The organism is Rhizobium sp. Leaf341 (assembly GCF_001424325.1).
In the GTDB taxonomy this organism is placed as follows: Bacteria; Pseudomonadota; Alphaproteobacteria; order Rhizobiales; family Rhizobiaceae; genus Ferranicluibacter.
The window spans coordinates 113,719-157,957 of record NZ_LMPE01000010.1 but is presented as its reverse complement, the minus strand read 5'-3'; the positions used below and the strand labels follow the sequence as shown (position 1 = coordinate 157,957).

General features: G+C 65.6%; 38 protein-coding genes and 1 other annotated feature (1 of these 39 cut by a window edge). Of the genes, 20 read left to right on the top strand and 18 right to left on the bottom strand.

The genetic code is table 11. The features are described from left to right. Nucleotides 1-360: 360 nt before the first annotated feature. The 5 genes from hemB (at nt 361) to ASG03_RS10500 (ending at nt 3,720) form a co-directional block, all read left to right on the top strand. Complete coding sequence (gene hemB, locus ASG03_RS10520; protein WP_062693540.1) at nt 361-1,377, top strand: porphobilinogen synthase; 1,017 nt, start codon at nt 361-363, stop codon at nt 1,375-1,377. Between the two features lie 95 nt (nt 1,378-1,472). Beyond that, the gene (locus ASG03_RS10515) at nt 1,473-1,946 is read left to right on the top strand and encodes an RDD family protein (RefSeq protein ID WP_062468689.1); all 474 of its coding nucleotides are present in this window, start codon (nt 1,473-1,475) and stop codon (nt 1,944-1,946) included. Between the two features lie 290 nt (nt 1,947-2,236). Then, complete coding sequence (locus ASG03_RS10510; RefSeq protein ID WP_062471916.1) at nt 2,237-3,010, top strand: arginyltransferase; 774 nt, start codon at nt 2,237-2,239, stop codon at nt 3,008-3,010. 93 nt (nt 3,011-3,103) lie between these two features. After that, nucleotides 3,104-3,325, top strand: coding sequence for an AbrB/MazE/SpoVT family DNA-binding domain-containing protein (locus ASG03_RS10505; protein ID WP_062693539.1), 222 nt, complete (start codon nt 3,104-3,106; stop codon nt 3,323-3,325). Then, nucleotides 3,322-3,720 (top strand): type II toxin-antitoxin system death-on-curing family toxin, encoded by a 399-nt coding sequence (locus ASG03_RS10500; protein WP_062693538.1) that lies wholly within the window; start codon nt 3,322-3,324, stop codon nt 3,718-3,720. The genes ASG03_RS10505 and ASG03_RS10500 overlap by 4 nt, the downstream gene beginning before the upstream one ends. Before the next feature lie 85 nt (nt 3,721-3,805). On the opposite strand, the gene parC is transcribed toward ASG03_RS10500, so the two are convergent. Next, nucleotides 3,806-6,058 carry a DNA topoisomerase IV subunit A gene (gene parC / locus ASG03_RS10495; protein ID WP_062468692.1) on the bottom strand — a complete coding sequence of 751 codons (2,253 nt, stop codon included), beginning with the start codon at nt 6,056-6,058 and terminating at the stop codon, nt 3,806-3,808. 306 nt (nt 6,059-6,364) lie between these two features. Here parC and ASG03_RS10490 point away from each other — a divergent pair, with 306 nt between their 5' ends. Further along, nucleotides 6,365-7,558, top strand: a complete 1,194-nt coding sequence (locus ASG03_RS10490) for a hypothetical protein (RefSeq protein ID WP_062693537.1) — start codon at nt 6,365-6,367, stop codon at nt 7,556-7,558. Nucleotides 7,559-7,724: 166 nt separating this feature from the next. Here ASG03_RS10490 and ASG03_RS10485 read toward each other — a convergent pair whose 3' ends face one another. Both ASG03_RS10485 and aspS read right to left on the bottom strand, forming a co-directional pair. Beyond that, nucleotides 7,725-9,206 (bottom strand): SulP family inorganic anion transporter, encoded by a 1,482-nt coding sequence (locus ASG03_RS10485; RefSeq protein WP_062468696.1) that lies wholly within the window; start codon nt 9,204-9,206, stop codon nt 7,725-7,727. A 74-nt stretch (nt 9,207-9,280) separates the two neighbouring features. After that, nucleotides 9,281-9,338 (bottom strand) — a sequence feature (sul1 is cis-regulatory element that is thought to sense ions involved in sulfur or methionine metabolism; They are found in Alphaproteobacteria). 257 nt (nt 9,339-9,595) lie between these two features. After that, nucleotides 9,596-11,386 (bottom strand): aspartate--tRNA ligase, encoded by a 1,791-nt coding sequence (gene aspS, locus ASG03_RS10480; RefSeq protein WP_062693536.1) that lies wholly within the window; start codon nt 11,384-11,386, stop codon nt 9,596-9,598. Between the two features lie 276 nt (nt 11,387-11,662). On the opposite strand from aspS, the gene ASG03_RS10475 reads away from it, so the two are divergent. Then, nucleotides 11,663-13,060, top strand: coding sequence for a multicopper oxidase family protein (locus ASG03_RS10475; protein ID WP_062693622.1), 1,398 nt, complete (start codon nt 11,663-11,665; stop codon nt 13,058-13,060). A 114-nt stretch (nt 13,061-13,174) separates the two neighbouring features. Then, a complete protein-coding gene (gene rnd, locus ASG03_RS10470) occupies nt 13,175-14,320 on the top strand; it encodes a ribonuclease D (RefSeq protein ID WP_062471925.1) in 1,146 nt (381 codons plus the stop codon). Nucleotides 14,321-14,390: 70 nt separating this feature from the next. On the opposite strand, the gene ASG03_RS10465 is transcribed toward rnd, so the two are convergent. Further along, a complete protein-coding gene (locus ASG03_RS10465) occupies nt 14,391-14,798 on the bottom strand; it encodes a DUF2000 family protein (protein ID WP_062693621.1) in 408 nt (135 codons plus the stop codon). Here ASG03_RS10465 and ASG03_RS10460 point away from each other — a divergent pair. Further along, nucleotides 14,797-15,702 carry an AraC family transcriptional regulator gene (locus ASG03_RS10460; protein WP_443216601.1) on the top strand — a complete coding sequence of 302 codons (906 nt, stop codon included), beginning with the start codon at nt 14,797-14,799 and terminating at the stop codon, nt 15,700-15,702. The genes ASG03_RS10465 and ASG03_RS10460 overlap by 2 nt on opposite strands. A gap of 132 nt (nt 15,703-15,834) precedes the next feature. Beyond that, nucleotides 15,835-17,202 (top strand): esterase-like activity of phytase family protein, encoded by a 1,368-nt coding sequence (locus ASG03_RS10455; RefSeq protein WP_062693534.1) that lies wholly within the window; start codon nt 15,835-15,837, stop codon nt 17,200-17,202. A gap of 103 nt (nt 17,203-17,305) precedes the next feature. Here the strand turns inward: ASG03_RS10455 and ppx are convergent, their stop codons facing one another. Genes ppx through ASG03_RS10435 form a run of 4 tightly spaced genes read right to left on the bottom strand, consistent with a single transcriptional unit; the run spans nt 17,306 to nt 23,012 of the window. Beyond that, entirely contained in the window at nt 17,306-18,826 is a 1,521-nt protein-coding gene (gene ppx / locus ASG03_RS10450) for an exopolyphosphatase (RefSeq protein ID WP_062468709.1), read from the bottom strand. Between the two features lie 12 nt (nt 18,827-18,838). Continuing rightward, nucleotides 18,839-21,127: an RNA degradosome polyphosphate kinase gene (locus tag ASG03_RS10445; protein WP_443216600.1), complete on the bottom strand. Its 2,289-nt coding sequence runs from the start codon at nt 21,125-21,127 to the stop codon at nt 18,839-18,841. Between the two features lie 50 nt (nt 21,128-21,177). Continuing rightward, nucleotides 21,178-21,885, bottom strand: a complete 708-nt coding sequence (gene hdaA, locus ASG03_RS10440; protein WP_062468712.1) for a DnaA regulatory inactivator HdaA — start codon at nt 21,883-21,885, stop codon at nt 21,178-21,180. Beyond that, entirely contained in the window at nt 21,882-23,012 is a 1,131-nt protein-coding gene (locus ASG03_RS10435; RefSeq protein WP_062468716.1) for an AI-2E family transporter, read from the bottom strand. The genes hdaA and ASG03_RS10435 overlap by 4 nt, the downstream gene beginning before the upstream one ends. A gap of 326 nt (nt 23,013-23,338) precedes the next feature. Here ASG03_RS10435 and purM point away from each other — a divergent pair, with 326 nt between their 5' ends. Together purM and purN are read left to right on the top strand one after the other, a co-directional pair. Beyond that, nucleotides 23,339-24,421 carry a phosphoribosylformylglycinamidine cyclo-ligase gene (gene purM / locus ASG03_RS10430; protein ID WP_062693533.1) on the top strand — a complete coding sequence of 361 codons (1,083 nt, stop codon included), beginning with the start codon at nt 23,339-23,341 and terminating at the stop codon, nt 24,419-24,421. Further along, nucleotides 24,418-25,035, top strand: coding sequence for a phosphoribosylglycinamide formyltransferase (purN, locus tag ASG03_RS10425; protein ID WP_274533645.1), 618 nt, complete (start codon nt 24,418-24,420; stop codon nt 25,033-25,035). The genes purM and purN overlap by 4 nt, the downstream gene beginning before the upstream one ends. 119 nt (nt 25,036-25,154) lie before the next feature. Here the strand turns inward: purN and ASG03_RS10420 are convergent, their stop codons facing one another. Both ASG03_RS10420 and ASG03_RS10415 read right to left on the bottom strand, forming a co-directional pair. Beyond that, complete coding sequence (locus ASG03_RS10420; protein ID WP_062693532.1) at nt 25,155-25,748, bottom strand: NUDIX domain-containing protein; 594 nt, start codon at nt 25,746-25,748, stop codon at nt 25,155-25,157. Further along, a complete protein-coding gene (locus ASG03_RS10415) occupies nt 25,745-27,922 on the bottom strand; it encodes a molybdopterin-containing oxidoreductase family protein (protein ID WP_062693531.1) in 2,178 nt (725 codons plus the stop codon). Before ASG03_RS10415 ends, ASG03_RS10420 begins: the two co-directional genes overlap by 4 nt. A 68-nt stretch (nt 27,923-27,990) precedes the next feature. Here ASG03_RS10415 and ASG03_RS10410 point away from each other — a divergent pair, with 68 nt between their 5' ends. The 3 genes from ASG03_RS10410 to ASG03_RS10400 all read left to right on the top strand — a co-directional run bounded on the left by ASG03_RS10410 (nt 27,991) and on the right by ASG03_RS10400 (nt 30,623). Beyond that, nucleotides 27,991-28,908 (top strand): 23S rRNA (adenine(2030)-N(6))-methyltransferase RlmJ, encoded by a 918-nt coding sequence (locus tag ASG03_RS10410; protein WP_062693530.1) that lies wholly within the window; start codon nt 27,991-27,993, stop codon nt 28,906-28,908. A 196-nt stretch (nt 28,909-29,104) separates the two neighbouring features. Beyond that, nucleotides 29,105-29,971 carry a ribonuclease T2 family protein gene (locus ASG03_RS10405; RefSeq protein WP_244475220.1) on the top strand — a complete coding sequence of 289 codons (867 nt, stop codon included), beginning with the start codon at nt 29,105-29,107 and terminating at the stop codon, nt 29,969-29,971. 61 nt (nt 29,972-30,032) lie between these two features. Next, the gene (locus tag ASG03_RS10400) at nt 30,033-30,623 is read left to right on the top strand and encodes a glutathione S-transferase (RefSeq protein WP_062468740.1); all 591 of its coding nucleotides are present in this window, start codon (nt 30,033-30,035) and stop codon (nt 30,621-30,623) included. Nucleotides 30,624-30,993: 370 nt separating this feature from the next. Here ASG03_RS10400 and ASG03_RS10395 read toward each other — a convergent pair whose 3' ends face one another. From ASG03_RS10395 to ASG03_RS10365, 7 genes are all read right to left on the bottom strand, one after another. Beyond that, the gene (locus ASG03_RS10395; protein WP_062468744.1) at nt 30,994-32,499 is read right to left on the bottom strand and encodes a tripartite tricarboxylate transporter permease; all 1,506 of its coding nucleotides are present in this window, start codon (nt 32,497-32,499) and stop codon (nt 30,994-30,996) included. Between the two features lie 12 nt (nt 32,500-32,511). Beyond that, on the bottom strand, nt 32,512-32,973 hold the full coding sequence (locus ASG03_RS10390; RefSeq protein WP_062471945.1) for a tripartite tricarboxylate transporter TctB family protein: 462 nt from the start codon (nt 32,971-32,973) through the stop codon (nt 32,512-32,514). A gap of 157 nt (nt 32,974-33,130) precedes the next feature. After that, nucleotides 33,131-34,108 carry a tripartite tricarboxylate transporter substrate-binding protein gene (locus ASG03_RS10385; protein ID WP_062471948.1) on the bottom strand — a complete coding sequence of 326 codons (978 nt, stop codon included), beginning with the start codon at nt 34,106-34,108 and terminating at the stop codon, nt 33,131-33,133. 214 nt (nt 34,109-34,322) lie between these two features. Next, on the bottom strand, nt 34,323-35,690 hold the full coding sequence (locus tag ASG03_RS10380) for a sigma-54-dependent transcriptional regulator (RefSeq protein WP_062693529.1): 1,368 nt from the start codon (nt 35,688-35,690) through the stop codon (nt 34,323-34,325). Then, a complete protein-coding gene (locus ASG03_RS10375; RefSeq protein ID WP_062693528.1) occupies nt 35,690-37,483 on the bottom strand; it encodes a sensor histidine kinase in 1,794 nt (597 codons plus the stop codon). Before ASG03_RS10375 ends, ASG03_RS10380 begins: the two co-directional genes overlap by 1 nt. Nucleotides 37,484-37,580: 97 nt before the next feature. After that, a complete protein-coding gene (locus ASG03_RS10370; RefSeq protein ID WP_062693527.1) occupies nt 37,581-38,072 on the bottom strand; it encodes a DUF1284 domain-containing protein in 492 nt (163 codons plus the stop codon). A gap of 137 nt (nt 38,073-38,209) precedes the next feature. Continuing rightward, a complete protein-coding gene (locus tag ASG03_RS10365; protein WP_062693526.1) occupies nt 38,210-38,848 on the bottom strand; it encodes an outer membrane protein in 639 nt (212 codons plus the stop codon). A 365-nt stretch (nt 38,849-39,213) separates the two neighbouring features. Here ASG03_RS10365 and ASG03_RS10360 point away from each other — a divergent pair, with 365 nt between their 5' ends. Both ASG03_RS10360 and uvrC read left to right on the top strand, forming a co-directional pair. Next, nucleotides 39,214-39,978: an SDR family oxidoreductase gene (locus ASG03_RS10360; RefSeq protein WP_062693525.1), complete on the top strand. Its 765-nt coding sequence runs from the start codon at nt 39,214-39,216 to the stop codon at nt 39,976-39,978. Then, on the top strand, nt 39,975-42,038 hold the full coding sequence (uvrC, locus tag ASG03_RS10355; protein ID WP_062693524.1) for an excinuclease ABC subunit UvrC: 2,064 nt from the start codon (nt 39,975-39,977) through the stop codon (nt 42,036-42,038). Before ASG03_RS10360 ends, uvrC begins: the two co-directional genes overlap by 4 nt. Nucleotides 42,039-42,204: 166 nt before the next feature. On the opposite strand, the gene ASG03_RS10350 is transcribed toward uvrC, so the two are convergent. Further along, nucleotides 42,205-42,744, bottom strand: a complete 540-nt coding sequence (locus tag ASG03_RS10350) for an acyl-CoA thioesterase (protein WP_062693523.1) — start codon at nt 42,742-42,744, stop codon at nt 42,205-42,207. 277 nt (nt 42,745-43,021) lie between these two features. Between ASG03_RS10350 and pgsA the strand changes: the two genes are divergently transcribed. The 3 genes in view from pgsA to ASG03_RS10335 are tightly spaced (at most 4 nt apart) and all read left to right on the top strand, a layout consistent with a single transcriptional unit that may run on beyond the window. Further along, entirely contained in the window at nt 43,022-43,612 is a 591-nt protein-coding gene (pgsA, locus tag ASG03_RS10345; protein ID WP_062468772.1) for a CDP-diacylglycerol--glycerol-3-phosphate 3-phosphatidyltransferase, read from the top strand. Beyond that, nucleotides 43,609-43,869: a molybdopterin converting factor subunit 1 gene (gene moaD, locus ASG03_RS10340; RefSeq protein WP_062693522.1), complete on the top strand. Its 261-nt coding sequence runs from the start codon at nt 43,609-43,611 to the stop codon at nt 43,867-43,869. The genes pgsA and moaD overlap by 4 nt, the downstream gene beginning before the upstream one ends. 4 nt (nt 43,870-43,873) lie before the next feature. Next, a protein-coding gene (locus ASG03_RS10335) for a molybdenum cofactor biosynthesis protein MoaE (RefSeq protein WP_062693521.1) crosses the window boundary here: on the top strand, nt 43,874-44,239 show its 5' portion. The gene runs 123 nt beyond the window's last position; 366 of the gene's 489 nt are visible here — the first part of the coding sequence; it begins with the start codon at nt 43,874-43,876; its stop codon lies beyond the right edge, outside the window.

The following is a 44,239-nucleotide window of genomic DNA, read 5'->3' as shown; positions in this document are numbered from 1 at the left end:
GGAAGATGTCGTCTTCCCTTCTACCCTTCACGTGGCAGCTTCCAGCGCCTCGTCCGAATGCCTGTCTCCACGGCGCGTCCCGCGTGCGTGGGTCTCGGCGCGTCCGCCGTTTACGTCCGTTCCGCGTGCATCACGCCAGCCCGCCCCCTCGCGTGACGACACGCCGCACCGACCCGATTTTGCCATGTCCGACAGCCATGCTAGAAGGCGCCGACATCCGGAAGGCAGCCGCGTGACGGCGGGATCCGCCTGCTGCCCGTCGCGGGACATGCGCGCGGTCGCGGGTCCACCCGCCGCCACCGCTCTCCGGCCTCGCACCTGCCCCGCCATCTTGGGGGCCGAGCCTTTGAAAGACGAGAGATGACCGACAAGACCGACATCGTGGACCTGATCACCGGACACCGCCGGATGCGCCGCAACCGCAAGGCGGACTGGACGCGGCGGATGGTGCGCGAAACGCAGCTGACGGTGGACGACCTGATCTGGCCGATCTTCGTCGTGCCCGGCACCAATATCGTGGAGCCGATCGCGGCCATGCCCGGTGTCATGCGCCTCAGTGTCGACAAGGCGGTCGAGGCCGCGCGCGAAGCCGCCGATCTCGGCATTCCGGCGCTTGCCACCTTTCCCAATGTCGACATGGCGCTGCGCGACGAAACCGGGTCCCACAGCCTCGACGCCGACAACCTGATCAACCGGGCGACGCGCGCCATCAAGACCGCGGTGCCGGGCATCGGCGTCATCACCGATGTGGCGCTCGACCCCTTCACCAGCCACGGCCACGACGGAATCCTGCGCCACGGCGAGATCGTCAACGACGAGACCGTATCCCAGATCGCCCGCGCGGCCGTGTCGCAGGCCGATGCGGGCGCCGATATCATCGCGCCCTCCGACATGATGGACGGCCGGATCGGCGTCATCCGCCAGGCGCTCGACGCGGCCGGCCACCAGAATGTCGGCCTCATGGCCTATGCGACCAAGTTCGCCTCGGCATTCTATGGCCCCTATCGCGAAGCCATCGGCACCAGCGGGCTGCTGAAGGGCGACAAGAAGACCTATTACATCGACCCCGCCAACGGCACCGAGGCCCTGCGCGATGCGGCCCTCGACGTGGAGGAAGGCGCCGACATGATGATGGTCAAGCCCGGCCTGCCCTATCTCGACATCTGCTGGCGCATGAAGGAGGCCTTCGGCCTGCCGGTGTTCGCCTATCAGGTGTCCGGAGAATACGCGATGATCAAGGCCGCCGGCGCCAACGGCTGGATCGACGAGCAGCGCGTGATGATGGAAACCCTGCTCGCCTTCAAGCGCGCCGGCTGCGACGGCATCCTCAGCTATTTCGCGCTCGACGTGGCACGGTTGCTGGCCCGCAAGGGCTGACGGCGGCGGTCCTGCCACCGGACGACAGTGGTCGTGACAGCGCTTGAATCCGGATCGGTCCATCCCGATATGAGACTGGACCACTGGAGACCGACATGACCGTAAGCCATGATGACATTCGCTTCCCGAGCACCGACTGGCGCGCCTATCGCGGCGTCCTCAGCCGTCGGGTCATCGCGTTCTGCGTCGACTATCTGTTCGTCGCGCTGTTGTGGATTCCCGCAGCCGTCGTCGTGTTCTTCCTCGGCATCCTGACGCTCGGCTTCGGCTTCCTGCTCTATCCCGCGCTGTTTGCCATCGTGGCCATGCTCTATTTCGGCGTCACGGTGGGCGGCCGGTCGCAGGCCTCGCCGGGCATGACGATGATGGGTCTCGCCATCGCGCGGACCGACGGGCGGCCGATGGATTTCATGACGGCGATCGTGCACCTCGTGATCTTCTGGATCGCCAATGCGTTCCTGACGCCGTTCATCGTGCTGATCGGCCTCTTCACGGATCGCGGACGCCTGCTGCATGATTTCCTGATCGGCACCGTGACTGTGCGGCGCGACAGCTATCCGCTGCGCTGACAGCGCCCTTGCGGACACACCGCCGCATCAATCCGTCATGTTTTCGACCGGCCGCGTTAACGGCCGGTTGACCTTTTCCATTCTTGGGCCATGCTAATGCATTATCGGAGATCGGAGTCGATCTCGGCAGGAGACGATGCAGCCGGCCTGCAAGCAAGATGCGGCCGGTCTGCAGCAGAGATGAAGGTGCGACGGCACGCCGGAGCGTCCCCAGGGACAACGGCACCGTCGCAATCCGTATGGTCTTGAACCCGTATGGTCATGAAGTGTGATTGCCGCCCCAGATGAACATGAACACCCACACAGCTCCGTCTCCGCAGTTCTATCTCACGGCACCGGCGGCTTGCCCCTACCTGCCGCAGGAGATGGAGCGGAAGGTGTTCACCCACATGGTCGGCGAGCGGGCGCCCGAGCTGAACGACCTCCTGACCCAGGGCGGCTTTCGCCGCTCTCAGAATATCGCCTATCGTCCCGCCTGCGAGAGCTGCCGGGCCTGCGTGTCCGTGCGCATCGTGGCCGGCGAGTTCACGCCGACCCGCTCCATGAAGCGGGTGCTGGCCGAGAACACGGACGTCGTGTCCACCGAATATCCGGCCGAGCCGTCGAGCGAGCAATATGCCCTGTTCCGCCGCTATCTCGATCATCGTCACCAGAAGGGCGGCATGTCGGACATGTCGGTGCTCGACTATGCGATGATGGTCGAGGACACCCATGTGAACACCAAGATCATCGAATATCGCCTGCGCATCGAGGGCGACGGCATTGCCGGCCGGGCAAACGGCCCGCTGATCGCCGCGGCCCTCACCGACAAGATGGGCGACGGCCTGTCGATGGTCTATTCCTACTTCGACCCCGCCTTTTCCACGCGCTCGCTCGGCACCTTCATGATCCTCGATCATATCCGCAAGGCCCGGGACCGCGGCCTGCCGCATGTCTATCTCGGCTACTGGGTCAAGGGATCGCGCAAGATGGACTACAAGACCAAGTTCCTGCCCCAGGAACATCTGATGGCGCGCGGCTGGGAGCGTTTCGCCGGGCCTGATGGCGCGGACGTTGCGGGATAAGGCCGTCCCGGCTGATGTGGAGCAGGCCATCCGGGATGCTGGCATGAAGGCACGCTTCTTGTTATAACACCGGTTCTAACGAGGATGTCCGCCATGAACATTACCATCCGGAAGATTGGAAACTCCGAAGGCGTCATCCTGCCGAAAGAGGTCCTGGATCGCATGGGCGTCAAGGCGGGTGACGCCCTCGAAGCTCAGTTCGGGACGAACAGTCTGACCCTGCGCGTTCCGGACGAACAGTTCTCGCGGCAATTGGCGCATGCGGACGCCTTCATGGAACGCTATAGGGTTGCGCTCAAAAAGCTCGCGGAATGACCGCATTCACCTTTCTGGATCGGACGCTGGTTGAACTCCTGCACTCTCGCCAGATCGAGCGCTTCGGCGGGTCCTACGGACTGCTGGACGAAGGGGCGCTGGAGTCGTCGCTGGCATGCCCGATCGCAAGGCTGGACTATGGCTGCGAAGATGTCATCGAACTCGCCGCAACCTACCTGTTCGGCCTGGCGAGACATCACGCTTTCATCGACGGAAACAAGCGGATCGCCATCGTTGCCTGCGCCGTCTTCCTCATGGACAATGGGTTCCAAATCGTAACGACCGACGGCATCCTGTACACCTTCGTGCTGGGCATCGCTGCAGGAGAAATCGACGAAGAAGGCGCCACGCGGTTCCTGAGAGAGAATGTCACGCCTCTCGAAGAGACCGCTTAGTCGGCTTTTCGCTCCCGTAGACAAGAGGCGCTTGCTCCCGGAGACAAGAGGGCTCGCCGTCAACGACGAGGCCCCACCACGCCCCTCACCCCCCGAACTTCCCGCTCCGCGGAAAGCCCTTCGGCACAAGGCGACCGGCCGTGCCGCGGTCGCCGATCCATTCGGTGAGTTCGGCTGCGGATTTGGTGAAGCTGCGGCCGGCGCTGTCGCTCCAGGTGAGGCCGTCGGCCAGCGCAAAGCAGCGGATGTCGGAAACGCCGCCATCCTTGTAGCGCTGCAGGCGCACGCCCTTGCCGCGGGTCATTTCCGGGATCTGCTGCAGCGGGAAGACGAGCATCTTGCGGTTTTCGCCGATGATCGCGACCTGGTCGCCCTTGGCGGTCACGACCATCTTGGCCTCGTCCGGCATGGCGACGTTGAGGATCTGCTTGCCCTTGCGGGTGTTGGCGACCATCTCGCTTTCCGCGATGACGAAGCCGTTGCCGGCGGCCGAGGCGATCACCACCTTGCGGGCGGGATCGTGGACAAAGGCGGTGAGCACGTCCTGGTCGTTTTCCATGTCGACCATGATGCGCAGCGGCTCGCCATGGCCGCGCCCGCCGGGCAGCTTGTCGCCCCCGAGCGTATAGGCCTTGCCGCCCGTGGTCACGATCAGGATGCGGTCGGTCGTCGAGGCCGGGAAGGCGAACTTCAGCGCATCGCCTTCCTTGAACTGCAGCGTCGCGGTGTCGGAAATGTGCCCCTTCAGCGCCCGGATCCAGCCCTTCTGGGACAGGACGACCGTGATCGGCTCCTTCTCGATCATCGCCTGCTGGATCGCCTCGTCGTCCGTTTCCGGCGCATCGGCAAACAGCGTGCGGCGGCGGCCGAGCTCCGTCGCCTTGGCGAACTTTTTCTTCACCTCGCCGATTTCCCAGGCGACCGTCTGCCACTGCTTGTCGTCGGAGGCGAGCAGCGCATCGATCTCGGCCTTTTCGGCGGTGAGCCCGTCGAACTCCTTGCGGATCTCGAATTCCTCCAGCTTGCGCAGCGAGCGCAGGCGCATGTTGAGGATCGATTCGGCCTGAAGGTCGGTGAGCGCGAACCGTGCCATCAAGGCAGGCTTCGGCTCGTCCTCCTCCCGGATGATGCGGATCACCTCGTCGAGGTTGAGATAGGCGATGAGGTAGCCGCCGAGAATCTCCAGCCGGCGCTCGATGGCCGCGAGGCGAAAGCGCGACCGCCGCTGCAGGACCTCGCGGCGATGCTGCAGCCACTCCGTGAGGATGTCGAAGATCGACATGACGCGCGGCACGCGCCCCATCGACAGGACGTTCATGTTCAGCGGAAACCGGTTTTCGAGATCCGTCAGCCGGAACAGCGATTCCATCATGATGGTGGGATCGACGCTGCGGCTCTTCGGCACCAGCACGACACGCACGTCCTCGGCCGATTCGTCGCGCACGTCTTCCAAGAGCGGCAGCTTGCGGGCGATCAGCAGTTCGGCGATCTTTTCGATCAGCCGTGATTTCTGCACCTGATAGGGAATTTCCGTGACGACGATCTGCCAGACGCCGCGGCCGAGATCCTCCACCGCCCATTTGGCGCGCACGCGGAAGCCGCCGCGCCCGGTCCGGTAGGCCTCGGTGATCGCAGCCTTGTTGTCGATGATGACGCCGCCCGTCGGAAAATCCGGGCCGGGCACCAGCTCCACCAGTTCCTCGATCGAGGCGTCGGGCTTGCGGATCAGGAGCAGCGCCGCATCGCACAGCTCATGCGCGTTGTGCGGCGGAATGGAGGTGGCCATGCCCACCGCGATGCCGGAGGCGCCGTTGGCGAGCAGATTGGGAAACGCGCCCGGCAGAACGACCGGCTCCTCGTCTTCCTCGTTGTACGTCGCGCGGAAATCGACGGCGTCCTGGTCGATCCCCTCGAGCAGCAGCGCGGCGACCTCGGTCATGCGTGCTTCGGTGTACCGGTAGGCGGCGGCATTGTCGCCGTCGATATTGCCGAAATTGCCCTGGCCGTCGACCAGCGGATACCGCTGGGAGAAATCCTGCGCGAGCCGCACCAGCGCGTCATAGACCGACTGGTCGCCATGCGGGTGGAACTTACCGATGACGTCGCCGACGATGCGGGCGCATTTCTTGAACGCGGTGTTCGGACGGATGCCCATCTCGCTCATCGCGTGGATGATGCGGCGATGCACCGGCTTCAGGCCGTCGCGGACGTCCGGAAGCGCGCGGTGCATGATGGTGGACAGCGCGTAGGCAAGGTAGCGCTCTTCCAGCGCCGCCTTGAGATCGACGGGTTGAATGTGATCGTCCCCGCCCGACGGCGGCAAAAGGCTCTGTCCCATGGGTCGTAGCTACCTCAACAAACCGTGAACATCAAGTTCTCTCGCCGGCCCTATCCCCAGCAATCTCTGCCCGGCCATCCGCCCGTCGCCTGCCCGTCGCCTGCCCAACGCCTGCCCAGCGCCTGGCCAGCGCCTGCCCATCGCCAACCGCGCCCCTGCGCCCGGCGGGGAACGGGCGACCCGTTTTCCGGGCGGCCAAATAATGCGTGATGCCGGCCTGACATTTGCACGTCGCCCGCATATATTCCCGCCCCAATTGCCTTGGAGATATCGACCCCGATTTCAGAGGCTTTGCAAGGACCCATGATGATGCAGTTTCCCAGACTTCGCTTTCTGCTGGCGGGCGTTGCCTTCGCCGCCCTCGCCTCCCCCGCCTTCGCGCTCGACGGCACGGATTTCGTTGAAAAGCTGAATGCGGCCTATGCCATCAACGGGGCGACGCTCGCCTACGAGGATGTCGACGTCAACGACGACAGCGTGGTCCTGAAGGGCGCCAGCATCAAGAGCACGATGCAGAAGGCGGACGAGCTGAAGATCGGCGATCTCACCTTCGACGGCGTCGAGGAACTCGCCGACGGCGGCTACACGGTCGAAACCGTGGCCTTTCCCGACATCGACAAGACGTCCGACGGCGCGCGCCTGACCGCCAAGGACATCTCGATCGCCGGCCTGCGCGTTCCCGCCAAGGCGGGCGCCGGCGGCATCGACGACCTGCTGTACTACGAGTCCGCGGGAACCGGTCCGGTCGCGGTGGAAATCGGCGGCAAGACCGTGTTCTCGATCGAGAAGTCGGAGAGCAATCTGAGCCGTCAGGACGGCGACAAGGGCATCGATTTCGACGGCATCGTCAGCGGCGTGAAGGCGGACCTGTCCGAGGTCAAGGACGCCAAGGCGAAGATGGCGATCGACAAGCTCGGCCTGCAGAAGCCGACCGGCGAATTCACCATGGAAGGCAGCTGGGACCTCGCCTCCGGCGTGTTCGACATTCGCGACAACTCGATCAATGTCGACAATGTCGGCCGCCTGTCGATCGGCCTCAACGTGTCGGGCTACACCCTCCAGCTCCTGAGCGCGTTCCAGGAAGCCTTCAAGGCTGCCGAAGCCAACCCGAACAAGGACGCTGCCAACCAGGCGCTCGGCCTGTCGGCCATGGGCCTCATGCAGCAGCTGAGCTTCACCTCGGCGTCCATCCGCTTCGAGGATGCCTCGATCACCAAGCGCCTGCTCGACTATTTCGGTGCGGAACAGGGCGTGACGGGCGAGCAGCTCGCACAGTCGATCAAGGGCCTCGCCCCGATCATGATCGCCCAGCTCAACCTTCCCGACCTGCAGAACCAGCTGACGGCGGCGATCAACACCTATCTGGACGCGCCGAAGAACATCACGATCACGGCCGAGCCGGCAAAGCCCGTGCCCTTCCCGATGATCATGGGTGCCGGCATGGGCGCGCCGAACACGCTGCCGAGCGTGCTGGGCGTCAAGGTCACCGCGAACGACTGACGCAAGCGCGCGTCCACCACGACAAAGCCCGCCGGCCTCCCAGAAACGGGCGGCCGGCGGGCTTTTTTATCGATCCGCGCCATTAGGCGAGACGAAAGGCCCGGAAGGCAAGATGTGCCTCATGCATGTCGCCCGAACGTGTCCAGCCGTTTTCACGCAACGCGCTTTAATGCGAGGCCTGCGGCAGGGCCGGCGCGTCCGGCTTGTCGTGGACGGCAAAGCGGTCGAGCATGGTCGCGCTCGCCGCGTTGAGGCCGATCACCTCCACGGGCACGCCCGCGCGACGGAACTTCAGGACCACCTTGTCGAGGGCACCCACGGCCGTGATGTCCCAGAAATGCGCCGCGGACACGTCGATCGTGACGCTTGCGGCCGGCTCGGCGAAGTCGAAGGCGGCGATGAAGCTGTCGGCGGAGGCGAAGAAGACCTGGCCTTCGACGCGGTAGACCCGCGGCGTCACATCCCCCGAAGACACCACGCGGAACAGCTTGGCCACCTTGCCGGCGAAGAACACGCCCGACAGGAGCACACCGACGATGACGCCCTTGGCGAGATCGTGCGTCGCGACGACCGTGACGACCGTCGCCAGCATGACCACGGACGATGGCAGCGGGTTGGTGCGCAGATCGAGGATCGAGCGCCAGGAGAAGGTGCCGATCGAAACCATGATCATCACCGCGACGAGAGCGGCCATCGGGATGATGCGCACGATGTCGTCGAGGACGAGGATGAGGAAGAGAAGGAAGGCACCGGCGACGAAGGTCGAGAGCCGGCCGCGGCCGCCCGAAGACACGTTGATGACCGACTGGCCGATCATGGCGCAGCCGCCCATGCCGCCGATCAGCGCAGAGGCAATGTTGCCCGCGCCCTGGCCGACGCATTCCTGGCTCTTGTTGCTCGGCGTATCCGTCATGTCGTCGACGATCTGCGCCGTCAGCAGCGATTCGAGCAGTCCGACCGCGGCCAGCGTGACGGAATAGGGAAAGATGATGCGCAGCGTTTCCCAGGTCAGCGGCACGTCCGGCAGGCCGAAGATCGGCAGGCTGGAGGGCAGCTCACCGAGATCGCCGACCGTGCGCAGGTCGAGGCCGCCGAAGACGGTCACGGCCGTCAGCACCGCGATGGCGACAAGCGGCGATGGAATGGCCTTCGTCACGTAGGGGAAGAGGTAGATGATGCCGAGACCGACGGCGATCATCACATAGGTCAGGGCCGGCACGCCGAGCAACTCGGGCAGCTGCGCCATGAAGATGAGGATGGCCAGCGCATTGACGAAACCGGTGATAACCGAGCGCGACACGAAGCGCATGAGCCGGCCAAGCTTCAGAAAGCCGCCCGCAATCTGCAGGATGCCCATGAGGATGGTGGCGGCGAAGAGATATTGCAGGCCGTGGTCGCGCACGAGGCTGACCATGACGACAGCGGTGGCGGCCGTGGCGGCGGAGATCATGCCGGGCCGTCCGCCGGTGAAGGCGGCGACGCAGGCGATGGCGAAGGAGGCAAACAGCCCCACCTTCGGATCGACGCCGGCAATGACTGAAAAGCCGATCGCCTCGGGAATGAGCGCCAGCGCCACGACAATGCCGGAGAGAATGTCGCCGCGAATGTTGGAAAACCATTCATGGCGATAGGAGGACAGTGAGATCATGGAGGGTACGTTTCGCAAACAGGAATGCACCAGCCGGGACGAGGTCCCAAGCGGTCGGAAGGGCTGATGCTTTGCGTTGTCCGGCGGATCGGCGGCCGGAAGAGCCACCCGGGGATCGCACCCGGGTCCGTTGTGATGAACGTCTTGTAGCGGTTGTGGACCAGCCTGACAATCTTGCGGCGGCATTTTTGCGCACGAACGTCGGCCTGGCCCGTATCGAGCTCACCGGGATCCTGCTGCCGATGGCCTCCGAGCAGCATGGGACATGGTTGCGGCGTTCGCTCCCGCCGACCCTTCCCGACGGCGTGACGCGATCGCCGCGATGCGCTGAACGCAAAAGGGGCCGGCGTTGCACGGCCGGCCCCTTTTCGATTTTCGGCGTTGTGCCCTCAGTCCTTTTTCGGCTGCGGCACGACGCGCAGCGCCAGTTCGCGCAGCTGCGTCGGCGTGGCTTCGCTCGGCGCGTTCATCAGGAGATCCTGGGCCTGCTGGTTCATCGGGAACAGCGAGATTTCGCGCAGGTTCTTGGCACCGACCAGAAGCATGACCACGCGGTCGATGCCGAAGGCGCAGCCGCCATGCGGCGGGGCGCCGTACTGGAAGGCACGGTACATGCCGCCGAAGCGGTCTTCCACGTCCTGCTTGGACAGTCCCACCAGTTCAAACGCCTTGACCATCAGCTCGGGCGACTGGTTCCGAATAGAGCCCGACGCAATCTCGAAGCCGTTGCAGACGGCGTCGTACTGATAGGCCTTGATCGTGAGCGGATCCTGGGTTTCCAGCGCCTCGAGCCCGCCCTGCGGCATGGAGAAGGGGTTGTGGGCGAAGTCGACCTTTTTCTCCTCCTCGCTCCATTCGTAGAAGGGAAAGTCCACGATCCAGCAGAGCTCGAACCGGTCGCGGTCGACGAGGTTCAGCTCCTCGCCGGCCCGCGTGCGGGCTTCGCCGGCAAACTTGTAGAACTTGGCAGGATCGCCGGCGACGAAGAAGCAGGCGTCGCCCGCTTCAAGGCCGAGCTGCACGCGCAGCGCTTCGGTCCGCTCGGGGCCGATGTTCTTGGCGAGCGGGCCGGAGCCTTCGACCGTTTCACCTTCGGCGCGCCAGAAGATGTAGCCGAGGCCCGGCTGGCCGGTGGATTGCGCCCAGGCGTTCATCCGGTCGCAGAAGGCGCGCGAGCCGCCGGTCTTGGCCGGGATCGCCCAGACCTCGACCTTGGGGTTGGACGCGATCATGTTGGCAAAGACCTTGAAGCCGGAACCGGCGAAATGCTCGGTCACGGCCTGCATCTCGATCGGGTTGCGCAGGTCGGGCTTGTCGGAGCCGTATTTGCGGATCGCGACGTCGTAGGGAATGCGCGGCCAGTCCTTGGTCACCGGCTTGCCGTCGGCGAATTTCTCGAACACGCCCGTGATGACGGGCGCCATCGTGCTCCAGACGTCTTCCTGCTCGACGAAGCTCATTTCCACGTCGAGCTGGTAGAATTCGCCCGGAAGGCGGTCGGCGCGCGGGTCTTCGTCGCGGAAGCAGGGCGCGATCTGGAAGTAGCGGTCGAAGCCGGCCACCATCAGCAGCTGCTTGTACTGCTGTGGGGCCTGCGGCAGCGCGAAGAAGGTGCCGGGATGGATGCGCGACGGCACGAGGAAGTCGCGCGCGCCTTCCGGCGAGGACGCCGTGAGAATCGGCGTCGTGTATTCGGCAAAGCCTTCCGCGTTCATGCGGTTGCGCATGTCGGCGATGATCTGCGTGCGCTTGACGATGTTGCGGTGCAGCGTCTCGCGACGCAGGTCGAGGAAGCGGTACTTGAGACGCACGTCCTCGGGATAATCCGGCTCGCCGAAGATCGGCAGCGGCAGTTCCTTGGCCGCGGAGAGAACCTCGATGCCTTCGGCATAAAGCTCGATCTCGCCGGTCGGCATCGTCTTGTTGATCGTTTCGGTGGTGCGGGCCTTCACCCGGCCATCGATGCAGATGACCCATTCGCCGCGCACGGCTTCGGCCGTCTTGAAGGCCGGGCTGTCGGGATCGACCACGACCTGGGTCAGGCCGTAATGGTCGCGCAGGTCGATGAACAGCACGCCGCCATGGTCGCGGACACGATGCACCCAGCCGGAGAGACGAACGTTTGCGCCGACATCGGTCTGGCGAAGGGCGGCGCAAGTGTGACTGCGGTAACGGTGCATGGGCGTTTCCTGGAACTATCAATGTGCCGCACACGGGAACCGTTCCACGGTCCCGGCGGCGTCGAAATCGCGCGGAAAAGCGCATGACAGGTCCGATTTGTCAAGGCCGGCAGGTCGGGGACAGCCGCCGCCGCACCTCTGCCGGAGCCGGTCGCGACCGGTGCGACATCGCGGCCGGGCGGAAAGGCGGGCCCGCTGGGCGGAAAGGCGGGCGGGCAATTGCTGAACGGTGCAATCAAGTTTATGGAAGGGCGAAAATTGCCTGTGGACCGGATCATGCCTGCCCTCACCCGTCGAACGCTTCTCAAAGCCAGTGCCGCCACCGCCGCCTCCTTCGCGCTCGGCGCGGGCCTCGCCGCGCGTGCCGGCACGGCGGCACCCCTGGCGCTCAACGCCCGGTTCGGCGCAGCAAAGCTTGTGGAGGGCGGCGCGGAGACGCGCGTCATGACCTGGGCGCTCGGCGACGAAGCCGCGCCAGCCGGCGCACCGCCGATCCTGCGGATGCGGAAGGGCCAGCCGTTTGCGGCCCGCCTGCGCAACGAACTCGACGAGCCGACCACCGTGCACTGGCACGGGCTGCGCATCCCGAATGCGATGGACGGCGTGCCGGAGATGACGCAGGCCTACGTCTATCCGGGCGACGCCTTCGACTATGCCTTCACCCCGCCCGATGCCGGCACCTTCTGGTATCATCCCCATTGCAACACGTTGACCCAGATGGGCCACGGCATGACCGGCGTCATCGTGGTCGAGACGCCGGATGATCCCGTCTTCGACGCGGAGATCGTGCTCAATCTGCGCGACTGGCGGCTTGGCGCCGACGGAGCGTTCATCGCACCGTTCAAACCCCGCGACGCGGCGCGCGGCGGCACCTATGGCACGGTGCGCACCGCCAACTGGCAGCGCGCCCCGCAATTCGAGGCACCGGCCGGCGGACTGGTGCGGCTGCGGATCGCGGCAACCGACGTCACGCGCATCTATACGCTCGGCATCGACGCGCCCGCCGCCATTCTCGCGCTCGATTCCAATGCGCTTGCGGCCCCGCGGCTGCTCGATACGCTCGACCTCGGGCCGGGCCAGCGGGCGGATATCGTCGTGCGCATGCCGGATGGCGAGGGGCAGGTCGTCACGATCGGCAACCTGCGGGGCTCCAACCCCTGGACCATCGCGACGCTGGTCGCGCGCGGTGCGTCGCTGAAACGCGACCAGCGCGATGCCGGGCCGCTCGCGGCCAACCCGATCGCGCAGCCGGACATCGCGTCCGCGCAGCGCATTCCGCTCGACGTCACGGCAACGGCCGAGCACACCGCCGGGACCAGCATCTGTGGCTCGCTCGGCTATACGTTCTGGGCCATCAACAAGGTGCCGTGGCCGGGCGATACGCCGGACCCGGTCGCGCCGCTCGCGGAGTTGAAGCTTGGACAGAGCTACGTCTTCGAGATCGCCAACCGCACGCCGCATGCGCATCCGATCCACCTGCACGGGCTGACGTTCCACATCCTGTCGTCGAACAAGCGCACCATCCTGCCGCCGCCGACGGACACGATTTTGCTGCAGCCGGACGAGCAGGCGGAACTTGCGCTGGTTGCCGACAATCCCGGGGACTGGATGCTTCATTGCCACATCATCGAGCATCAGAAGACGGGCATGTCCTCGTTTCTCCGGATCGTCTGACGGCAGGTCGGCGCCTGCCGAATCGCGGCTTTTTCATGTCGCTTGGTTGACATCCCCGCATCAAAAGAGAAGAGAAAGAAAACCCGCCTCCACATCCCCGGAGATCCGATGGACATTATCGATACGACTGCGGCGCTGCAGGCAGCCTGCGACACGCTGGCGACGGCGCCTTATCTGACGATCGACACAGAATTCCTGCGCGAGACGACGTTCTGGCCGCAGCTCTGCCTGATCCAGATGGCGGGCCCGGATATCGCCGTGATCGTCGATCCGCTCGCCAAGGGCCTCGACCTCGCCCCGTTCTTCGCGCTGATGGCCAATCCCGAGATCATCAAGGTGTTTCATGCCGCGCGGCAGGACATCGAGATCATCTTCCATCTCGGCGGCCTTATTCCGCATCCGATCTTCGACACGCAGGTGGCGGCGATGGTCTGCGGCTTCGGCGACAGCGTTTCCTACGACCAGCTCGTCAGCCGCATCAAGGGCGAGCATATCGACAAGTCCTCACGCTTCACCGACTGGAGCCGCCGGCCGCTGACGGACAAGCAGCTCGACTATGCCTTGGCCGACGTCACCCATCTGCGCGACGTCTATCACCACCTCAAGGCCGAGCTGGAGCGCGAAGGCCGCTCGCTGTGGCTGACGGAAGAGATGGCGGTGCTCGAATCGCGCGAGACCTACGACATGCATCCGGACGATGCCTGGCAGCGGCTGAAGATGCGGCTGAAAAAGCCGATCGAGCTTGCCGTGCTGCAGCGCATCGCCGCCTGGCGCGAACGCGAGGCGAGATCCCGCAACGTGCCGCGCGGCCGCGTGCTGAAGGACGACGCGCTCTACGAGATCGCCCAGCAGCAGCCGAAGGATGCCGAGGCCATGTCGCGACTGCGCACGGTGCCCAAGGGCTGGGAACGCTCCAGCGCGGGCGGCGCGATCATCGAGGCCGTCAACGAGGCGCTCGCCTTGCCCAAGGCCGACATGCCGCGCCTGCCCCGCCAGAACCAGACGAGCGAAGGCGCCGCCGCCGCGATCGAACTGCTCAAGGTCCTGCTGAAGCTTGTTGCCGAGAAACAGGGCGTCGCCGCCAAGATCATCGCCAACAGCGACGATATCGAACGCATCGCCTCCGAAGGCGAGAAAGCCGATGTCGGCGCGCTGAAAGGCTGGCGTCGCGAGCTGTTCGGGGACATCGCGCTGAAGCTGATCCAGGGCGATGTGGCGTTGCGCTTCGTGGACCGCAAGATCGAAGCCGTGGAACTCTGATCCACGGCCTTTGCACCGGGCGATCCTCCCGCTGCGGCTTGGGCCAGTGCCGCGTGGGCGAGCACCGCCTCTACGGGTGAAGCTTTGCGCCCTTGACGATCTTGTCGACGATCTTCTTGTCGGCATGCAAGGCAAGGCCGACGACCTTGGCGCGGTCGGGTGCGAACGCTGCAAACGCCGCCCGGTTGGCCGCGTCGTGGCCGGTGGCAAACATCTCCTCGATATAGAGCGACGACCGGACGTCGCGCTCCAGCGTGCGGGCGAGGATGGTGCGCAAAAGGTCTGCCCCTGCCGACAGGACGATGATCGGCTGGATGCTCAATGCATTGTAGACGTTGCCGTCGGCATCGCGATAGGCTTCGCCGATCAGGTCGGGCTTTGCACCGACGATGCCGCTCGTGAGAAAAGCGGTGACGTTCAGCTTCTGCCAGACGGCGAGATCCTCGCGCAACACGATGACGAATTTGGTTTCGAACATGACGGCGAACTCCATTCTCGGATACAGGGCGCCGACTGCGCCCGCTGCGTCTCTAGCCGATGGCGCAGGCGGCGATCTTGAACGTTCGTGCGGATCGGCCACCACCGCGCCGATGACGGACCGCATCCGCATCGCGCAAGGGACCGGCATCGAGCGCATCGAAGCCGCGTTCCGCGGCAATGCCTTTGCGCCCCACCGGCACGACACCTCTGCGCTTGGTCTGACGCTGCACGGCGTCCAGACGTTTCGCTACCGCGGCGAGGTGCGCTACAGCGCACCGGGCAACATCATCGTCCTGCATCCCGACGAGGTGCATGACGGCGGGGCCGCGACGGAGGATGGGCTGCGCTACCGGATGCTGTATCTGCCGCCCGAACGGCTGATCGACGCGCTGGGCCGCCGCGATCTGCCTTTCGTGGCGTCGCCGGTCTTCTCGGATCCCGCGCTCTGGGCAAGCCTTGCGGATGCGATGCGCGACCTCGATGGCGAGCTCGACGATCTCCACTGCGCCGAACTCCTCAGCGCCGTTGCCGACGGGCTGTCGCGGCACGCGAGACTGCGGCAGGCCGGCGGGGTCAGGGTCGACGAAACGGCCGTGCGGCGCGCCTGCGACTTTCTCCAGACCTGTCATGGCCAGCCTGTCACGTCGGCGGATCTGGAAGCCGTGACCGGGCTCGGCCGCTTCGCCCTCGCCCGCCAGTTTCGCGCGCGCCTCGGCACGAGCCCGCATCGCTACCTGGTCATGCGCCGGCTGCAGGAGGCGCGCGCCCTCATCCGCGCGGGGCGACCGCTCGCCGACATCGCCCTGGAGACGGGGTTTGCCGATCAGGCGCACTTCACCCGGCATTTCAAGACGGCCCATGGCATGACGCCCGGCCGCTGGGCCGCCCTGTCGCGCGGTTGATGCCGGAGCCGGCCCGCGGGCCGGCCTCCATCCGACCGCGAGACGTCATGCATCCGTCATCAAACCGTCGCGGCATCATCATTCGGTGCCTGTACGCGCTGTCTCGTTCGTTTCATGACCGAGGATACCGACATGCGATTTTCAGCCACCGCGACCCTGGCCCTCCTGCTGGCCTCTGCGGCCTTCGCGACAGCCGCCAAGGCAGAGGAGCGCCGGTTTCCGGCCACGCTCGCCGGACAGGCCGTCCTGCCCGCCGAGACCATCATCAAGGCGCCGGCGGATGCACCGGAGCACCTGCAGACGTCCGGCAAGTTCACGACCCCGGATCGCAAGCGCGCGTCCGGCCTCGCCACGGTTCCCGGCAAGGATGGCGTCCGCCCGACCGGGCTGTCGCTGCCATTCGACGGCCAGCCGATGCAGGGCTTCTCCGGCATCAAGGCAGTTGGCGACGGCACGTTCTGGACGCTGTCGGACAACGGCTTCGGATCCAAGCTCAATTCGAGCGACGCCATGCTCATGCTCCACCATATCCGCATCGACTGGGCCGCCGGCACGGTCACTCCGCTCGAAACCGTGTTCCTGTCCGACCCCGACCGGAAGGCCCCCTTCCCGATCGTCATGGAAGGCGCGGCGACGCGCTACCTGACCGGGGCCGATTTCGACGTCGAATCGATCCAGCCGGTGGCCGACGGTTTCTTCGTCGGCGAGGAATTCGGCCCATGGATCCTGAAATTCACGCGCGACGGACGCCTGACGGACGTGGTGCCGACGGTATCCGGGGACAAGCCGGTGCTGTCGCCGGACAATCCCGTCCTCACGGTCCAGGCGGACCCGTCGAAGCCGATGCCGACGTTCAACCTGAAGCGCTCCGGCGGCTTCGAGGGGCTCGCCCTTTCGCCGGACGGCACGAAGCTCTACGGCCTGCTGGAGGGTCCGATCTGGACCGACGCCGCGACCGTCGAGCAGGCGGACGGGCATCCGGCGCTCCGCATCCTGGAACTCGATGCCGCCAGCAAGGCATGGACGGGTCGCAGCTGGCTCTATCCTCTGGCAAGCGGCGGCGAGGCGATCGGCGATTTCAACATGCTGGACGACACGACAGCCCTGGTGATCGAGCGCGACAACGGCGCGGGAACGCCCGACAAGGCGTGCGCCGATCCGAAGGCACCGAAGCCGGACTGCTTTGCGACCCCGGCCAAGCTGAAGCGCGTCTACAAGATCGACATGAGCGCGGCGAATGTGGGCAAGGCCGTCCGCAAGATCGGCTATATCGATCTCCTCGCTATTGCCGATCCCGAGGGCAAAAACCGGCAGGGCGGCACCCCCGGCGTCTACGGCATGCCCTTCGTCACGATCGAGAACGTCGACCGGATCGACGACACCCACATCATCGTCGGCAACGACAACAACCTGCCGTTCTCGGCCGGCCGCGCCTTGGACAAGGCCGACGACAACGAATTCGTGCTGCTCGACGTGGCCGAGTTCCTCAAGGCCGAATAGGCCAGCGGCCGGCCTTTGGCGACTTGCTGGCAAGTCGGGCCGGAAAGACGGGCCTTCAAGACGGGGAGGATGGTTGCACCGCCCTCCCCGTCAAGATCGGGAACTACTGGAACCGGAAGGCGATGCGCTTGCCGGTCTGCTTGGCCAGCTGCTGCAGGCGGCCTTCGAGGCGCTCGCCGGCAAATTCGCTGTAGGCTGCCGGCACCACGAAATCGAGATCGATGTTCGGCGCCGTCGACGGCTGGATCGTGAGGTTCCGCACGACACCCGGCATCGAGGCCGAGAAGAGATAGGCCACGCGCAACAGCGCGCCGAGGATCTTGGCCTGTTCCAGCATGCGCGCCGGGGTGATGGTGGAGAGCGGGCTGGTGGCGCCGTTGTCGTTCAGCCCGTCATGCCGGTAATAATTGGCAAGCGCGATATAGGCGCGGCCGGCATGGGTGATGCCGGAAAAGGTGGAATGGGCGATGATGTTCAGCGCCTGCAGCCCGCGATAGTCGGGATGCGCCCGCCAGGAAATGTCGGCCAGCAGGCAGGCGGCCTGGCGGTAGCGCGCCTCTTCCTCGGTTTCCTCGACGCCGAAAACCGGCAGGACCCGCCCTGTCCATTGGGCCAGTTCGCGGGCATGCTCGGGCGATCGAGCCCTGAGGATGGCGAGTTCGGAGGCGGCCGTCAGCAATGGATCGGCATTGCGGGCCTGCTCCGACAGCAGCGAGAACAGGTAGCCTTCGCGCACGCCGAGCGCCGAGAACGAGATGCGCGCGGGCTTCAGGAGCGCGATCGTCTCCTGCAGCGCGATCGCGCCATACGGCAAGAGATTGCGGCGGCTGCGCGAAATCGCGGCAAAGGCGGGGATCTTGACGTCCTTGGGCTCGATCACCTCCGGCAGGAAGTTCATGGCCTCCTCGAAGCTCATCTCATAGCCCTGCATCATGTGCAGCGGGTAGTCGCTGAGCTCCATATGCAGCTTGGCGATGGAGCGCCAGGTGCCGCCGACGGCATAGAAATTGCGCCCGGCACCGCGTTTCAGAACGTCGACGTTCTTCACCGTCTTGCGAACATAGGCGCGGGCCCGTTCCAGCGATCCGCCGGCATGTTCCGACAGCCGGATGCCGCCGAGCGGCAGCGTGATGCCGGTGCCGATCGTGCGGCCGACGACATCGACCAGCTCCAGCGAGCCGCCGCCGAGATCGCCAACGACCCCATCGGGATCATGATAGCCGCTGACGATGCCGAGGGCGGAGAAATAGGCCTCTTCCTCGCCCGAGAGGACGCGGATCTTCTGTCCGAGAATGTGCTCGGCGCGGCGGATGAAGTCGGGACCGTTGGAGGCATCGCGCGCTGCGGCCGTCGCCAGCACGAAGCCGGTGGAAGCGCGCGCCTGGGTCGCCAGCGCCTTGAAGCGGTGCAACGCCTTCAGGGCCCGCTCGACGCTTTCGGCGTCCATCTGCCCGGTGGCGTCGATGCCCTTGCCGAGGCCGCACATGACCTTTTCGTTGAACAGGACCGCAGGCGAACGGTTGAGGCCCTCATAGATCACGAGCCGGATCGAGTTGGACCCGATATCGACGACGGAAACAGGAGCGATGCCAGGCAAGCGCCCCTGAGCTTCGGATTCTACCATACGGGTCCAGCTTTACTTTCTGCGGTCGCTGTCCCAGCCGGCGATAACCTTGGGCGCACTCGACTTCAGGGCCTCGCCCCGGCCGGACAGGCTGGGATTGGTCATGAAGTAGACTTGCGCATTGAACGGCTCGCTGTCCTTGGACACCGAGATCCGTCGCGAGGTGCCGTCCTCGAGAATTTCGTAGCTCTGCTGATTATCGATGAGATTTGCCAGCATGATCTGCGACAGGACCTGTTCGTGCACGGTCCGGTTGACGAGAGGTACGAGGGTCTCGACACGCCGGTCCAGGTTGCGCGGCATCATGTCCGCCGAGCCGATATACACAAGCGCATGCTCGGAGGGAAGAGCATGGCCATTGCCGAAACAGAAGATGCGGCTGTGCTCGAGAAAGCGCCCGACGATCGACTTGACGCGGATGTTGTCCGACAGGCCGGGCACCTGCGGACGCAGGCAGCAGATGCCGCGGACGATGAGCTCGACCTCGACGCCGGCGCGGCTCGCGCGGTAGAGCGCGTCGATGATCTCCGGATCGACCAGCGAATTCATCTTCATCCAGATCGATGCCGGGCGACCGGCCCCGGCATGCGCGATCTCCTCCTCGATATGCTGGAGGATGCGCGGACGCAGCGTGTGCGGCGAAATCGCCAGCTTCATCCCGGCCTCGGGCTCGCCATAGCCGGTGATGAAGTTGAAGATGTTCGCCATGTCGTGGCCGACGACGGGCGAGCAGGTGAAGAAGGAGAGATCGGTGTAGATCTTGGCGGTGACGGGGTGATAGTTGCCGGTGCCGAGATGGCAGTAGGTCCGCAGCCTCCCCTCCTCGCGCCGAACGACCATCGACATCTTGGCATGGGTCTTCAGCTCGATGAAGCCGAAGACGACCTGCACGCCGGCACGCTCCAGATCGCGCGCCCAGCGGATGTTCGCCTCCTCGTCGAAGCGCGCCTTGAGCTCCACCAGCGCCGTCACCGACTTGCCGGCATCCGCCGCGTCGATCAGCGCGCGCACGATCGGGCTGTCGTTGGAGGTCCGGTAGAGCGTCTGCTTTATCGCAAGGACGTCAGGGTCGCGCGCAGCCTGATGGAGGAACTGGACAACGACGTCGAAGCTCTCATAGGGGTGGTGAACCACCATGTCTTTTTCGCGGATGGCGGCGAAGCAGTCTCCCATATGCTCTCGGACGCGCTCGGGAAATCGCGCATTGTAGGGCGCAAACCGCAGGTCCTCCCGCGGGGCCTTGGTGATTTCCGACAGCGTGTTCAGCGCCAGCAGGCCGGGCAGCACGGCCACGCGGTTTTCCGGCACGGCAAGCTCGGAGATGACGAAGCGGCGCAGCTCCAGCGGCATTTCCGAGTCGATCTCGATACGGATGACCGAGCCGCGGCGACGGCGCTTCAACGCGGTCTCGAAGAAGCGGACGAGATCTTCCGCCTCTTCCTCGACCTCGATATCGCTGTCGCGAATGATGCGGAACGTGCCCGCGCCCTTGACGTCGTAGCCGGGGAACAGGCGGCTGATGAACATGCCCACCACGTCTTCCAGCGTGATGTAGCGAATGGTGGCGTGCACGTCCGGCAGGCGCACGAAGCGATCGAGCGCGACCGGCAGGCGCAGCAGCGCCGTCATCGGCTCCCGGCCGGAGCGGCTGACCAGCTGCAGGCCCATGGTGAAGCCGAGATTGGGAATGAAGGGAAACGGATGCGCCGGGTCGATGGAGAGCGGGGTCAGGACCGGGAACATCGACTGGTCGAACGTCGCCTCCAGCCAGGCCCGGTCGTCGGCCGAGAGCGAGACCGGCCGAACGATGAGGATGTCCTCCTTGGCGAGATATTGCTGCAGCACGGCGAGCGAGGCCTGCTGCTCCATCTGCAGCGTGTTGATCTCCTTCAGGATGTCGCCCAGCTGCTCGGCCGGCGTCTTGCCGTCGGGGCTGCGCACGACGACGCTCTGGCGGACCTGCGCCTCGAGGCCGGCAACGCGGACCATGAAGAATTCGTCGAGATTGGCCGCCGAGATCGACAGGAAGCGGACGCGCTCCAGCAGCGGATGGGCAGTGTTGAGCGTTTCCTCCAGCACGCGGCGATTGAACTGCAGCCAGGAAAACTCCCGGTTGATGAACCGTTCCGGGCTGTTCAGGAGGTCGATGCCGTCCTCGCCCACGCCGGCCGGGGTCGCTGTTTTCGCGCCCGCCGTCTTGTCGCCTGCGCCTTTGGCAGGGGTGGTCTTGTCGGTCGGGTTGGCCGGCGCCGTGCTCGTTTTTGCCGCAGCTGTCGTCGTGTCCATGTCCCGCTCCCTCATGCGCTATCCTGAAACGCTGCTAGACGAGTTTGACGACGGAACTATGACAGTCAATCGTCCTCGCCCGGGATTTCCTGCGTATCCCCTGCATTACCAATTTTTTCAAGCACTTCGGCAGCCAGCGCCCGGCTGATCCGCGTCTGTCGGGCGAGCGCCAGCCGGTCCATCTCCGCGACGGTGCGATGGGCGGTCTCGAGCGAGCGCTCCATGCGGGCGACGAGATAGGCGATGAGCTTCTCCTCGGGGAAAAGCTGGCGATCGGCAAAGAGCTTCATCAGGACCTGGCCGAGCAGGTCGTCGTCCGGTTCGCCGGTCTCCACCACGGTGACCGCCTTGAGGCGCGAGGCGAGATCCGGCAGGCGGACGCCCCAGGCGGCAGGCCGGCTGCGGGCCGTGATCAGCAGCCAGGTTCCGTTCTCGCGCACGCTGTTGATGACGTGAAAGAGCGCCGTCTCGTCAAAGCCGCGCCGGTCGGCGTCCTCGTAGACGACGGGGCTTCCGGCGGCGATCTCGGGCGCCTGCGTGCCCGGCTGGAGGTCGATGGCCACGGCCTTGCACGTTCCGGCCCAGATGGCGGCGAGATGCGACTTGCCCGACCCCGGCGGGCCGACCAGCACCACCACCGGCGACGGCCATTGCGGCCAATGGTCGACGATCGCCACCGCCGCTTCCAGCGAGGACGAGACGAGCAGGTCGTCCCGGCTGATCTGCGGTGCGTGCCCGAGGGGCAGCGGCAACTGGTCGTCGCGGCGGTTCATGTCAGGCTGTGCGGTACGTTCGGTTGGGCCTCGATCGTCGCGTGCGTCGGCGGGCTGTGGTAGACGTCGCTTTCGAGATAGCGCGCCAGGGCGAAGCGCACGAGGACACCGAGCGCTGCGGCGGCGGGGACCGCCACCAGCAGGCCGACGAAGCCGAACAGCGAGCCGAAGGCGAGCAGCGCGAACATCAACCAGACCGGATGCAGGCCGACGCTGCTGCCGACGAGCTTGGGCTGCAGGATGTTGCCTTCGAGGAACTGGCCCGAGAAGAAGATGCATGCGACGACGCCGACCCAGACATAGTCCGGCCAGAACTGGACAAGCGCCACACCGACCGCGAGCACCAGGCCCACCATGGAGCCGACATAGGGCACGAAGCTGATGATGCCGGCGAAGAAGCCGATCAGCAGGCCGAAATTGAGCCCCGCGACGGTGAGGAGGATGCCGTAGTAGAGACCGAGGATGATGCAGAGGGAGCCCTGCCCGCGAACGAAACCGGCAATGGAACTGTCCATATCGGTTGCGATCTGGCGGACGGTGGACAGCTGGCCGCGGGGGATCCAGCTGTCCACCTTGGCCACCATGCGGTCCCAGTCGAGCAGCAGGTAGAAGGCGACGACGGGCGTGACGACGAACAGCGAGATGATGTCCAGCAGCGCCACGCCGGAGTTCCAGAGCTGCTGCACCAGCGTACCGAGGAAGCTCGCCCCTTGCGCAAGCAGCCGCGCCGAGTTCTGCCGGATCGCCGGCAACTGGCTCTGCAGCCAGTCCGGCAGCAGATCGGCGTGCGGGCTTGCCAGGAAATCCTGGAAGCTTGCAACGTAATCCGGGATCTTGGCGATGAAATCGGAGGCCTGCGTGAAGATGATCGGGATCAGCAGGACGAGCGACAGCGCGAAGACGACGATGAAGCCGACGAGAATGACGATGGTCGCCATCATCCGGCTGAGGCCCCATTTCTCCAGCCGATCGGCGATCGGATCGAGGAAATAGGCAAGCGCCATGCCGGCGAGAAACGGCAGGAGGATGGAGGAGAAGACGAACAGGAAGGCGATGAACAGGCCGAGCGCGACCGCCCAGAAGACGGCCTGGCGGCGAAGTCCCTTCCCGCTGAACATGGTGGCCATCTGACACTCCGATCCTTTGATGCCGCGGCGGCCCGGGTCCGCTTTCCCCAAGGTCTCGCCTGCAGTGAGATAGGTGCGAGATAGGACGGTGCAAGGCGGCCGGTCAAGCGCCCGCGATCGGCTATCCCCGCGCCTATCCCCGCGGCTATCCCTGGGATGGGCTTGCGAACGCCATCCCGGGCGCGCATCCGGGGACGCGCGGGCCACGGAGGCGGATCGGGACGCGATCCGTGCGGGAAAAAGCCCCGCGCCGCGCCTTGCGCGCTTGCACTTGCCCGCACCACATGTCAATCGCAGGGCTTGAACGGGTGCGTGGAGAGCCAAACATGAGCCAGTCGGGTAAGAACGGTCTGACCTACAGCGATGCGGGCGTCGATATCGACGCCGGGAACCTGATGGTCGAGAAGATCAAGCCGCATGTCCGCTCCACCCGCAGGCCCGGCGCCGATGGCGAGATCGGCGGCTTCGGCGGCCTGTTCGATCTCAAGGCGGCCGGCTTCACCGATCCGATCCTCGTCGCGGCCAATGACGGCGTCGGCACCAAGCTGAAGATCGCCATCGACGCCGACACGCACGACACGGTGGGCATCGACCTCGTCGCCATGTGCGTCAACGACCTCGTGGTGCAGGGCGCGGAGCCGCTGTTCTTCCTCGACTATTTCGCGACCGGCAAGCTCGACCCCGATCAGGGTGCGGCCATTGTCGCGGGCATTGCGGCGGGATGCCGCGATGCGGGCTGCGCGCTGATCGGCGGCGAAACGGCGGAGATGCCCGGCATGTATTCGGGCGGCGACTACGATCTCGCGGGCTTTGCCGTCGGCGCCGCCGAGCGCGGCCGCCTGCTGCCGTCCGGCGACATCGCCGAGGGCGACGTGATCCTTGGCCTCGCCTCCTCGGGCGTCCACTCGAACGGCTATTCGCTGGTGCGCAAGATCGTCGGGCTCTCGGGCCTCGCCTGGGACGCACCGGCTCCCTTCGGCGCCGGCACCGATGGCGCGACGCTCGCCGACGTGCTGATGACGCCGACGCGCATCTATGTGAAGCCGCTCCTGAAGGTCATCCGCGAGACCGCCAGCATCAAGGCACTCGCCCACATTACCGGCGGCGGCTTTCCGGAGAACATTCCGCGCGTGCTGCCGAAGCATCTGGCGGCCGAAATCGACCTTGCCGCCATCAAGGCGCCGCCCGTGTTCGCCTGGCTTGCCCGCACCGGCGGCGTGGCGGCACCGGAGATGCTGCGCACCTTCAACTGCGGCGTCGGCATGATCGCCGTCGTTCCGGCCGACGCCGCCGACAGCGTCGCGGCAGCCCTTGCGGCCGAAGGCGAGACGGTTTTCCGCCTCGGCCGGATGATCGCCCGCGACGAGGGCGCACCGGGCGTGGTCTACCAGGGAACGCTGGCGCTGTGAACGGAACGATCCCGCGCGAACTGCCGCCGCGCAAGCGCGTCGTCGTCTTCATCTCCGGCGGCGGCTCCAACATGCTCGCGCTGGCGGATGCCTGCGCTGCGGCCGACTATCCGGCCGAGATCGTCGGCGTGATCTCCGATCGCGCCACGGCCGGCGGGCTGGCAAAGGCAGCGGCTCGCGGCCTCCCCACCGCCGTCTTCGAGCGGCGCGACTTTGCCGACAAGGCAGCCCACGAGGCCGCCATTCTCGACCATGTCGATACGCTTCGGCCGGACCTCCTCTGCCTTGCCGGCTATATGCGCCTGCTCAGCGGCGCCTTCATCAGCCGTCACGACGGCCGGATCCTCAACATTCACCCGTCCCTCCTGCCGGATTTCCCCGGCCTGCACACGCACCAGCGCGCGCTGGACGCGGGACGCACCGAAGCCGGATGCACCGTGCATTTCGTCACCGAGGGCATGGACGAAGGTCCCGTGATCCTGCAGACGCGCGTTCCCGTGCTTGCCGACGACACGGCGGAAACGCTGGCTGCCCGCGTGCTCGCCGTGGAGCACCGCACCTATGCCGAGGCCCTGCGGCGGGTGGCGTGCGGCGAGGTGCGGATGGGCGGCTGAGGCCGCCATTCGGGATGGGCGGCTGAGGCTGGTTCTCCGGATGTCGAAGCTTCTGGCATCACGACCGTTGCCGCGGGACAAGGCGATTTCGGCATGCTCATTCGGACACGCCGCGGCGTCTATCGCAGGCTCTCGCGGTTCATCGCCGCCCATTGCAGCAGCATGATCGTCTTGCCGTCGCAGATCTCGCCGGAGGCAATCATCGCCATCGCGGCATCGAGGCCGAGCTCCACCACCTCGATGTCCTCGTCCTCGGAGGCGAGACCACCGCCATCCTCCACGCGATCCTCGATATCGATGACCGCGGCAAAGCAGTGGACGATTTCGGTGACGGCGCCGGGCGACATGTAGGCCTTGAAGAGCGAGCGGACGGCGCCGACGCGGTAGCCGGTTTCCTCCATGGCCTCGCGGCGGATCGCATCCTCCGGCGCGTCGCCATCCAGAAGACCGGCCGGCGTTTCGAGCATCCAGCCGCTGCCGCCATTGACATAGGTCGGCACGCGGAACTGGCGGACGAGGACCACGAGATCGCGCCGGGGATCGTAGAGCAGGATCGTCGCGCCATTGCCGCGATCGTAGGTTTCGCGCTTCAGCACCTTCGCACGGCCTTCGGCATCGGTGTAGCGGAAGGTGATGTTGCGCAGGTGGTACCAGTTCCTGGACAGGGTTTCGTCCTTCAGGATCTCGATCTGCGCGCTCTTGAACTTGCTCATGCAGGTGTTCTCGTCAGCGTGGCCGTAGCGTCGATCGGGGTCTCGTCGCGCCTCAGCCAGACACGGTTGTCGTGGAAAGCCGCGCCGCCATAGGGCGCGACGCTGTCCGCGCCGGTCAGCACATTGATGCCCTCGCCGTCGAGATGGGCAGCGTTCGGCCAGAGCCCCTCGGCGATGACGACGCCGGGACGCGCGCCTCCGCCAAGCCGGGCGTGAAGCCGGATCTCGCCCCTGACATTGCCGAGCCGAACGATGTCGCCCTCCGCAATCTCGAGACGGGCGGCGTCCTGCGCATGGATCATCACCTCCGGACGGCCTTCCTTCTGCACCGAGCCGGGTGTTTCGGCAAAGGTCGAGTTGAGGAAGGAGCGTGCGGGCGAGGTCGCCAGGCGGAACGGGTGATCGGCATCGGCGGTCTCGATCAGATCCGCATGGTCGGGATAGATCGGCAGACCGTCGACCGGCCCGAGCAGACCGACGGCGGCCGGCGGGCGGTTGGGTGCGGGCGTGCCGGTCCAGTCGGCCCGGAAGCGGAAACGGCCGTCCGGATGACCGAACCCCTCGAGGAAATGCGCCGTGGCGAAATCCGGCTGCACATCCAGCCATTTCGCCGCCTTCAGATGGGCATAGCCGCTGCCGTGATTGACCAGGATGCGGTCGATATGCTCGCGCTCGTCGAGCCCGAAGCCGGGCTGGTCGGCGATCCCGAGACGCTTTGCCAGTTCCTCGATGACAAAGAGGTTGCTGCGCACGGTGGGTGGCGGCTCGACGAGCTTCGGCCCGAGCAGGATATGCTGGTGGCCGCCGCCCCGGTAGAGATCGTCATGCTCGAGGAACATGGTGGCCGGCAGCACGATATCGGCGAGCTTGGCCGTATCGGTCATGAACTGCTCGTGCACCGCGACAAACAGGTCGTCGCGCAGGAAGCCGCGGGTCACCAGCCGCTGCTCGGGCGCGACATTGACCGGGTTGGTGTTCTGGATCAGCAGCGCCGTGACCGGTCCGCGATGGCGCAGGGCTTCCGCGTCGCCGGTGAGGACGCGGCCGATCTGCGACTGGTCGAGCATGCGGATATCGGGATCCACCATGGCGGTGCCCATCAGCGCGCGCTTGTCGAAACGGAAGATGTCGTTGTTGGAGTGAAACGCGCCGCCGCCCTCGTGCTTCCAGGCGCCGAGCACCGTCGCCACGCTCGCGGCGGCGTGGATCGCGACCGCACCGTTGCGCTGGCGGGTGAAGCCGTAGCCGAGACGGAAATAGGTCTTCGGCGTCGTGCCGACCAATCGGGCGAAGGCCTCGATCTCCTCGACCGACAGGCCAGTGATCTCCGACGCCCAGGCGGGGTCGCGGCTCTGAAGATGCGCCTCCAGGCCCTCAGGGTCGTCGGAATGGGTGGCGAGATAGGCGCGGTCGGCGTGGCCGTCGCGAAACGCGATGTGCATGACGGCGCAGGCGAGCGCCGCATCCGTCCCCGGCCGCACGGTCAGCGCCATGTCAGCCTGTTTCATCGTCGGGTTGTCGTAGATATCGATGACGACGATCTTGGCCTTGCGCTCCTTGCGGGCGCGAATGGCGTGGGTCATCACGTTGACCTGGGTCGAAACCGCATTGGTGCCCCAGATGACGACGCAGTCCGACAGGGCCATTTCGCGTGGATCCGGCCCCCGCAGGGCACCGGTGCCCATGGTGAAGCCAGTCCAGGCGGGATTGGTGCAGATCGACCCGAAAAAGCCGGAATAGCGCTTGGCATGGCGCAGACGCTCGATGCTGTCGCGCTGCACCTGCCCCATCGTGCCGGCATAGAAATACGGCCAGATGGCCTCCGAGCCATGCCGTGCCTCCGCCTTGAGAAAGGCCTCCGCGATCTCGTCGAGCGCAGCGTCCCAGGAGATCTCCTGGAATGTCCCGTCGCCCTTCCCACCGGTCCGGCGCTGCGGCACGAGCAGGCGGCCCGGATGGTAGATGCGCTCGGAATAGCGCGCCACCTTGGCGCAGATGACGCCGGCCGTGTAGGTGTTGGCCGAGGCGCCGCGCAGCCGGCCGATCCGGCCGTCCGGGGTCAGGTCCACCTCGAGCGCGCAGGCCGAGGGACAATCATGCGGACAGACGGAATGTCCGACCGCGTTTTCCGCTTTGATGGGGGTCGCAAGGTTCATGGGTTTTCTATAGGACATCGCCCCAGCAGCACAAAGCGCTTTGCCCCGTGCATCTCAAGATTTCATCGAGGCGATCACCAGAGATCATGAATTACCGGCACATCTACCATGCGGGCAATTTCGCCGACGTGCTGAAGCATGCGGTGCTTGCCCGCCTCGTCACCTATCTGAAGCAGAAAGACAAAGCGTTCCGCGTGCTGGATACCCATGCCGGCATCGGGCTCTACGATCTCTCGAGCGAGGAAGCGCAGAAGACCGGCGAATGGCGCGACGGCATCGGCCGCTTGATGGCGGACCCACTCCCCGCTGCGGTCCAGCCGCTGCTTGCGCCCTATCTCGACGCGGTCGCCGCACTCAATTCGGATCACGGGCCAGAACGCGGGCCGGATCGCGGGCCAGACGGCAGCCTTGCGCGGTATCCGGGCTCTCCGAAGCTGACCCGCATGCTGATGCGGCCGCAGGACCGGCTGTCGGCGATGGAACTGCATCCCGACGATTACGAGACTCTCCACCGTCTGTTCGACGGCGACTACCAGAGCCGCATCACCGAACTCGACGGCTGGCTGGCGCTGGGCGCGCATCTGCCGCCCAAGGAGAAGCGCGGGCTGGTTCTGGTCGATCCGCCGTTCGAAGAGGCGGGCGAATACGAGCGGCTGGAAAAGGGTCTCGCCAAGGCCTATCGCCGCTTTCCCGGCGGCACCTTCTGCCTCTGGTATCCGCTGAAGCAGGGCGCACCGATCGCCGCGTTTCATGAAAGCCTGACGGCCCTGAACATTCCGAAGATGCTCTGCTGCGAACTGACCGTCAAAAGCGACCGCGGCACCACCGGGCTGACCGGGACCGGCCTCATCATCGTCAATCCGCCCTTCACGCTGAAGGGCGAGCTGGACGTGCTGCTGCCCTTCCTGAAAGACCGCCTGAAGCAGGATCGCTTCGCCTCCGCCCGCGCCATCTGGCTGCGGGGCGAGGACCGCGACGTCGCGGCCGACGACGACGACGCCTGACCGAACCACGCCGGCGGCGAAATCTTCGCCGCGGCGGCGAAATCTTCGCCGCGGCTTGACGCGATATACCGGGACGACGCAATCTCCGGCGACGCACAAAGGCGCGCCAGAGGCAGAGACGGGAGACGACGATGACGACGAATCCCCCACCGCCCGGCCGTCGCGCGCCGTGCCGTCCGGCATGCAGGACGGCCGCGTGAGCACGCGCTCTTCCCTCCTCCTGGCGACGGCGACGCTCGTTGCGACGCTGCTGTTATCCGCCTGCGGCGAGGACCCTTCGGAGCCGCAGGCACCTGATGCGGGACGACCGGCTGCGGGACGACCCGCTGCAGGACAGGCGCCAGCCACGGCCATGGCCACGCCGCCCATCCTGCAGCAGGTGCCTGCGCGTTCGGCCGGACCGGGTCTACCTAAACAGGATGAGCGGAAAGCCGACAGGTCCGCACCCGGACAGACGCTGCCAGGTGCCCGGACGGTGCCCATCGGCAGCGGCTTCGATTTCTACGTCCTCTCGCTTTCCTGGTCGCCCACATGGTGCGCGCAGAACGACCGCGCGGGACGGACCGCGCAGTGCAACGGCGACCGCGATTACCGCTTCATCGTCCACGGGCTCTGGCCCCAGAACGAGCGCGGCTTTCCGGCCTTCTGCCCCTCGCGCGAAGGCGACCGGGTTCCCGATGCGCTCGGGCGCGGACTGTTCGACATCATCCCGTCCATGGGTCTGATCGGTCATCAGTGGCGCAAGCACGGCACCTGCTCGGGGCTCGGCCAGCGCGATTACTTCACCGTGCTGCGGGCCGCGCGCGAGCGGGTGCGCATCCCCTCGACCATCGACGATGCCGATGCGCGGCGGCGACTGAGCCCGGCCGCCATCGAGACGGCCCTGGTCGCGGCCAATCCCGGCATGAGCGCGCAAGGTGTCGCAGTGACCTGCGGCGACGAGCGGCTGGACGAGATCCGCATCTGTTTCACCCGCGACCTGGCCTTCCGGGCCTGCCCCGACGTCGATCGCGGCGGCTGCCGGGCGCGCGACCTGACCATTCCCGCCGCAACGCGCCGATGACGGGCGCGGCCTCGACCCTCTCCCAAACCCGAACCCTCTCGAGAACACCGATGGTGCACCCATGAAGATCCTCTATTCCCCCGCCTCGCCCTATTCCACCAAGGTTCGCATGGCCGCGCACTACGCCGGCCTGCCGGCCGAGAGCGTGCTGACCGATACGAACTCCAACCCGCCGGACCTGCTGGCGAGCAATCCGCTCGGCAAGATCCCGACGCTGCTGCTCGACAGCGGCCAAGCCATTTTCGACAGCAGCGTGATCATGCACTTCATCGATCGGGAAACGAAGGGCATGCTCTACCCGCGCAATCCCGAGAAGCGGGTCCAGGTCGAGGTGCTCGAAGCCCTTTGCGACGGGATCTGCGACAGCCTGCTCGCCATCGTCTATGAAAAGCGCTTCCATCCGCCGGAAAAGGTTCACGAACCCTGGATCGAGCGCCAGTGGGAGAAGGTCGAGCGCGCGCTCGACTTCCTCGACGCGAACCTGCCGAAGACCAGCGCCAAGCTCAACGCCGGCCATTTCGCGCTGGCGGCGACGCTGCGCTACATCGAACTGCGCTTTGCCGGGGAATGGCAGAAGGGCCGCTCGAAGCTGAAGAGCTGGCCGGAAAAGTTCGAAAAGCATTTCCCGGACTACAAGCTCTTCAAGGCCTGAGGCGCACGCTCGGCGCGCCGGACGCGCGCTGCGAGACGTCCCCCTGTCCTCCAGACATCGAACCCCGGCCCGCATCGGCGCGTCGGGGTTATTTGACGGCAGGTCAAATTTTGTCCGAAGCGGTCGATCTCCGGATTGTCGGGAGCGTGTTCCTCGCGTTTCTCGTTCTGATGCTCGTGGGCATCGCGATCCCCAGGGGGAACAGAGAACCCTAACGCGCAAACAGCCGCCCCGATGGTCGCGACGCGCGTCCGCCTCTGTCATTTCCCGATTGCCGACCGCCACGTGCGGGCATTTCACGCGAAAGGCGCCACCCTGCGAAGATGGCGCCTTTTTCCTATGCGACACGGCTGACGATCCAGTGCGAGGATCAGCTTTCCTCCTGGAACACCACCTCGCGCTTGGCCTTGATGCTCGGCAGGAAGACCACGACGAGGACCGCGGCGGCCAGCAGCAGGAGACCGGCGCTGATCGGCCGCGTGACGAAGGTCGAGGGATCGCCGCGCGAGAGGATCATGGCGCGCCGCAGGTTCTCCTCGAGCAGCGGGCCAAGCACGAAGCCGAGCAGCAGGGGCGCCGGTTCGCAGCGCAGCTTGACGAGGAGATAGCCGGCGATGCCGAAGAAGGCGACCGCGTAGAGGTCGTAGACGTTGGAATTGACGCTGTAGACCCCGATGGCGCAGAAGGCCATGATGATCGGGAACAGCACGTAATAGGGCACGGTCAGCAGCTTCACCCAGAGGCCGATCAGAGGCAGGTTCAGGACCACCAGCATCAGGTTGCCGATCCACATCGAGGCGATGATGCCCCAGAACAGCGCCGGCTGCTCGACCGCGACGTTCGGCCCGGGCACGATGCCCTGGATGATCATGGCGCCGACCATGAGCGCCATGACGGGATTGGCCGGAATGCCGAGCGTCAGGAGCGGGATGAACGAGGTCTGCGCACCGGCATTGTTGGCCGATTCCGGGCCCGCGACCCCGGCAATGGCACCCTTGCCGAATTCCTCCGGATGCTTGGAGATGCGCTTCTCCACGGTGTAGGAGGCAAAGGCTGCGAGGATGGCGCCGCCGCCAGGCAGGATGCCGAGCGCCGAGCCGATGCCCGTGCCGCGCAGGACCGGCCCGACCATCTGGCGAAAATCATCCCGGGTCGGCATGAGGCCGGTGACCTTGCTGATCAGGACGGTCCGGGTCATCTCCCCTTCGAGATTGCGCAGGATCTCGGCCACGCCGAAGACGCCGACGGCAACGGCCACGAAGTTCAGGCCGTCCGCATATTCCCGGATGCCGAGGGTGAAGCGCGGCGTGCCGGTATAGATGTCGGTGCCGACGAGGCCGAGCAGCAGGCCGAGCGAGACCATGGCCAGCGCCTTGACGATGGACCCGTGGGCCAGCGCGATCGAGGACACGAGGCCCACGACCATCAGCGAGAAGTACTCGGCCGCGCCGAACTGCAGCGCGACGGCGGTCAGCGGCGGGGCGAAGATGGCGACGAGGAAGGTGGACACGGTGCCCGCAAAGAACGAGCCAAGCGCCGCGATGGCGAGGGCTGCCCCCGCCCTGCCCTGACGGGCCATCTGATAGCCGTCGATGGCGGTGACGGCGGACGAGGACTCACCCGGCATGTTGATGAGAATGGCCGTGGTGGAGCCGCCATATTGCGCGCCGTAATAGATGCCGGCCAGCATGATCAACGAGGAGACCGGCTCCAGCTGGAAGGTGATCGGCAGCAGCATGGCGATGGTGGCGGTCGCGCCGATGCCGGGGAGAACGCCGATCAGCGTGCCGAGCAGAACGCCGATGAGGCAGAAGAGAAGGTTTGCCGGCGTGCCGGCCGTCGCGAAACCGAGCGCGAGATTGCTGAAGAGATCCATGGTCGAAGATCCTTAAAACCGCAGCCAGGGGCCGAAGCGTTCGAACGGAAGGCCCAGCGCATAGCTGAAGACGGCGACGGAAAAGAGCGTGATAGCGATCGACAGGACGATCGCGCCGACAGGCTTCATCCGCTGCGAGGCGAAAGCCGCGATGAAAGCGGCCAGAAACAGGGACGGCACGAAGCCGAGGCCCCGGACCGTGAGGCCGAAGACGATGGGTGCCGAGAGAATGAACAGCATGCCGCGCCAGGCCAGAGGCTCCATCGGATCGCTCTGCGTGCGCATCGCCTGCACGAGGATGACGAGACCGAGGCCGGTCAGGAACAGAGCGAGGACCAGCGGGAAATAGCCCGGGCCCATGCGAAAGGTCGTGCCGAGATCGAGCGACAACGACTGCGCCACGAAGAAGAGGCCAAGGGCGATGAACAGAAGGCCGCAAAGCGCATTCGTCCGGTCGAGACTGCGTGGTTTCATGATCGTTCCCCAATGAGCCGAACGGGCGGCGCCCCCCAGGCGCTGCGATCGCCGGCGTTGCACACGGATGCGGCAGACCGCGCCCGGTCGCGCCATCCGATGAAGCCCTTTCCGCCGTCCATGCGGAAAGGGCGCGTCACGGTGCGTTCCGCGCGGATCAGTCGGCGTACTGTCCGGCTTTCTCGATGATCGGCTTCCAGCGGGCGATTTCGCCTTCGAGCTTGGCCTTGAGGGCGGCCGGCGTCGCGTCGGCCTCCGAGGACGGCTTGGTGCCGAGCTCGGCGAAACGGGCGACGACGTTCTGGTCCTTCAGCGCCTTCTGCAAAGAGCTTTCGAGCTTGGCGATGGCCTCCGGCGGCGTGCCCTTGGGGGTGTAGACGCCGTGCCAGATCCCGACCTCGAAGCCCGGCAGGCCGCCTTCGACAGCCGTCGGCAGGTCTGGGAAGATATCGAGGCGGGCCGGCGAGGTTACGGCGAAGGCCTTGATCGTGCCGCCCTGGATCTGCTTCGTCGTGTTGGTCGTCTGGTCGCACATGATGTCGACCTGGCCGCCCAGGAGATCGGTCATCGCCGGGCCGGTGCCCTTGTAGGGCACGGTGACGAGCGGCGTCTCGATGGCGCTCATGAACAGCATGCCGCAGAGATGGGAAGCCGCGCCGATGCCCGCATTGGCCACCGTCACCGTGTCCTTGTTGGCCTTGGCGTAGTCGACGAGCCCCTTGAGATCGGTCGGCTCCAGATCCTTGCGGGCGACGATGGTCATCGGCACCTCAGTGACGAGGCCGACATAGTCGAAGGCGTTCAGCGTGTCATAGGCGAGCTTGCGGTAAAGCGTGGCGCTGGTGGCCATGCCGATATGGTGGAGCAGCACCGTGTACCCGTCGGCATCCGCGCTTGCCACGCGACCGGCACCCAGCGTTCCGCCGGCCCCGCCGACATTTTCCACGATGACCTGCTGACCGAGATCCTTCGACATGGATTCCGCGACGAGGCGTGCGACGGTATCGGTCGGCCCGCCTGCGGCGAACGGTACGACCATGGTGATGGTGCGTTCCGGATAGTCCGCCTGCGCAACGCCGGCGAAAAGGGTTGCGGCAAGCGTCGTGGCTGCCAGAAGCGACGTGATACGCGTCATGATGTCCTCCCGAGACATGATCGACATGCCGGCGGGGCTCCTCCCCCACCGGTCATGGAATGCGTGTCAGTCTCGCGTTCGGAGGCGTGCGTGCAACCGGATTATGCGGGCGATGCCGGCCGCTCGGCCGCTTTTGCGGTGCATCATGGGTGGAAACGGCCCCCTTGTGCTCGGCCATGGGTGGAAATCCACCCACCGTGCAGTCCATGCCGCGTCAGTCGGCGAAGGGCGGCCCGTCATCGAAGGTCGCGCGTTTGTCGAGGCCGTACTTCTGCATCTTTTCGTACAGCGTCTTGCGGGAAATGCCGAGCTCCTCGTAGACGGGACGCAACGCGCCGCCATAGGCAGAAAGCGTCCTGGCGATCAGGCCGCGTTCGAAGGCGGCGACGCGGGGTGCGAGGCGGCTGTCTTCCTCCCGATCCTCGCTGACCGCTTCGAGGGCGCGGGCATCGAGCCCGAGAACCAGCCGGTCGGCGGCATTGCGCAGTTCGCGGACATTGCCCGGCCAGCGCCGATGCGCGACTTCGGAGATCACGGCCGGCGGCACGTCCATGTCGTCACGTCCGTAGCGGGCCGACGCCTCGCGCACGAGCTGGAGAAAGAGCAAGGGGATATCGGCCCCGCGCTGGGCGAGCGACGGCACGTGCAGCGTCACCACGTTCAGGCGATAGAACAGATCCGCCCGGAAGCGGCCGGCCGCGACTTCCGCGCCCAGATCGACCTTGCTGGTCGCAATGAAGCGGACATCGAGCGGCACGATCTCGTTGGAGCCGAGACGGGTGATGGTGCGCTCCTGCAGGACACGCAGGAACTTGGCCTGGAGCTCGACCGGCATCGAGCCGATCTCGTCGAGCAGGATCGTCCCGCCGCGGGCATGCTCGAACTTGCCGTAGCGAGCGCGGATCGCCCCCGGAAAGGCACCGGCCTCGTGGCCGAAAAGCTCGCTCTCGATCAGCGTTTCCGGCAGGGCCGCGCAGTTGATGGCGATGAAGGGCCGATTGGCCCGCGCGCTGATATCGTGCAGTGCACGGGCGGCGACCTCCTTGCCGACACCGGTCTCGCCGATGATCAGCGTGTCCGCATCGGTGGCGCCGATGGCGCGCAGGCGGTAGCGCAGATCGACCATGACGGGCGTGCGGCCAGGCATGCGCGCCTCGATATCGTCGCGTTTTCCGGCGACGGCGCGCAGGCGGCGGTTTTCGAGCACAAGGCCGCGACGATCCTGTGCGCGGCGGATGATGCCGGCCAGCGCCTGCGCGCCGAACGGTTTCTCCAGGAAATCATAGGCCCCTTCCCGCATCGCTTTGACGGCCAGCTGAACGTCGCCATGGCCGGTGACGAGAATGACCGGGATTTCATGATCGATCTCGCGGACGCGCTGCAGCAGCGTCATGCCGTCCATGCCGCGCATGCGGATATCGCTGACGACGACGCCGGCAAAGCCGTAGCCGACGCGGGCGAGGACGTCCTCGGCGGCAGCGAAGGTTTCGACCGCGAGATCCTGAAGCTCCAGCGCCTGCGCCGTCGAGCGGCGCAGCTCCTCCTCGTCGTCGATCAGGAGCACGGTGGCCGCGTCACTCATCACTCTGCTGCCTCGCGTCTGTCGTCCATGCGCTCAAGTTCGATCCGGAACGTCGCGCCGCCGCCCGCTTGACGGTCCAGGGAGAGCCGTCCGCCGAAATCCTTGACGATATTGTAGGAAATGGAAAGCCCGAGACCAAGGCCCTTCCCCACACCCTTGGTGGTGAAGAACGGGTCGAAGATGCGCTCGGCGATCGCCTTGGGAATGCCCGGCCCGGCATCGCGCACGGTGATCGAGACGCGATCGCCGGTCGTCGTCGCGGTCAGGACGATGCGCCGGTCGTCGAGGCCTTCGACGGCGTCTGCCGCATTGGAGATGATGTTGACCAGCACCTGCTGCAGGCGGACGGAACCGGCCCGCACACGCGGCGCAGGCTCGTCGAGCGCCACGACCAGCTCGGCATCCGCCAACGCGAGGCGGGCCGAGACGATCTCCAGCGTGTCGCGCAGCACGTCGTCCAGCGCGACGGGACCGAGCTTCTCGTTGGGCTTGCGGGCAAAATTGCGCAAATGGCGGCTGATCGACGCCATGCGGTCGATCAGCTTGGCGATGCGCTGGAGATTGTCCTTGGCCTCGTCGATCCGGTTGCGTTCGATCAGCAGCGCAGCACTCTCGGCATAGGTCCGGGCGGCGGCCAGCGGCTGGTTGAATTCGTGGCTGAGCGCGGCCGACATCTGCCCGAGGCCGGCGAGCTTTCCCGCCTGCACGAGGTCGGCCTGGGTGCTGCGCAGCCTGGCATTGACGTCGGCCAGGTCGGCCGTGCGCTCTTCGACGCGGCGTTCCAGCTCCGCCTTCGCCTCGACCTGCATCTGCATGCGCTCGTTGCGACGCTCGTGCCGCTGCAGGAGCACGGCGAGGATGAGACCGGCAAGGCAGAGAAACAGGAAGACGGCGGCCACAGCGACGTGGGTCTGGGACCGCACCCAGCTCATGTCCATCAGCACCCGGACCGTCCAGTCGGCGTCGCTGACATATTCGGAGAGAACGAGGTAATCCCGCGTAACGCCTTCGGAGGGAATCGCCATCAGGGTATGTTCGCCCACCTGCGACCTGACGACGCCGAGTTCCTTCAGGTCCGCCTCGGCATAGCGCCGCGACGCTTCGGTGCGGCGCAGGCGCTCGGGCGTCAGCGGCAGGATGCTCGAGAACAGCCATTCCGGATTGCTGGTCATGAAAATCACGCCTTCCGGGTCGGACACGAAGATCTCGTACTCGCCGCCGCGCCAGGAGGACTCGATCATGTCGATATCGACCTTGAACACGATGACGCCCGCGACCCGACCATCGACGTCGATCGGCGCCGCAAAGAAATAACCGCGCTTGAACGAGGTCGTGCCACGGGCATAGAAGCGCGACCGCTTGCCCTCCGCCGCCTGGCGGAAATAGGGACGGTAGCTGAAATTCTCACCGACGAAGCTGGTCGCCCGATCGTAATTGCTGGCGGCGATGGTTTCCCCGTCGCGGGTCATGACGTAGATGTCGGACGAGCGCAGAAGCCCGTTGATGTCCTTCAGATAGCGATTGGCGCTGTCGCGAAGAGCCTGATCCTGCGGGTTGGCGACGAGACGGCGGATGTCGTCATGATCGGCAATCAGAGCCGGCAGCGCCTCGTAACGCCGGAGATGCCCAGACAATGCAGAAACGGCAAGGCGCAGCGCGGTCCCCGCCTGCAGCGATGCCTCAGCCATGAACCGGCGGGTCGCATAGGCATTGCTCCAAACGGCAAGACCCGTGGCCACACCGACGACCAGCACGACCGGAAGGAGCAGACTGCGGCGCAGGCTCCTCAGCATTTCCTTGCAGCCCTCCCCAACGCGGCTCTCCCTGCCCCTTGCCCCTCGACCTCGGGATAAGCGGCGCCTGCGCCAACCGTACCCCATGCCGGACAGCCTACAGACCCGACGTGGGGTTTCCAAGGGGTCGGGGTTCACCGGGTTGCAGATCACCTGGTTGACGATCGGGCGATGCCACGCGGACGTCGCGAAAACCGCCTGCCGCGATGCCGTCGCAGAGCGCCTGCCATTCGCACCCCGTGCAGGCCGCCCGAAGGCTGCCGGTCGCAAAATGCGTCCGCAGCCGCGCAAGGTCGGTCGCTTCAAGCAACAGCGTGACACCGGCATGGATGTCCCGGCCGAGCAACGCCGCGACGTCGGCTGCTGCCTGCCGATCGCGTGCGACGACGCTGTCATTGTCGCAGTGCGGCGTCGGCGTCTGCAGCAGCGGCCGACAGATGTCGTCGGGCCCGTCCACGACGACGAGCGCCTCCCCCCGACGGATCCGCGCAGCGATGGCGTCGTAGTTGCGGGTGAAGTCGGGGCTGTAGCCCTTGCCGACATAGGTCAGCATGCAGAGGAGATGATGCGGTCGCAGGCGGATGGTCATCGTTCGGCCGCTCCCCTCGGCACCGCTTCACGGGAAAGCGCCCGTTACCGAAGGCTCCTTACAAAAAAACCGCCTGCAGCGAAAGCTGCAAGCGGTCTCGATGGTCCAGATGTCGACCTTGCGGCCGGATCTGTCGATCAGAACTTCACGCCCATACCAACCTTGACGCTGTGTTCGTCGTAACCGGAGGAGAAGTTGCTGCCGGGAACGTCGAAGTTTTCCTTGCCGTAGTCGGTGTAGCGGTATTCGACGCGCGCCGTGACGTTGTCGGTGACGAAAGCTTCGGCACCGGCACCGGCCGTCCAGCCGATCGCGGTCTTCTTGTCAGAGCCGCCCAGCTGGTTTGCCTTGATGCTGGAAGCCGCCACACCGGCCGTGCCGTAGAGGAGGACCGGGTTCAGGTCGTAGCCGACGCGGCCGCGGATCGAGCCGTTGACGCCCTGTTCCATGCTGCGGCCCGGACGGCTCGTGTCGTTGTCGCCGTAGTTGACGTCAGCTTCAGCACCGTAGACGATCGGGCCGTTCTGCATGTTGTAGCCGCCGTAGAGACCGCCGCCGAAGCCGGCCGCGCTGCGGTCGCCCGTGCCGTTGAACTTGCCGTGGCCCCAGTTGGCGGTACCACCGACATAAGCGCCTGCCCAGTTCTTGACAGCGGGCGCCGTGTAGTCGGCAGCCGGTGCTGCGGGGACTTCATCGATCGCGTCCGCTGCGTTGACAGCCGAGAAAGCGATGAGGGACATGGCGGACGCCATGAGAGTGGTGACGAGAGTACGCATACTAGATCTCCTTATCAGACCGGCGCTGGACCGATTTCCTGTGTCCGATGCGGCGCCGGTAAATTCGTTCAACCCCGCTCGGTTGAGGTGAAATTGATGTCCAAATGCGGAATTCCAAGAGCCGAATTGTGAAATGATTGAGGCAACGGCATGGCTGAAAAACGATGTTGTTTCAATGCAACAGGGTTTTGATTAACCATGCCGGCAATATACTGCCGAGACTACTTTGTTCCGTGCATTTTCATCGAATTCGCCCTTTTTCGTTCACCCGGGATTAACGAATGATCCGGCGGTTTCGGCGTGCGTAAGCTGTTCTTTTATGATCTGGCATGCGTGCCGGTAAGAATCGTGGGGGACAGACGCGGGTGAGACATGTGTTGAAAACGGCACTGGTGACGGGCGGTGCAAAGCGGATCGGCCGCGCGATCGTCGAGGATCTGGCCCGGAACGGCTTTGCCGTCGCCATCCACGCGAACGGATCGCTCGACGAGGCGCGCGCCCTCTCCGCAAGCCTTGCAGCAGAGGGTGCGACCACGGTCGTCGTGCAGGCGGATCTCGCGGACGCCTCGGCCCTCGGCCGTCTGGTAAACGATGCCGCCGCGGTCATCGGTCCGCTCGGTCTCCTCGTCAACAATGCCTCCGTCTTTGCCAAGGACAGTCTGGAGACCTTCGACGAGAAGGTCTGGGACCGACATTTCGCGCTGCACGTCAAGGCGCCGTCGGTTCTCGCCGGCCATTTCGCCGCCCAGCTGCCGGCGGATGCGTCGGGGCTCATCGTCAACATGATCGACCAGCGCGTCTGGTCTCCCAACCCGCGATTTTATTCCTATATGTTGTCGAAGTCGGCGCTCTTGACGGCGACGGTAACGATGGCGCAATCGCTGGCGCCCGCCATTCGCGTCAACGGGATCGGGCCCGGCCCGACCCTGCCGAACGAGCGGCAGAACGAGGCCGATTTTCGGGCGCAGGTCGACGCGGTGATGCTGAAGGTCGGCCCTGCACTGGAAGATTTCGGCCGCACCATCCGGTATATGTTCGACACGCCGTCGATGACCGGACAGATGATTGCGCTGGACGGCGGCCAGCATCTGGCGTGGCAGACGCCGGATCAAATGGAGATCATGGAATGAACGGACGGACGCCGCAGGATGGCGGCATCTTGTACGACGAGAATGCCAACGACGATGACGAGGATGCGATCGAGACGGTCGAGGCGCCCTCGCCCGTCGGCGATATCGACTGGGCTGAAACATCCGCCGTGCCGGACGGGCTGCGCGGCGCGGAGCTGATCCAGGCTTTCGTCAAGCTTCTGCCCAACAGTCCCGGCGTCTACCGCATGTTCAACGAGGCCGGCGACGTGCTGTATGTCGGCAAGGCGCGCAGCCTGAAGAAGCGCGTCAGCAACTACGCGCAGGGACGCGGGCACTCCAACCGCATTTCCCAGATGATCCGCCAGACGGCGAACATGGAGTTCGTGACGACGCGCACCGAGATCGAGGCGCTGTTGCTCGAAGCCAATCTGATCAAGCGGCTGCGGCCGCGCTACAATGTCCTCCTGCGGGACGACAAGTCGTTTCCCTATATTCTCGTGACGGGGGACAGCCGCGCACCTGCGCTCTACAAGCATCGGGGCGCGCGCAGCCGGAAAGGCCAATATTTCGGCCCCTTCGCCTCGGCCGGCGCGGTGGGTCGCACGATCAATTCGCTGCAGCGCGCCTTTCTCCTGCGCACCTGTACCGACAGCGTCTTCGAGAGCCGGACGCGGCCCTGCCTGCTGCACCAGATCAAGCGCTGTTCGGGCCCCTGCACCCGCGAGGTCAGCGACGAGGACTATTCGGAGCTTGTTGCCGAAGCGAAGGACTTCCTGTCCGGCAAGAGCCAGGCGGTCAAGGCGACCATCGCCGCGGCCATGAGCGCGGCCTCCGACAATCTCGATTTCGAACGCGCCGCGCTCTATCGCGACCGGCTGGCGGCGCTGTCCCATGTCCAGAGCCACCAGGGCATCAACCCCTCGGGCGTCGACGAAGCGGACGTGTTTGCGATCCACCATGAAGGCGGCGTCTCCTGCATCCAGGTGTTCTTCTTCCGCACCGGGCAAAACTGGGGCAACCGCGCCTATTTCCCCAAGGCCGACCCGTCGCTGGCCCCCGCCGAGGTGCTGGCGGCCTTCCTGGCGCAGTTCTACGACGACAAGCCGTGTCCGAAGCAGATCCTTTTGTGCGAAACCGTGGCCGAACAGGACCTGCTCGGACTGGCGCTCTCGGAAAAATCCGGATTCAAGGTCACCATTCTTGCGCCGCAGCGGGGCGAGAAGAAAGATCTGGTCGATCACGCCATGACCAATGCGCGCGAGGCCCATGGCCGCAAGCTCGCGGAAACCGCCTCGCAGGGTCGGCTGCTCGACGGTTTCATGCAGACCTTCAAGCTGGACCGCGTGCCGCGACGCATCGAGATCTACGACAATTCGCACATCATGGGCACCAATGCGGTCGGCGGCATGGTGGTGGCAGGGCCCGAGGGCTTCGTGAAAAGCCAGTATCGCAAGTTCAACATCAAATCGACCGACATCACCCCCGGCGACGACTTCGGCATGATGCGCGAGGTGATGACACGCCGCTTCAGCCGGCTGCTGAAGGAGGAAGGCAAGCCGGACCGGAGCGTCGAGCCGGGCGAGGATGCCGGCTTTCCGGCGTGGCCGGACGTGATCCTGATCGACGGTGGACAGGGGCAGATGACGGCCGTTCGCGCCATCCTGAAGGAGCTCGACATCGAGGACTGCGTGATCGCGATCGGCGTCGCCAAGGGTGTTGACCGCGAAGCGGGTCGCGAGCGGTTCTTCCCGCCGGTGCGCACAGAGGGTGGGCTGACGGTCGGCCGCGACGGCTTCACCCTGCCGCCGCGCGATCCCGTGCTCTATTTCATCCAGCGGCTGCGGGACGAGGCGCACCGCTTTGCCATCGGCAGCCACCGGGCGCGGCGCAAGCGCGAAATGGTGAAGAACCCGCTCGACGAGATTGCCGGCATCGGCCCGACGCGCAAGCGCGCGCTGCTCCACCATTTCGGAACCGCCAAGGCCGTCTCCCGCGCCGGCATCAACGACCTCGTGGCCGTCGAAGGCATTTCGGAGGCCGTGGCAAAGCTTGTCTACGACCACTTCCACGAGGATGGCGCGACGGCATCGCGGAGCTAAAGCGCGTTGCGTGAGAAGGATTCACGCAACGCGCTCCAAGGTCTTGTTGTGATGCACGTCGTTTCCCGAAGCCGCTGCACACTTTCGGGCGACATGCACTAAGGCCTTGGAGACCGCGGGCCCACGGCATTGCTCCGGCTGGGCGGTCGCCCCCCGACGCGTCTTGCTAACCGTCGCTTCCGGCGGTTTCGAGGTCAGCACCCACGTCGTCGCCGTCCTCTTTGGCGGCATGGAAGCGGGCCTCGAATTCGCGACGCAGCGTGCGTCGAATATCGGCGGCGTTCTGACGGCGTCGAGCGGCGGCATTGCGAGGGACCAGCGAGGGGACGGCGGCCGGACGGCCATCCTCGTCCACCGCGACCATGGTGAAGTAGCAGGAATTGGTGTGCCGTCTGACACCGGAGCGGATATCCTCCGCCTCCACGCGAATGCCGACCTCCATGGAGGTTCGGCCCGTCTGGTTGACGGAGGCGCGGAAGGTGACGAGTTCCCCGACGAGGATCGGCTGGCGAAACACGACCTGATCGACCGACAGCGTGACGGCATAGCGCTGCGAATAGCGCGAGGCGCAGGAGAAGGCGACACGATCGAGCAGGTTGAGCAAGGCGCCGCCATGAACCTTGCCGGAGAAGTTGGCCATGTCGGGCGTCATCAGCACGACCATTTCCAGCTCACCCTTCTCATGCGTCTCCTGCGTCTCGTCCATGGCGCGTCCTGTCCCGGCTGGCTTCTCTCACCGGTGACACTACAGCGCCCGCCGTCTTCCGCAACACGTCGTCTGCCCTAGGCCGTCCTTGCCGTGCGACGCCTTTTCGGGGGAAAGGTCGCAGATCAGGGTGGGCATGTCGCGGCGGTTCACGGCCCGTTCAGAAGAATTCCGCCACAATTGCCGCTCAATCATCAAAAACCGGTTGACCTCCGGGTCACGACGTCTTTCATCCCGCCTGTACGAATTGCGTACGAAGTCCAGAGACCGAGTTGACATGCGAACCGTGCCCGTCGCCTACAATATCCCCAATCTTCTGACATACGGGCGCATCCTCGCGGTTCCGCTGATCGTTCTCTGCTTCTTCATCGAGGGCAAGCTGCAAAGCTCCGATATCGCCCGCTGGACCGCGCTCGGCCTGTTCGCGGTGGCTTCGATCACCGACTTCTTCGACGGCTATCTCGCCCGCATCTGGAAGCAGACCTCCAATATCGGTCGCATGCTCGATCCGATCGCCGACAAGCTGCTGGTCGCCTCCGTCTTGCTGCTTGTTGCCGCCGACGGCACGATCGCCGGCTGGTCGATCTGGGCCGCGATCATCATTCTCTGCCGCGAGATCCTCGTTTCGGGCCTGCGCGAATATCTGGCGGCGCTGAAAGTCAGCGTTCCCGTGACGCGGATTGCCAAGTGGAAGACAACGATCCAGATGGTGGCGATCGCCTTTCTGCTCGCAGGTCCCGCGGGCGACAAGGTTCTGCCCTACACCACGGAAATGGGCATCGCCCTCCTGTGGATCGCCGCCGCCATCACGCTTTACACCGGCTACGACTATTTCCGCGCCGGGCTGAAGCATCTGGTGGACGAATGAGAGAGGTCCGGCTCGTCTATTTTGCCTGGGTGCGCGAGCGCATCGGCCTGAGTGACGAAATCGTGTCCCTGCCCGAGGCGGTCGTGACGGCGGGCGATCTGATCAAGTGGCTCAAAGGTCGCGGCGAGGACTATGCCGCAGCGCTGGAGCACGAAAACGTCATTCGCGTCGCCGTCGATCAGGACCATGTGGAGCATGACGAACCGCTCGGATCGGCGCGCGAGATCGCGCTGTTTCCGCCGATGACCGGCGGCTGACGGCATGGCCCCGGCGCCTTCCCCCCTGACGGCACGTGCGAGCATCACCGTTCGCGTGCAGCCTGGCGACTTCGATACCGCTGCCGAAATCGATGCGCTCTCGGCCGGCCGCACGGATATCGGCGCGGTCGTGACTTTTTCGGGGCTCTGCCGCGAGGAAAAGGGCCAGCTGGCCGCCCTCGAGCTCGAGCACTACCCCGGCATGGCCGAGGCCGAAATCCGGCGGATCTGCGAGACGGCCGTCGCGCGTTTCGACCTGCAGGGCGCAACCGCCATCCACCGATTCGGCCGGATCGCGCCGGGTGACCGCATCGTGCTCGTGATCGTGGCCTCCACCCACCGCCAGGCCGCCTTCGATGGCGCCTCGTTC

Excerpts from the sequence above, each read along its gene's own strand:
- hemB (WP_062693540.1), top strand. The coding sequence starts at position 361 with ATGACCGACAAGACCGACATCGTGGACCTGATCACCGGACACCGCCGG.
- ASG03_RS10515 (WP_062468689.1), top strand. The coding sequence starts at position 1,473 with ATGACCGTAAGCCATGATGACATTCGCTTCCCGAGCACCGACTGGCGC.
- ASG03_RS10510 (WP_062471916.1), top strand. The coding sequence starts at position 2,237 with ATGAACACCCACACAGCTCCGTCTCCGCAGTTCTATCTCACGGCACCG.
- ASG03_RS10505 (WP_062693539.1), top strand. The coding sequence starts at position 3,104 with ATGAACATTACCATCCGGAAGATTGGAAACTCCGAAGGCGTCATCCTG.
- ASG03_RS10500 (WP_062693538.1), top strand. The coding sequence starts at position 3,322 with ATGACCGCATTCACCTTTCTGGATCGGACGCTGGTTGAACTCCTGCAC.
- parC (WP_062468692.1), bottom strand. The coding sequence starts at position 6,058 with ATGGGACAGAGCCTTTTGCCGCCGTCGGGCGGGGACGATCACATTCAA.
- ASG03_RS10490 (WP_062693537.1), top strand. The coding sequence starts at position 6,365 with ATGATGCAGTTTCCCAGACTTCGCTTTCTGCTGGCGGGCGTTGCCTTC.
- ASG03_RS10485 (WP_062468696.1), bottom strand. The coding sequence starts at position 9,206 with ATGATCTCACTGTCCTCCTATCGCCATGAATGGTTTTCCAACATTCGC.
- aspS (WP_062693536.1), bottom strand. The coding sequence starts at position 11,386 with ATGCACCGTTACCGCAGTCACACTTGCGCCGCCCTTCGCCAGACCGAT.
- ASG03_RS10475 (WP_062693622.1), top strand. The coding sequence starts at position 11,663 with ATGCCTGCCCTCACCCGTCGAACGCTTCTCAAAGCCAGTGCCGCCACC.
- ASG03_RS10460 (WP_443216601.1), top strand. The coding sequence starts at position 14,797 with ATGACGGCGAACTCCATTCTCGGATACAGGGCGCCGACTGCGCCCGCT.
- ASG03_RS10465 (WP_062693621.1), bottom strand. The coding sequence starts at position 14,798 with ATGTTCGAAACCAAATTCGTCATCGTGTTGCGCGAGGATCTCGCCGTC.
- ASG03_RS10455 (WP_062693534.1), top strand. The coding sequence starts at position 15,835 with ATGCGATTTTCAGCCACCGCGACCCTGGCCCTCCTGCTGGCCTCTGCG.
- ppx (WP_062468709.1), bottom strand. The coding sequence starts at position 18,826 with ATGGTAGAATCCGAAGCTCAGGGGCGCTTGCCTGGCATCGCTCCTGTT.
- ASG03_RS10445 (WP_443216600.1), bottom strand. The coding sequence starts at position 21,127 with ATGAGGGAGCGGGACATGGACACGACGACAGCTGCGGCAAAAACGAGC.
- hdaA (WP_062468712.1), bottom strand. The coding sequence starts at position 21,885 with ATGAACCGCCGCGACGACCAGTTGCCGCTGCCCCTCGGGCACGCACCG.
- ASG03_RS10435 (WP_062468716.1), bottom strand. The coding sequence starts at position 23,012 with ATGGCCACCATGTTCAGCGGGAAGGGACTTCGCCGCCAGGCCGTCTTC.
- purM (WP_062693533.1), top strand. The coding sequence starts at position 23,339 with ATGAGCCAGTCGGGTAAGAACGGTCTGACCTACAGCGATGCGGGCGTC.
- ASG03_RS10420 (WP_062693532.1), bottom strand. The coding sequence starts at position 25,748 with ATGAGCAAGTTCAAGAGCGCGCAGATCGAGATCCTGAAGGACGAAACC.
- ASG03_RS10415 (WP_062693531.1), bottom strand. The coding sequence starts at position 27,922 with ATGTCCTATAGAAAACCCATGAACCTTGCGACCCCCATCAAAGCGGAA.
- ASG03_RS10410 (WP_062693530.1), top strand. The coding sequence starts at position 27,991 with ATGAATTACCGGCACATCTACCATGCGGGCAATTTCGCCGACGTGCTG.
- ASG03_RS10400 (WP_062468740.1), top strand. The coding sequence starts at position 30,033 with ATGAAGATCCTCTATTCCCCCGCCTCGCCCTATTCCACCAAGGTTCGC.
- ASG03_RS10395 (WP_062468744.1), bottom strand. The coding sequence starts at position 32,499 with ATGGATCTCTTCAGCAATCTCGCGCTCGGTTTCGCGACGGCCGGCACG.
- ASG03_RS10390 (WP_062471945.1), bottom strand. The coding sequence starts at position 32,973 with ATGAAACCACGCAGTCTCGACCGGACGAATGCGCTTTGCGGCCTTCTG.
- ASG03_RS10385 (WP_062471948.1), bottom strand. The coding sequence starts at position 34,108 with ATGACGCGTATCACGTCGCTTCTGGCAGCCACGACGCTTGCCGCAACC.
- ASG03_RS10380 (WP_062693529.1), bottom strand. The coding sequence starts at position 35,690 with ATGAGTGACGCGGCCACCGTGCTCCTGATCGACGACGAGGAGGAGCTG.
- ASG03_RS10375 (WP_062693528.1), bottom strand. The coding sequence starts at position 37,483 with ATGCTGAGGAGCCTGCGCCGCAGTCTGCTCCTTCCGGTCGTGCTGGTC.
- ASG03_RS10370 (WP_062693527.1), bottom strand. The coding sequence starts at position 38,072 with ATGACCATCCGCCTGCGACCGCATCATCTCCTCTGCATGCTGACCTAT.
- ASG03_RS10365 (WP_062693526.1), bottom strand. The coding sequence starts at position 38,848 with ATGCGTACTCTCGTCACCACTCTCATGGCGTCCGCCATGTCCCTCATC.
- uvrC (WP_062693524.1), top strand. The coding sequence starts at position 39,975 with ATGAACGGACGGACGCCGCAGGATGGCGGCATCTTGTACGACGAGAAT.
- ASG03_RS10350 (WP_062693523.1), bottom strand. The coding sequence starts at position 42,744 with ATGGACGAGACGCAGGAGACGCATGAGAAGGGTGAGCTGGAAATGGTC.
- pgsA (WP_062468772.1), top strand. The coding sequence starts at position 43,022 with ATGCGAACCGTGCCCGTCGCCTACAATATCCCCAATCTTCTGACATAC.
- moaD (WP_062693522.1), top strand. The coding sequence starts at position 43,609 with ATGAGAGAGGTCCGGCTCGTCTATTTTGCCTGGGTGCGCGAGCGCATC.